Here is a 56,311-nt window from a genome sequence, read left to right as displayed (position 1 = left end):
TTACCACGGCCATGAATGCCTTCACCACGACCAGTGCCACCACGAACGACACCAGCGCACCGACGCCGATCAGTTGCAGGTCGTCGACCCCGATCTCGTCGCGATGTTTCACCAATTGCAAAACGGTTGCGCCGCTCAGCGTCGGCAGCGCCAGGAAGAACGAGAAGTCCGCCGCCGTGCGCCGATCGATGCCCAGCGCCATCGCACCCATGATCGTCGCGCCCGAGCGGCTGACGCCGGGCACCATGGCGAGGCACTGGACCAGCCCGATCTTCACCGATTGCGACACCGACACGCCCGCAATGCCAAGCACGTTCTGTGTCTTGGCCAGTCGCTCCACCACCAGGATCGCGACCCCGCCGACGATCAGCGCCCAGGCGACCACCGTCGCATTCTCCAGCAGCGCCTCGATCTGATCGTCGAAGATCAGCCCCAGGACGACCGCGGGGATGAAGGCGAGCAGCAGATTGCGCACGAACGCCACCGCGCCCGGTTCCCAGGTCAGCAGCCCGCGCCACACCGCCACGAACGTGCGCCAGTACAGCACCACGATCGCCATGATCGCGCCGGGCTGGATGGCGATGTTGAACACCGCCCAGTCCTCCGCGCGAAAGCCGAGCAGCTCGGTCGCCAGCACCAGATGGCCGGTGGAGGAGACGGGCAGGAACTCGGTGATCCCCTCGACGATGCCGAGCAGGATCGCGGTCAGCCATTGGTTCACGCCCCGATCCTCACGAGGCGTCTCGTGTTGAGCCAACACGTTCCGGGGCGGGCCGCGCGAACCTGCCCTGGCGGCGAAACCTGACCAGCCACGCGGGCGCGACCGTCGCCATCGGCGTCGGCGCGATGTCGAATGCCGCCAGCCCCTGCGCACCCGGAGCGACGACATTGTCCTTCTGCAGCATCAGCCACTGGTCGCGCGTGATCGGCGCGCCGGGCAGAAAGCCCGCGCTGGCCAGCAGCGAGCCGGCGAAGTCGGGCAGCTCGACGAAGCGGCCAGCACGATTGGTCTCGGCGGCGATCCAGCGCAGCAGCTCGGCCATCGTCGGCGTGTCGGGGCCGCCCAATTCGTACATTTGCCCACCGAATCGAGCAGGCTCGGTAACGGCGAGCGCGATCGCATCCGCCACGTCACCGACGAATACCGGCTGAAAGCGCGTGCCGGCGCGCAGCACGGGGACGACGGGCGCCCGGGCGATCAGCCCGGCAAAACGATTGAGAAACTGATCCTCCGCCCCGAACACCACCGACGGCCGCAGGATCGTGGCGGTCGGAAAAGCGGCGCGCACCGCCTCCTCGCCCCGGCCCTTGGTCTGCGCGTAGAGCGCCGCGCCGCTCGGGTCGGCGCCGATCGCGGAAACGTGAACCAGCGCGCCCGCGCCCGCTGACGCCGCCGCTTCCGCCACCGCGCGCGCGCCGTCGACGTGGATCGCTTCCATCGCCTTGCCGAAGGTCCCGACCAAATTGACGGCCGCATCGGCTCCGGCGAGCGCGCGCGCCACCGTGTCGGGTCGCGAGAGGTCCGCCGCGACGAACTGGCTCTGTCCCAACGCGCCCAGCGCCTTGAGCCCGGCAGCGCGCCGGGGGTCACGCTCCGCAAAGCGCACCCGCAGCCCGGCGCGCATCAGCGCCTGCGCGGCATAGCGGCCGATGAACCCCGATCCGCCGAACACCACCACCAGCGCGTCGCGTGTCATGTCTGAACCCTCATGTCGGCGGCGTCCTGCCTTTGTGCGACCCGATTGACAAGGCGAAGCGACGTCCCCTAGAGGCCCGCCCCTACCCGGGGGCCGACAGCCCCCTCGTGCCCGGATGGCGGAATTGGTAGACGCACCAGCTTCAGGTGCTGGCGATCGCAAGGTCGTGGAGGTTCGAGTCCTCTTCCGGGCACCATTTGTTCTTCCCGAGATGTCTCGGGAGGATCGACAAAACCCTGAATTTCCGCCATAAAAGAGCTTCACCGATCCCGGGATGTCTCAGGCGATTTCAGACCATCCAGGGCCATATGGTGCCACGGGCGAGGCCATGATGGCCTCGATGGAATTTGGTGGCACCACGGCTCCGCCAAGTCTTCGACGAGCGTCCTTTGGGATCAGTCGAGGAAACTCATCATGCCGCTCAAGGACGTCCGAATTCGTAGCCTCCGTCGACCGGCAAGGTTTTTCAGTGCGCGGTCGAAGGCGGCCTAGGTGGCGCTGCCTCGCCATCGGCTTCGACGCGACGATCTCGATCGTGCCCGGCCGTCCCTCCGAATGGAACAGCAGCGCCTCGCGATCGGAGAATTGCACTTCGTCGGGCATCCGTGGCTGCGGTGCTTGTGCCCCTTCCAGACCCGTCGGAGCCAGGGTGATGGTGGTCAGTCGGTCGCCTACGGGTGCGGACGCGCAGTGCTGGCAATCAGCGCGCCGGAAGGCATATCCGCACTGCCGCCGCGGATTTTAAGCCTCAACGCGGCTTATGCTTGCCCGAGGCATAGAGGACGGCAGCCGCGATTGCCGCCGAGCCTATGGCGCCGGCCGGTCTCTCCGGAGCGCGCGCGCCGTCCGGCGGCTGATCTCCTTCGTCAGCGGGCTGGTGCGGTGCTTGTCTTGCCGGGTTGTCGTTGGTCGTTGATCTCGCCGCATCGCCAGCGGGAGTGAGTCAGGGTGCCGCTGCCCGCGAGCCCGGACCTCCGATACTGGGCTATCCATCGTCTCAGAGGCGCCGCGAAGCTGAAGGTCAGCTACGCGACGATCCTGCGGACCGCCTCGGCTAGCATTTCCTCGGCTTGCGAGAACTGCAGACGGCGGCGATCGAGCTTGGACCGGTTGTCCGACAGCGAAATCTTGGAGCGTCCGAGCATGTGGCTGACCTCGGTCGGTCCCACGCTTCCCGCGCTAATCCTGGTCCGGACGAACTCCCTTGGATCCAGCGCGGCTGCCAGTTCGATGCCCGAGATCTTCAGGTCACTGCCGATTGTCTCGCGGCTGGCGCGGCACAGCAGCTCCGTCCCTGCCTGGCCCCTCGAGATGTTGTCCGCCATCGCGATGCGCACGAAGCGGCCGACGACGTGGTGGGCCTGCCTGAAAGACAGGCCGTGGCTCTGCACAAGGACATCCGCCAGGTTGCTGGATGTCGACCAGCTCGCATCGAGGATCTCCTCCATGCGACGCTCATGGACCTTGAGCGTCGCCATTATGCCTGCAGAAAGCTCCAGCATGTTTGCGACGGTGTCGAAGGCAGGGTCGAGAAGGGACACGGCGCGGATCGCTTGGTCACCGGTGCCCTCGCCGCGGAAGGTGGCGAGCGCGGTGGCGAACCAGGTCACGGCGGGTCCGGCGGCAGCCTTGATCGTCTCGAGCGTGACCGGGTTCTTCTTCTGCGGAAAGATGCTGCTCGTGCTGCAGTAGGAATCATCAAGCTCGACGAGGGCGAACTCGCTGCTGGACCAGATATGCAGATCGGTGGCGAGGTCGTTCAGGTCGCTCATGACGAGCGAGAGGCATGCTGCGATCTCTGCGGCGTAGTAAGCCTCCCGCCCGAGCTTGGAGTTGTAGACGATGCCGTCGAACCCAAGCAGCTCGGCTGTCCGGTCGCGATTGATAGGCCACGACGTACCGGACAGTCCCACCGCCCCCAGGGGGCTTTGGTTGACCCGGACGAGGATCTCCAGGCATCGGTCGAAGTCGGCCTCGAGCCGGGATGCGAAGCTGAGGACGTAGTGGCCGAAGTTCCCGGGCTGGGCCTGCTGCATGTGGGTGTAGCTGGGCATGATGGTCGAGCTGTGTCGCTCGGCGACCTCGATCAGCACGTCCGTGAGCTCGAGGATGCCCGCCATGACGCGGATCAGGCCATCGCGCTTGAACAGGCGGCGCGCTGTCGCGCTCTGGTCTATGCGGCTCCGGGCGGTGTGAAGCGCACCGGCGGCATCCTCACCGACTTTGGACGCGAGGAACGCTTCGATCTGGAACAGAAGGCTCCCGCGCGCTGGATCGACGCCGAGCCCGTCATAGCCGAGCGTGCGTATCTCGAGGAGCGTGGGAAGCAGCTGACGACCGACCTCGGCGGTGACGATGCCCTGCTCCACGAGCATGACGGCGTGAGCGAGATCGATCTTCGAGAACTGATCGAATTGGCGCCTCTCGCGCTGCAGCGCCGGCAGCTGGTAGAACTGCTGGACGTGTTCGCTGGGGGGCTTCGACAGGCGAGCCGCGCTGAAGGCCATCTCAGCGTGCTGCATGGTGACTGGCATCGGTTGAGGATGCGACCTGGCTCTTGGTCTGCCGCAGCAGGCTCGTGAAAAGGCGCACGTCCGGGGTGACCGGAAGGTTCGAAATGAGCTCGAGCAACCGCTCCGTCTCGGAGTGCCCGAATACGCGCCCGGCGCAGTCCCTGAACTTGCCGGCATGCTCCTGGTCCGACATGGGCGAGCTGAGCGAACCCCTTCGGACATAGCGCTCGTCGGACAGGGTGGAACCGTCTTTGAGGCGCACCGTCGTGTGTGCCGGCAGATCGAGATAGTCTTTTTCGGTGTGCTCCGAGCCAGGCGTCGTCTCCATGACGATCCGCGGCATCAGCGCCTGAATTCTGGGCCGCTCGATCGCGGCGTCGTCGAAGTCTCCGAGGCGCAGGGAGCCCTGCTCAAGCGCCAGCGCGGCGCAGTAGGGCATGCTGAACTTCGCTTCGAGACCCGACGCGGGTCGATCGTAGATCAGGTTCTTCACGTTGAGGGCGGGAATACTCAACACGGCGGAGTCGACATCGTCGCCCGAGAAGCGATGCTCGGTCTTCAGGAAGAGCAGTGCATCGAGACTCCGGTGAGTGCTCCCGCAGGTCGGATAGGGCTTGAAGGTGATCCCAGGCGACACGATCGCCAGTGGCTCGCCTTCACCGGGGACCGTGAATGCCTCCTCGCCGGCGTGGGACATAGTGTAGAGACCTTGGAAGCCGCGCTCGCCCGCAAGCACTTCACTGCCACCCGTCATGCCTTCGGCGGCCAGTCGAGCGGCGATCACCGCGTCGCGCGCCGCGAAGCCCGCGTGCACGGACTTCATGGGAGAGCCAAGCTGCAGGCGGGTCCCGGCCGAGCTGCTCATTGCGATGCTGATGGCGGCCGTTGTCTGGGCTGCATCCAGGCCAAGCAGCCGCGCGCAGGCGGCGGCCGAGCCGATTCTGCCGATGGTGGCCGTGCTGTGCCAGCCCATTGCGTAGTGGGATGGATTCGCGACGCGAGCGATTGTCGCCAGGACCTCGATGCCCACGACGTAGGCGTCGAGGATCGCCGCGCCCGACGACCCAAGCTCTTCCCCCAGTGCCAGGAGGGCCGGAACGATCGGAGCGGATGGGTGGCCTGTCAGTGGCGCGAAGGAGTCGTCGAAGTCCAGGACGTGCGCAGCCGTGCCGTTCGCGAACGCGCTCGCTGGGGCGGACACCGTATGGTCGATGCCGGCGATCGAGGACGAACCCCGTCCCCACGCCAGAGCAACACGAATGGCCTTCTGGGATGGTGGTTCCAGGGTGCCTGCGATCATGCAACCGATCAGATCGCGGATACCGTCCACCGCCAGGGACTGCACCTCGCGTGTGCGCTGCCTGGGAAGCGATGCCACCCAATGCGCTATGCGGCTTGTCGGTCTCACGATCGTCACGCTGCTTTGGCCCGAGCGCTTATGCTCGATGCGGCTGCGACGCGGTCAGCACCATAGTCCAGCTCCGCTGCGGCTTTCGAAACGACTCCATCCTGGATGTCGCGGGCGATCGCGAGGATCTCCCGCTCGGCAGGGTCGCCGAAGCCCCCGCCGCCCGGCGTCTGGATGCGGACGGTGTCGCCGGCGCGCAGGATCACGCCGGCGACCTTCGAATTGAGCTCTTCCTCGTGATCGGTGCCCGCGTTGCGGATCAGGCGCGCCAGGCCACCGGCATGGCCTCCCTCCATCCCTGCGGCACCACGCTTGTGGCTGTCGGACCGGCAGTTCATGATCGTGTGGTCGTGCAGCGCCCGGAACTGCCGCGCGATGCCCAGGCCCCCGCGCTGGCGCCCGGCTCCGCCTGAATCCTCCACCAGGCTATATTCGTCGATCATCAGCGGGAACTCGTTCTCCAGTGCCTCGGTCGGCATGTTGAGCGTGTTCGTGCAATGGACGTGTATGGCGCTCATGCCGTCGAGGTCGAAGAGCGCCCCGCCGCCGCCGCCCAGCGTCTCGCCGGACACGTAGACCCCGCCACCGGCCACCTTTCCCGAGAACAATATGGACGGGAGCACGTCGTTGCTTGAGGCAATGCGCTGTTCCTCAAGCACCAGGCCATTGAGCGCGCCGACCACGGCGCCCGCAATCTTCTGTGTGGTGATGCTTCGAGCGCCGACGGCCGCAGGGAACTCTGGATTGACGATCGTGCCCTCCGGCGTGCGGATGACGATCCCGTCGAACATGCCGCTGTTCGGCAGCAGTTCGGGATCGAGCATCGCCTTGACGCAGTAGTAGACGGTCGCCCTGACGGCGCTGTTGGGGACGTTGAGCGCCCCTCTCGCCTGGGGGCCGGTTCCGGCGAAGTCGATGATCAGCTCAGCCCCGACCCTCTCGACGGTCGCGGTGATCGGCAGTGGATCGCCGCCATAGCCGTCATCGTCCAGATAGGTCGTGAAGGTGTGGGCTCCCGGCGCGAGCGCGGCGATGCGGCTCTGTAGGCGGGCACTGGTATAGTGGATGATGCTGTCGACCGCGGAGCGGACGCTCTCGAGCCCCGATTGGTCCAGCACCTGGCAGTAGGCGTTACCGCCCCTCAGGTTCGTGAGGATCTGCACGTTGAGGTCGAGACGACGCTCTTCCGGAAGACGGGAATTCGAGGCGACGAGTGCAAGGACGTTCTCATCGATATCGCCCCTGTGAGCGATGCGGACAGCGGGGATGCGAATGCCTTCCTCGAACAGCGTCTTCGCCATCGCGGACGTGGAGCCGGGCACCGACCCGCCGATGTCGGAATGGTGTCCGATGTTCGCCGCGAACCCCACCAGCTCGCCGCGCCAGAAGATCGGGCTGACGATGGAGATGTCGGGGAGGTGCGAGCCACCCGACAGATATGGATCGTTGCAGATGTAGGCATTGCCCTCTTCGAACGATGAGGGCTCGAAGGTTCTGAGGATCGCCTCCATGCTGCCGATCAGCGATGCGAGATGCAGGGGGATGTGCGTTCCCTGAGCGATGAGCCGGCCGCCACGGTCGAAGAGGCCAACCGAGAAGTCGCGACGTTCCTTGATCTGCGCCGAGAACGACGACTTCATCATGTGGATCGCCATGTCCTCGGTGATCGATAGCAGGCGGTTCGAGAGAACCTCCATCATCACCGGATCGAACTTGGCCTTCTTCGAAGGGGTTTGCAGCGTGCTGGTGGTCAAGTTCAGGCTCCTCAGCAGGCTATGATCATGTTGCCGATGGCATCGACATGAAAGGTCTGGGACGGGAGGATCACGGTCGTGGAACTCATCTCCTCGACAATGGCGGGGCCTTCGATGCGTTCGTCGCCCGGCAGCTTGGCGCGTGCGAACACGCGCGCCTCTCGCCATCCCACGTCTGGACCAAAATAGACCTGGCGTCTTTCGATCAGGGCGTCGTCGAGCTCCCCCTCCTGCCGCACCGGCGCAAGGTCGGCCTTGGGGACGGCTCCGGAGGCCCGCACGCGGCAGTTGACGACCTCGACCGGCCGCGTGGAGATCACGTTGCCGTACTCGGCGCGATAGGCGTCTCGATAGGTCGCCAGCAATTCATCGAGATCACCGGAATCTTCCGAGGGCATCGGAATTCGGATCTCGTGATTCTGTCCCTTGTAGCGGGCCTCGACCACGCAATCGAAACTCCGCAGCGGCCGCTCGACGTTCTCTCGCGTGAGCCATGCGTCTCCCTCGGCCACCATCTCGGCGAACAGGGACCGGAGGCGTCCCCAACCGGTCGGGTTGGCCAGCGTCATCTCGGTGCGGACGAAATCCCGGCTGATGTCTGACAGCAGGATGCCGCGGGCGCACATCGTGCCGGGCTCCTGAGGAACGAGGATCTGCTTGATGCCGCATTCGATCGCGGCATCGGACGAGTGCAGCGGCCCCGCGCCGCCGAACGATGCGAGGGTGAAGTCCGCCAGATCGTGCCCGTGCTCGATGGAGATCGAGCGGATCGCGCGGCTCATGTTCGCGATCGCGATCCTCACCATGCCGAATGCCGCGTCCTCGACCGACATCCCGAGCGGGTCGGCGATCTTCTCCTTGATGACTGCCCAGGCGCCCTCCCTGTCGACTGCCATTCGGCCGTTCAGGATAGCCACGGGATTTAGGCGCTGGAGGACGATCTGGGCATCGGTGAGTGTCGGTTGGGTGCCGCCGTGGCCATAGGCGACCGGGCCCGGATAGGCACCGGCGCTCTGGGGGCCGACCTTGAGCGCCCCTGCATGATCGATCCATGCGATGCTTCCGCCGCCGGCACCGATGACGTGGATGTCGATCATCGGCATCTTCAGCGGCAAGTGCGTGATCTCGCGCTTGGACGTGTAACTGGGCTTCCCGTCGGCAATGAGCGAGACGTCGGTGCTGGTGCCCCCGACATCGAAGGTGATCAGGTTCGGGATCCCGGAAACCAACCCGAGCGCGGCCGCGCCGACCACGCCGGCGGCAGGTCCCGACAGGCAGGTGAGGACGGGCAGTTCCTCGACGGTATCCAGCGAGAGCAGACCACCGTTCGAATGGATCGTCATCGGCTGGACTGGGACTTTGAGCTCCTCGAGCCGGCTACGAAGCTGGCGCGTGTAGCCGCGCATCTTCGGCCCGATATAAGCATTCAGCACCGTCGTGGATGTCCGTTCATACTCCCGGAACTCCGGGAGCACCTGCGACGAGATGCTGACATAGGCCTCGGGGAACACCTTTTCGACGACCCGGCGCGCGGCCCGTTCATGGGCGGCGTTTCGATACGAGTGCAGGAAGCAGATTGCGATCGACTCGACGCCGGCCTCCTTGAGCTTCCTGGCCTGCTCGGCGACGTCGGCCTCGTCGAGAGGCGAGAGCACAGAACCGTCTGCGGCAAGCCTCTCGTCGACCTCCAAACGGTTTCGGCGCGGCACCAGCGGGTCGGGCTTGCGCACACGGTAGTCGTACAGGCCTGGACGTGACTGTCTGCCGATTGCCAGAACGTCGCGAAACCCCTTGGTCGTCAGCAGGCCGGTGGATACGCCCCGTCGTTCGATGATCATATTCGTGGCGACAGTGGTCCCATGGCCCAGGAAACCTATCGAGCCGGCGCTGACGTTCTCCACCTCCAGAAACTCCGCGAGCCCGAGCGCGATCGCCTCGGACGGGTCATGTGGAGATGACGACCGCTTATAGTAGGCGACGTGCCCATCTTCGGCGTTGAGCATCACAAAGTCAGTGAACGTGCCACCCACGTCGATACCGATCCGATACATGCTTTCTCCACGCGGTTGAGAACGTCCACAGCGGTGGAGGCGTCTTCTTCTTCTTCGAGAAAGATGTTCCCAACGAGTATCGGAATCAAAGGCCAATACCCCGGCACATCATCACCAGAGGTTATGTTCCACCGCGCTTCAGCCGCGAGCTTGCTCAATCGCCTCGACCTCACCGACGGCAATGCGCATCGGCTTCATTGCGAACCTCAGGAGGATCGCCCCGGCGGGCATGCCGACTCCGCACACAAGTGCCAGGGACCAACCGATCTTGTTCGGGTCCTGAAAGCCAAAGTCGGTGATTGCGCCCACGATCGTGGGCCCGAGTCCCAGGCCAAGAATTCCGTGTAGCGCGTAGGCAAGGGCGGTAAGCTGACCCCGAAGTTCATTGGGCGCGAGCGTCGCGAGGCTCGCGGCGAGGTAGAGCATCGACGGGATCGAGACCGCTAGCAGCACCCCATAAATCCCGAAGAATATCCAAGGTCCCGGCACGAAGAAGGCGATGACCGCCAGCGGCGTCGAGCCGAATACGATCCACGAGTAGAACAGTATGTTGGCGTCCTTGTGACCACGCGCGTAGAGCCAGTCGACGATGGTGCCCTTGATAACGAGCGCACCCGCAGCAACGATGCTGACGACGCTAAGTAGTGGGCCATACACCTGCGGTTCGAGCCCATAGCGTCGCGAGACGAACGTAGGCACCCATGCGACCAAAGAGTATCCGCACAACGCTATGAGCGTGAATCCGCCATAGATAAGTAGCATCAGGGTGCGGTGCTCTTTCAGGAATGCGAGCAGCGCGCCCGGCCTGGGCGGCTCGGTGCTCTTGCGGCCGCGTCGGACCGGCTCGGAGAATGTGTAGACTAGGAAGGCGGCGAGGATGCCGGGAGTACCCACGCAGAAGAACGCGATCTGCCAAGGGCGCACGCTCCCGATGAGCGGGATGCTCAACGCTGCGCCACCGAGCATGCCGATCAGCAGCCCGCCGACCCCGAACGCCGTCGCGGACCCTAGCTTATTGCTTGCCTGGAATATCGCGAGCGCCGTGGTGAGGCGGCGGCGCGGGAACTTGTCGGCCAGCAGAGAGGCGGCGGCGGGACCGAGGGCCGCTTCTCCGGCACCCACACCAAGGCGCGCGAGCCCCAAGCCCAGCGTCGACCGAGCGAACCCCGTGGCGGCGGTCGCGAACGACCAAAAGGCCACGCCGAAGAAGAGGACCTTGCGACGAGGCGACCTGTCGACCATCCAGCCGAATGGCAGGGCGGCGACGCCCAATGCGATTCCGAAGGCGGGTCCAAGAACGAGCCCCATCTCGAAGTCACCGATGCCGAGATCTTTCTGGATCGGGTCGACCAGCATCGTCAGCAGGTATCTGTCGAGGTAGGAAAGGACATAGAACAGGCACAGCACGGCAAGCGTCCACCAAGCCTCGGGACTGACCTGTGGCTCCCGACGGTTTTCCGCCATCTGTGGATGGTTCATATTTTCGCACCTGCTGACGGCACAGCGCCGTGATGGTTTCGCGACTGGTGATCGCCGGCTTCACGACGTGGAAGGCGCTTTTCAGTGGATAAGGCCGACATCTTTTACGCTCCGCGTTCGCGCTTCCTCGGCGAAGCTGATCTGAAACGCTACGCCCTACGGGTGGCATCATCCAATAAGAAAACGAAGGTGTAGCATTCTCGGGAGTTATCAACCCTTCCGGTAGCAAGCCCGTTTTTGCGGGAAACTTGCGTCGGTCCTGCGATGATGCCAAAGTTCATGCGGCCAAAGACATTCTGGGAGGTTATGAATGCGCCGTCACATCAACCTGCGCCAGATCGAGGCCTTCAAGGCGGTGATCGACACTGGGACGGTCAGCAGAGGCGCAGAGGTCCTCCACATCTCGCAGCCGGCCATGAGCAAGCTCATCGCTCACCTCGAGGCGGATACCGGACTGCGGTTATTCGATCGGGTCAAGAAGCGCCTCGTCCCCACCGAGCACGCGCTGCGCCTACATGACGAGGTGGAACGAATATTCGCTGGCGTTCGCCAGGTCGAAAGCGCGGTCGATGCGCTCCACCGCGAGACGCTCAGCCGCATCGCGGTGGGTGTCCTGCCAGCACTATCCGGGGCATTCATCCAGCGGGTCGCGAGCAACTTCGTCGAGAAGCACGGTGACGTGTTCTGCGCCGTCCATGCGATGAGTTCGCATTGGGTTGCGGAACGGGTGGCCGCCCGGAAGCTGGATGTGGGCCTGGTCAACGGTCAGAGTAGTGTCCCTCACGTCAGGCTTGAACCTTTGATGGAGCTGCCACTGGTATGCATTCTTCCGCCGGAGCACCCGCTCGCCGCCCGTTCGTGCATCACTCCCGACGACCTCGACCAATCGGCGTTCGTGGCGTTCGAGCCTGACAATTCGGTCGGCGACATGGTCTCGAGCACGTTCCGTAATCACGGGATCGCTCCGCGTATCGTGGTCTCCGCGACCGCCGCGCTGTCCGTGTGCGAGTTCGTCGCCGCCGGCTTCGGAGTATCGCTGGTGCACCCGCTCATGATCAGTGGGTTCGAGGCCAGGCTTGCGGTGAAACCGTTCGAGCCAAGTGTGATGTACAAGTTCCAGCTGTGCCGCAGCTCAGAGGGCAGGAATGCGAAGATCGCGGAGGCGTTCGCGGCGGAGATCCGCGCGACCGCGGGGTCCGTATCGGACGCCATTCTCAATCGGCGCTAGGCTCGGGAACCGAGGACCTCCTCCGATGCCAACGGCGTAGAGACATGCCTGCGGCCCGACGCGTGAGCGCCGTGAGCGGCGATCTGGATGGCCACCACCCTCTCCGAATAGCGCGGTCGCAGGTGAAGGAGGGGGCAACCAGGAAGTGGCTCTGAGGGCCAGGAAGACTAGGTAGGCCAAAGAAGAACGACCATGCTGCCGGCTATGCGGTCGCATGGTCGTTCTGTGTGGTCTGGCGCTGCCGCGACCCGTATCACTTACGGGTCGCAACGACGCATCCAGGCGAGCGCGCTTAGAGCTTGAACCGCAAGCCGACGCGGAACACCCGGCCAAGCGTGTCGTAGAGCGACTGGTTTACAGAGAGTGGGGCGCCGCCAACCGACGGCCCAATGCCGATCTGCACTGGATCGGTGTTCAGGAGGTTATCGACGACCAGGAAGGATTCCACCTTGGGCGTTATCTTCAGGGTCACATTGGCGTCGAAGTAGATCGCGCCTGGGATGCTATTGTTGTCGATCGTCTGGTTGTCCGTCGTCGAAGTGGGACAACCCGTGGTGCACTCGACGAAGGCAGGATTGTAGAAACCGTCGCTAAAACCACGCGCCGAGAACACCGCACCGAACGAGTCACGATCCCAGCCCACACTGGCGAAGTAGCGCCATTTCGGCAGCGAGGTCGACCCCGAGCCGCTTGCCGCCGCAAGCGACACGTCCGCGCTGTTCTTCCCGACATTGTCAGTCGGCAGGTTGATGCCGTTGTCTTGGTAGTTTTTGAGGTAGCGTGTGGCGAGCGCGCGGATCGACAGGTTCCCGCCGAAGAGCCCACTGCGATAGCTGGCCTCGAAATCGATTCCCTTGGAGATCTGCTTGGCGAAGTTGATCGGGGTGGAGGTGATGAGCGTGATCACACCGCCAGCGTTGCGGGTGATACCCGAGCAGAGCGCAGTGTTTCCGGCAAAGCACTGGTTGAGCAACGTCACCGGCGCGATCGTGGTGATCGAGTCGTCGATCTTGATCCGATAGTAGTCGATCGAGGCGCCAAAGCCCGGCAGGAAGCGAGGCTTCAGGACGACGCCCACACCGAACGTGTCCGCCTTCTCAGGCGTGAGTGCCGGGTTGCCATTTTGACTCGTCAGGAAACTGGTGCTCGCGTTGGCCCTGAACGGGTCCGGCGCGGTTGACCGGCCACCGACGCCGGTCTGGAACAGCTCGGCGAGGTTCGGTGCTCGGATGTCGCGTGAACGGGTGACGCGGAACGATACGTCGTCCACCGGTGCATAGGTGAGGCCGACCTTCCACGTCGTCACGTAACCAGAGGTGCTGTAGTCAGTGGCGCGCACGGCTGCGTTCAGATCGAGGCTCTGCGCGAAGGGCGAGTCCTTCGCCAGGGGCACGACGGTTTCGAGGAAGCCCTCGGTCACGCTGAGCGATCCGAAGCTCGCCTGGTAGTTGCCCTGATCCCAGCCCCGGGTCGACGAAAGGGGATCGTTGCTGCCGCTCACCTTCTCACGGCGATGCTCGACGCCCGTCGCGATAGAGACTGGACCAGCCCATGTTGAGAAGGGTTCGCCGCGCAGGGTGGCTGCAACTACGTCCTGGGTGAGCCTGTTATTGCCTTCCGAGAGACCCGTTACGTAGTTTGCCGCAGCGGGGCTCACGACACCGGTTCCGAACACATTGAAGGGCGAGCAGCCATTGGCAGGGTTAATGAGCGTGGACCGGCATACGATCTGCCCGGCCGGGTTGCGCACAGCGTCGATGGCCTCGGTGTATCGCGCAGTGGCGATCGTGCGGACCGAATTGTAGACATGGTTGTCGCTGCGCTGGGCGTAGACGTCCCACGTCCACGGCGACCCGAGACCATCGAACTTGCCGCTCGCGCCCACCACGTACCGGCGCGAAGTCCGCTTGTTGTACACCGGGACCCGGCCGAGATCGGCATTATATGTGCCGTACGTGAAGGGCGCCGTGACCCGCGGCGCGACGCTCGCGGGGATGTAGGCGTTGTCCGGCTGGATCGTGAGCGTGCCGAGTTTGGTGTAGACGGTGGCTATCTGAGTCGCGGTGGATCGACCGTAGGAGGCCTGCGCAAACACCTCGATGTCATCGGTAAGCTCGTAGCTGATCCGGCCGAAGATGTTCTGTCGCCCTAGCTCCGGTGCGATGTTGATCGCGGTGCCGAAGTCTGAATACCGCCAATCCCCCCCGACGTGAAAGCTGCCGCTCGTCAGCGATCCGAAGTTGAACTGGCCCGCCGTCCCCGAAGGACCGAAATATGTTCCCCGAAGAGGACCGGACAGGATGATGCCGCCCGGCGTCGCGAGGGCTACGCCGACATTGTCGCGAACCAGCAGCTGCGGCTGTCCGTTCGTCGCGCTGTAGGCTGGGTTCAGGATGATCTTGCGGCCATTGTACCACGTGCGATCACCCAGCCCTTCGGTACCGTCGTCTTGGGCGAGCTCGCCGCTGACGACGATATGACCCCGGCCATCGGCAAACTTGGTTCCCGCGGACAGCTGGACGTTCCAGTTCCGATTGTCCCCGTAGGTGGTGACGCCGCCCTGGACCTGCCCCTTCACGCCGGTAAAGTTGCGGTCGAGCACGAAGTTGACCACGCCAGCGACCGCGTCCGAGCCCCAGCTGGCAGAAGCACCGCCGGTGACCACGTCGACGCGGCTCACGAGCTGCTGGGGGAACTGGTTGACGTCGACGAGGCCGGTGAGGGACGACGCGCCCACCCGCTGACCGTCAAGCAGGACCAGCGTCCGGCTCGGGTTCAGGCTGCGCAGGTTGAGCGCGTTGATGCCGATGAGGCCTCCGCCGACGAACGAGCCGGTCGATCGAGGCGTTGCACTGCCTGCAAGCGAGGGAAGCACATTGATGAAGTCGGCGATGTTCCCGGGAGCCCGCGCTGCGATCTCCGCGGCACCGATGACCGATGTCGGCGTCGGCGCCTTGAAGCCGTCGCGCACTACTCGGGTACCCGTCACCACGACGTCGACCGCGCCTTGGGTCTCCGCCGGTTCGGCCTTCTGCTCCTGCGTGTTCTGTTCCGCCGCAGTGACCTCGAAAGCAGGTGCTGTCGGAGGGGACGTCTGCTCCGCAACCGCTTGCGCGGAGGCGCCGGTTGCGAAGGTCAGGGCGATGGTTGCTAGGCTTGCCGCACAGCACAGCGCTCCGCGCGAGCTGCGGCGCTTGGCCCCATATAGCTTCATCATCTATCCCCAAGAATGTCTTTATTCGTCCCGTTCCTGACGAGCGGGGAAGGCCTCCGTCAAAGTCGAAGATACGCCGTCCTTATCCCTCAAGGTTATATTGCGGCAGTTCACCCAGCCAGGCGCCCGCCTCTCTTCCTTGGTCGAGCCGCCGCATCCGGAGCGATAAGTCGCACGGTTTCGAGGAAGTCCGCCGCGTCGTTCATAGTCAAACAAGCCACGCCCCAGCCTCGCCGTCGTTGCATCTCCATCCTCCGGTTCCAAAAACACCTTATTTCGGTGTCCACGGAACCGGCAGCAGCTCAGATGGGCCACCGCGTCCGGATGAGCGACAGCTTCCAGGGAACCGCCCGGGGCATGGGCTTCCGCCACTGGCACGACGTCGCCAGCGGCTTCCATCCCGACCGCGTCGCGCCTGGTCGGACACCCGCGCCGCCGCCGTGCTCGCCGAGCGCTGGCGTAGCGCCCGAGGCGGCCGGCGAGGCGCTCGACGCGATCGGCCGCCGCGTCGTCACCTGGAACTGAGCGGCGGCCGCTGAGTCACTCCGCGATCAACGACACTGGAGAATGAACATGAAGGACGACATCAACGAAGCGACTGCCGGCGCTGCCGCTCGCTCTAAGGTCCCCAGCGGCGCGACCGGCGTGCCAATGCCGACCAGCGCCAAAGCGCGTGATCGGCCGGCGCCCGAGGTCAAGAAGCACGGCGCCCTTGGCTGGGCCATCATTGCCGAAGCTGTTCGCGCAACACTGCCTTCTGGATCTTTCCAGTCACGCCGTAGGGTAGGGAGTCGACGAACAGGATCCTGTCGGGGATCCACCATCTGGCCACGCAGTTGGCAAGGTGCCGAAGGATCGTCTCTTCTGTGACGCGAAACCTGTCCGACCTGACGACCACAAGCACGGGCCGCTCGCCCCACTTGGTATCGGGAACGCTGATCGCAGCGGCTTCGACCACGCCTTCGCAACCCAATGCGGCGTTCTCAAGCTGGATCGAGCTGATCCATTCGCCCCCGGACTTGATGACGTCCTTGGCCCGGTCCGTGATCTGCATCGAGCCATCGGGATGGAGGATCGCGACGTCGCCGGTGTCGAACCACCCGTCAACGCCGGCCGCCATCGTCTGCGAATCGAGGAAATAACGGTCGATGACCCAAGCGCCGCGCGACTGCAACAGTCCGCTCGAACGGCCGTCACGGGGCAGCGCCCTGCCCTCGTTGTCCACGGTACGCAGCTCGATGCCGAAGGGCGGCCGTCCCTGCCGCGCCAGTCGATCGGTGCGTTCGTTTTGCGGCAACGCCTGCCAGTCGAGATCAGGTGAGACGAGGGTGCCGATGGGTGACATTTCGGTCATCCCCCAAGCATGCGCTACACGAATGCCGCGACCGTCGAAATGCTCGATCATGGTGCGCGGCGCCGCTGCGCCACCGATTACCAAGACACGCAACGATCTATAACCGGCGCCATCATCGTCGCCCTGTCCCATAAGCGCGAGCCAGACGGTGGGAACGGCCGCTGAATGGGTCACATGCTCGGCATGAATGAGATCGCGGATCACCTCCGGGGCTGTCTCGGTGGTGAAGACCAGGGTCGCTCCCGTCACCCCCGCAGCGAACGGCAGCCCCCAGGCCGCGGCATGGAACATCGGCACGATTGGCATCACGACCGCGCGCGCGGACAGATCGAAGAGGTCGGGCAGGCTGGCTGTGATCGCGTGAAGGACGGTCGAGCGATGCTCGTACAGCACCCCCTTCGGATCGCCGGTCGTGCCGCTGGTGTAGCACAACATGGCGGGTTCGCGTTCGTCGCCCTCCACCCATTCGAAATCCTCGGTCTCCGCTCTCAGCAGATCTTGGAACTGATCGTCCTGACCGGGATCGAAGCAAATGAAATGCTGCACCGTCGGGATGCGCGGCTTGATCCGTTCGACGAGCGACGCGAACGCCCGGTCATAGAAGACCGCCCGATCCTGCGCGTGGTTGACGATGTAGACGAGGTGATCGTCAGATAGCCTGGGATTGAGGGTATGAAGCACGCCGCCCATCCCGATCACCCCATACCAGGCGACCAGATGGCGGTCATGATTCATCGCCAGCGTCGCGATCCGGTCGCCCCGCGCGAGACCCAGACGCGTCGCCGCGTTGGCAAGGCGGCGAGCGTCGCGATCGATCCCGGCCCAGTTCGTGCGAACGACCTGGCCATCGGCATATCGACTGACGATCTCGCGTTGTCCATGCTCCCGCGCGGCGTGGTCCAAGATCCGGGAGATCCTGAGCGGCCAGTCCTGCATTCCCCGAAGCATGCGCCGCCTCCTTCAAAAGATCGATAGCCACCGCGATGGCGCCCAGGCGGCAGGCAGCGGTCGAGCATTCGGGCCGTTGATCAACAGTCGAACAGCCCCGGTCGGGGGTCGCCGATCACCGTTATAACTTGCCGTCGACGGGCCGCCGACGGCGCTCGATCCGATTCCCGGATCGCCGTTTGCTGTGGTTCCCGGTTGGAACCCGCCGTCATTCTGCGAAGAATGAAATCGCCAGCTGATTGAACCGCGCTCGCTGCTCGATCTGCGTCCAGTGCCCACACTCTCCGAAGACGTGTAGCTGCGACCGCTTGATCAGGCTGTGCAGCCGCAGCGCGTGTTCCAGCGGCACGACCTGGTCTTCGCGGCCGTGGACGATCAGCGTTTGATGGGAAAGCGCCGCGATGCGATCTTCGGGCGTCGTCATGTCCAGCGCCTTGGCCTGCTGGTCTCTGGCGAACATCTGCGCGAAAGCCTCTGAAATACCCGGACGGATTGAGGCGCGATAGCGCATCTCGATCAAGTCTTCGTTCAGCAGTGCGCGATTGTACGCGAACACGTTCATCACCTCGCGCATATTCTCGACCGAGGGCCGATAGCTCCACACGGTGGCCAGCGCCGGCGTGATCGGAAACTCGAGTCCGCCCGAACCCATAAGAAGGATCTTGTCCACGCGATCGGGAGCCGCAGCCGCTAGCGCCAGCGACATCGCGCCGCCGAATGAGTTTCCGATCAGCGAAACCTTGTCGAGCTCGAGCGCGTCGAGGAAGCCCCGCAGATGCGCTTGCCAGGACTTCTGCGTGTAGTTTCCGTCGGGCGCAGGGTCGGTGTATCCGAAACCCAGCATGTCGAGAGCGATCACGCGGTGGGTCTTGGCAAGCTCCGGAAGCGTGAAGCGCCAGTTGGCCCAGGCCGTGACCCCGGGGCCGGAACCATGAATCAGGACGATCGGATCCCCGGAGCCAAGGTCATGATAGTTCGTCCTGATGGCTCCGACGTCGATGAAGTTCCCGATTTCCGGATCGCTGTTGTTTGTCATGATTCTACCATGCGCTTGATTGATGAGAGGCCTAGCCAGACGTCGGCCGGACTGGAGACTTTAAAAGTTTAGCTGGACCGAAGCGCCCACGCGCAACGGCTTTTCGTAGCTGAGGTAGGTGCCGACCGGTCCCGGCGTGATCTGCTGGGCGACGCGGGCGTCGGTCAGGTTGCTCCCGAACAGGGCCACCCGCACGCGTTGCGCCGCGTCTGTCCAGGCGATTTCCGCGTTCAGCAGGGAATAGGCGTCCTGCACGGCGATGTTGAGGAAGTCGTGAAAGACCTTCGCGCTGTGGAACAGGTTCCCTGACAGCTGGACCCGCCCTCCGCCCAGGTCGAAGCCGTAGCCGACGCCGAGATTGAGCGTATATCGCGGTGCACGGATCAGGTCGTTGCCCGAGACATCCAATGCCGCCGTCTGGTTGCCCCCGGCGGGCAGAGGTACGTAGACCTGCGCCAAGGGAAACTCGTCGTAGGTCGCTTTATTGTAGCTCGCGGCGACTCTGATCGACAGATCTGGAGTCGGCATCGCCGTGACTTCCAGCTCGCCGCCCCAAATGTCGGCCTTCGCAGCGTTCTGCAGGATATAGGCCGTGCCGTTCTGGTCGCGCGCCGTGACCTGCAGGTCGTCATAGACATATTTGAAGATCGCTGCGTTGGTGCGCAGCCAGGACAGGGGATCAGCTTTGAACCCGACTTCCAGCGCCTTGATCCGCTCCGGATCGGTCGGGACGGGCGATACCGAATAGGTGTTGAACACCCCGGACTTGAAGCCGGTCGAGTAGCTCGCATAGACATTGGCGGTCGGCGAGAGATCATATTTCAGCGAACCGCGGTAGGTCAGCTGTGAGAACGAGGTATCGACGTCATCGACGAAGATGCGGCCGTTCGCGCCCGCGGTCATGTCCCGCTTTTCGTCGCTGTACCGCGCGCCCACAGTCAGTTCGAGTCGATCGGTCAGCGCGTAGGTGCCCTCAGCGAAGCCGGCGAAGGCGGTGGTCGATCCGCTCGCGTTGATGACGGTACGGTTGACCGGGGCGGGAGGGCCGGCGGACGTGATCACGTTTACGAGTGCCTCGCCGGTCTGGCGGAACGCATAGAGGCCGGCGATCCACCGGAACGGCCCGCCGCCGCCCGACAAAAGGCGGAATTCCTGGCTGTAGGCCTCTGATTGCGGATGGATTTCGTTCTGGGCGAGGAGGATGTTGGACGCATCGGAATCGGACTGCTGATCGATACTGCTGCGGGTGTAGGCGGTGGTCGATTCGAGATTGGCGAAGCCGATGTCGGTCGACACCTTGAGCGCGGCATTATACCGGTCGAACTTCATGAACGGCTCGAGATTGAGCGAAGCCTGGTACGGGCGGGACGCCAGGATGTTGCCCGGGAAGGCGCGACCCCGGGCGTTGTTCTCATAGGGCTGCACGGCGTTCGCCGCGAAATCCTCGGAATTGGCGTAGCCCAGCGTCAGGACGATTTCGACATTGTCCGACGGTTCGAAGAGCAGCTTGCTGCGAACGTCGAAATAGGACGTCCGCCCGATCTGGCCGCCGTTCACCAGATCGTCGATATAGCCCCCATTGTGCCGATAGACGACCGCCAGGTCCATCGCGACGGTGTCGGACAGCCCGCCTGTCACGTATCCGCGCAGGTTGACGTCGTTAGCACCGCCAAAGCGCGCGTAGCTGCCGACGACCTTTCCGCGGAAATCATGTTTCGGATCCGGGGTGATGACGTTGACCAGTCCGCCGGTCGCATTGCGTCCGAAGATCGTGCCCTGCGGCCCGCGCAGAACCTCGACGCGCTCGACCTCGACCAACTCGAGCATCGTCGTGTACGAGTTGGGCTGGTAGATCCCGTCGATGTACACCGCCACGTTCGATTCATCGAGCAGGGTGATGCCGGTCGATCCGACGCCGCGGATCACCGGCTGCATGACCGCGAAATTGCGTCCGCCGTTAAAGCCCGGCACGACTGCCGTGAGCTGACGGATATCGGTCACGCCCGCGCTGGCAAGCTGGCTGCCACCGATCGCGGTGACGGCGATCGGAACGTCCTGGAGGCGTTCGGCGCGGCGGGTGGCCGTGACGACGATGTCTTCGATGCTCGAGGAAGGGGTGTCCTGCACCGGTTCGACGGTGCTGACGGCGGGATCAACCGGGGCGGCGGATGGCGCGGCTTCCGGCACCGGCTGTGACTGAGCCATCGCCGGCACTGCCGCTACGGACGCCAACAAAATCCCGATTGTTCCAACCTTGAGCAACATATATCCCTCCCCGGATCTGCTTTAAGCAATGTCTCATATATCGTATTCCCTTTGTGTCAACTAATCGGGTCCCCGCGCGGAGCGGCATCAGGACGCCTTGACAAGAGGAAGCATATATACAGTATATCGAACTTAATGGGCCTGCCGGCCAACTGCCCGCAATGACGGGCGAGTGAGAGGACGCATGACGAAGGTGGTCGAAACGCTGTGGGTCGAGGGGGCGGGGCTCCGCACGCGCGTCTTGGCGTCAGGCGACGGCGTACCGCTGTTCCTGCTGCACGGCATCGGGCCGGGCATGGATGCCGATCTCAACTGGGGTGGAACCATGGTGCCGCTCGCCGACCACTTCCGGTGTTACGCCATCGACCTCGCGGGGTTCGGAGAAACCTCGATGCCGGATCCGCTGCCGGAGGGGCCGGCGGCATGGATGGCGCTCCGGGTGGCCCAGGTCGAAAACGTAATGGACGCGCTGGGCGAGCCATCGGCATATATTGTCGGAAACTCGCGCGGCGGCGGCGCGATCCTGCTGCAGATGCTGCTGCAGGCGCCGGATCGCGTGCGCGGCGCCGTGCTTATGGGTGCGGCCGGCTATTCCGCCGACGAGGAGCCGGGCACGGCCAGCGCGCGGGAATCGCTGATCAAAGATTTCTACACGGCGCCATCGGTCGAACGGATGGCGCAAATCGTGCCCCTGTTCTTTCACGATCCGGCGGCGCTGCCGATGACGGTCGAAGCGCTGACCGAGCGCCGTTACGCCCAAAGCATCCGGCCCGGCGCGGTCGAGGCCTTCCGCGCGATGGTGCGCGGTGGCCTGCCGGCCGCGCCCACGAATCCCGAAGCCTTCCAGCGCATCCGCACTCCGATGATGCTGATCCACGGTGGCGAAGACCAGATCAGCGACCCACGCAACAGCCTGGCGCTGGCTCGCCGCCTGCCTGGCGCCAGCCTGCACATCCTGCCGGCCGCCGGACATTGGAGCCATATCGACCAGCCGCGATTGTTCGTCAGCCTACTGCGGGCGTTCGTCGACGGTGCGCTGGCACCAAGAGCCTGATTGCAAGGAGATGTACGTGAGTAGCGCAGCTGAACTGGCCCCCGGGCCGTCGCGAACCCTGTTCGATCGCACACGCGACGAGATCGCCAACGGCAGTTTCGGCCTGCCGCTCGGCTTGTTCGCCGACGAGGGTATCTATGCGGCGGAGATAACGCGGATATTCGGGCGTGCGTGGAATTTCCTCGCGCATGAAACCGAGGTCCCAAATCCGGGCGACTATGTGCTGCGCCACATCGGCGCCGACCCGATCCTGGTGGTGCGCGGCGACGATGACCAGGTGCGTGCCTTCCACGCGATCTGCCGCCACCGGGGGATGCAGATCTGCCGAGCCGAGGCCGGCAGCACCGATCGCTTCGTATGCCCCTATCACGGCTGGGCCTATGGATCGAACGGCGGGTTGCTCGGCGCGCCGGAGAGCCGCAAGGCCTACGGCGACCAGTTCGCGCGCAAGGACTGGGGCCTGTTGCCCGTCGCGCATCAGGATTCACGAAACGGCTTCATTTTCGCAAACCTCGATCCCGATGCGCCCTCGCTGGTGGATTACATGGGCGAATACAGCTGGTATTTCGATCTCTACACGCGCCTGACCGAACAGGGCATGGAGGTCCGCGGCGCACCGCACCGGTTCATCGTCCCCTGCAACTGGAAGCTGGGCGCCGAGAATTTCTTCGGCGACGCCTATCACACGATGACATCGCACCGGTCGGTGATCGAGACCGGGCTGGTCGCGGTCGGCGGCAACGTCAACTTCCGCAAGGAAGGCGTGCATTTCAACGCCGGTGGCATCGGCGGCGGCGGTCTGGCGAGCATGGGCGAGATGGCGACCAGCTATGCGCCCGAGGTGGTCGAGGCGGCCCGCGCGCATCTTTCCGACGGCCACAAGGAGACAGTGTTCGACCGCGGCTTCCTGCCGGTGTCGGGCACGCTCTTTCCGAACCTGTCGTTCGTCAGCGGACCCGCGATCATCGACAAGGGCGCGGCACCGGTGCGCTTCTACAGCTTTCGCCAGTGGCGCCCGCTGAGTGCCGACAGGATGGAGATCATCTCGTGGTGCGCCGTCGACAAAGAAGCTCCCGAACACGTCAAGCGACTGAACGAGCGGGCCTACTCGGCGTCGTTCGGCTCGTCCGGCATGTTCGAGCAGGACGACACCGAGAATTGGTCTTACGTGACCGCAGCGGCCAAGGGCGCGTCGGCGTCGGACATCGCGCTCAACTACCGCATGGGTCTCGACAAGGACAATGCGCCGATCGAGCAGCCGATCGCCGACTGGCCGGGGCCGGGCAACGCTTATCCGGTCTCCTATGCCGAGCATAACCAGCGTCAGTTCTGGCGCACGTGGCTCGGCTACATGGTTCAGGACGGGGAAGGCGCATGACCGTGACGATCGACCAGAGCCTCCACTTCGAGATCTCCCAGTGGCTGTTCGCCGAGGCAGAGCTTCTTGATCACGGGCGGTTGCGCGACTGGCTTGCGCTGGTGTCCCCTAGCGTCCGGTATCTAGTGCCCGTACGCGTGACCAAGCCGTCGGGCCAGGGTGAGGGTTTCCAGGACTCGGCGGCGCATTTCGACGACAATTATTTTCTCCTGGAACAACGGATCAGGCGGCTCGAAACCGATTTCGCTTGGGCGGAAGACCCACCGTCGCGCACCCGCCATATCCTCACCAACATCCGCATTCGGCCGACCGAGCAGGACGACGAGGTGCTGGCCGTCTCCAATCTGCTGTTGCATCGCACGCGGGGTGACATAGCCCAGCCCGAGCAGCTGGTCGGGGAACGGCATGATCGCCTGGTCCGAAGCGATGGCGGCTGGAAGCTCGCCGCGCGCACGGTGTATCTCGATCACTCGACATTACCCATGCAGAACCTGGCGATCCTGTTGTGAGCGCTGCGACGTGGGACCTGTCCGGGCTGCAGAAACGCCTGTTCGACATCATCCGCGCGCGGGACGAGGACGAGGGGGCGGACGTGGCGGCACTTGCCGCCGACTTGCCCGAGCCGCACCGTGACGCGGTAACGGGGGGCGACATCGCCGCGTTGGGAGCGATTGGCGTGCACCCCTGCCTTCTGATCGGTTTCGCCTATGCCGTCGGCGTCCAGCGCCCAGCGTTCATGGATCGGTTGCCCGAGGTCCAACTGAGTCCGGAGGTGCCGAGATGGCGGAAGTAATAGGCGGCTTTTGCGCATCGCACGCGCCGGGCCAGATCGTCCGGCGCACGCTTGGCGGCGACGCCGCGGATCGCTTCATGGCGGCGCAGCAGGCGGCGGCCGGGAAGTTGCGCGCGCTGGAACCCGATGTCGTAGTCATCTGCTCTGGCGAACATTTCACCAATTTTCAGCCCGACTTGTTCCCGCAGGCGACAATCGGCACCGGACCGGCCCATATGGGACCTGCGGAACGGTGGATGAACATGCCCATGAGCGCGTTTCCGGGGCATCCGAATTTCGCTCGACATCTGGCGGACCGGCTTCTCGGAACAGGATTCGATCCGTCGACCTCCAACGCGCTGCTGCTCGATCACGGGATGCTGACGACCTATCTGCCGATCGATTCCACGATGACGATCCCGCTGGTTCCGATCATCCAGAACACCTTGGTGTCGCCGATGATGCCCCTGCGTCGCTGCCACGAAATGGGTGTGGCGCTGCATGCCGCCATCTGCAGCTTTCCGGAACCGCTGCGGGTGGCCGTAGTGGGCGCGGGCGGACTGTCGCACTGGATCGGCACGCCGCGCGACGGTGTCATCGACGAGCAGTTCGACCGATGGTTTCTCGAGCGGATCGCGGGCGACGATATGTCCGACCTGCTCGACCTTCCCGACAGCGAACTCGACCATGCCGGGACGGGTGCGCATGAGGTACGAAGCTGGATCACCGCGGTCGGCGCGCTTGGGGCACTGCCGCGGCGCGTTACGGTCTATGAGCCGATCGGCGCGTGGTTGACCGGCATGAGCGTGATGGAGTGCGGGCTGGCGACCTAAGTCGTGACCCGAAACACAAGCGGAAACCAATGTTCAAGATTGATTTCATACAGCCCGACGGCACGGTGCAGTCCGTCCAGGTGCGGGCGGGAACCACGGTCATGCGAGCGGCGGTCGAGCATGATATCGATGGCATCATCGCCGAGTGCGGGGGATCCGGCGCCTGTGGCACCTGTCACGTCTATGTCGCCGACGATATCGCTGGGTTGCTGCCCGCGATGGGTGACAATGAGGACGCGATGCTCGATGGCATCGCGGGCGCGCGGCACGCGAACAGCCGTCTGGCCTGCCAGATCATGCCTTCGGCGGACGTTCCGGAAATCGCGGTCAGCATTCCGGCGGAGCAAGGCTGAGGCGGTGCACTCCCGCCAACGATCTCAGGCGACCAGCGCCGGGCGGAACGGGATCGCGTCGCTCTGCTCCAGATCGAGGTCCTGCGCCAGCAGCAACTCGTGGATGCGCCAGATGTGCTTGTGCATCTCCGTCGACGCCGTCGCGGCGTCCCCGCCCATGATCGCTTGTCCGATACGCACATGAGCGCCCGCGCAATCGACCAGGTGATCGGGCGTGGGGAAGGTATCGCGCGTCATCACTGTGTGAATCAGCGCCGCGGTGTTGTCCGCGCACTGTCTCGCTCGCACATTGTTGCCGGCGTCCGCGATGCGCGCATGGAAGGCGCGGTCATGCTGGTGAAAGCTGTCGATATTGCCGTCTTCCGCTGCATCGAGCGAGTCTTCGGCCGCACGAGTGATGAGGCGCGCCTGAGCCTTGGTCGCCAGCTCGGCGGCGCGGCCGGCGGTGAAACCTTCGAGAACAGCGCGCAACTCGGTCGCTTGCCGAAGGTCCTCGAGCGACAGCTTGACGACGCGCATGCCCCGCCGGCCGTCCGGTTCGATCAGCCCGACCTGCCTGAGCCGCAGCAGGGCTTCGCGAACCGGCGTCTTGGACACGTTCAGCTGATCGGCGAGCGCCTGTTCGGTGAGCTGCGACCCCGGAAGGAGTTCGCGCCCTATGATCGCGGCGTACAGCCGGTCGTATACCAGATCGGTGATTGGCGGGCGGATATCGAACTGGGCCATCGCGGGCCGGGTCTGGGTCATAAAATCCTCCGGCGACTGCGCGTGACCTGGTCCTACCGGTACATGCGAAACGCCATGGGATTGCATATATCGTCCACGATTGGAAGTTGCCAATGCCCGAACGCATGACAGGAAAGCGCGTCTTGGTGACGGGCGCGGCCGGGGGCATTGGCCTAGCGACGGTGCGGCTCCTGGCGCAGGAGGGCGCGCGGATCTTGGCGACCGACCTGAACCCGGATGGAGCACAGGCGCTGCGCGACATTCCAGGCGACATCGTCGTTCAGCGCCAGGATATTGGCGATCCCACGGGCTGGTCGACCATGGTGGATAACATGGCCGAGCGATGGGGCGGCATCGATGTGCTGGTGAACAACGCGGCCTATCTGTCCGACGCGTCGCTTCTCGATCTCGTCGAAGACCAGTTCCGGCGGCATATCGACGTTAACCTGATCGGCACCTGGCTGGGCATGCGCGCCTGTGCGGCCGCGATGATCGCCGCGGAGCGGGGCGGAGCCATTATCAACTTGTCGTCGGTCTCGGGCATGATCGGCCACCCGAACCGTGGCGCTTACGCAGCGACGAAATGGGCCATTCGCGGTCTGACACGGACCGCAGCACTGGAATGGGCGCCGCACGACATCCGCGTCTGCGCGATCGTGCCAGGCCCAATCGATACGCCGATGTCGCGACGCGCCCGAGGCCGCCACCCCGATGAGTCGATGAGCGACGTCGTGCTGCCGGACATTCCGTTGCGACGTTTCGGTTCGGCCGACGACGTTGCGGAGGCGATTCTCTACCTGGCGTCGGATTCGGCGCGCTATGTCACCGGGTCGGAACTCGTCGTCGACGGCGGGTGTCTGCTGCAGCGCTGAGGTCCTGCGCTATCGCAGCCAGCGATGACCGGCGCGAATATGATATATTCCGATTGGGTGCCGGTAGTCCGCCGATGAGATACGTTGGCTTTTGGAACGCCGTGAGTTTCGCAGGCGGCTAAGACGACCTTACAAGCAGATCCTTGAGGGGGATCGTGTCGTCGGCGAGGCTCGCGGCCCTGACGCGGGTGCCGGCGCGGACCAGTGCGCGGCCCTGCACATAATCCCTGACGGCGTTGACGCAATCCAGTGCGATGACCCGGTCGTCCCTGAGGTATATGATGGAGAAACTTCGCTGTCCCGGGTCGCCCCGCAGAACCGCGCGGTCGTGGCCCATCGACAAGCCGACGGTCTGCAGTTGCAGGTCATATTGGTACGACCAGAACCACGGCAGTGCCACATATGCTTCCTCAAGGCCGGTCAACGCCTTTGCGACGACCATTGCCTGGTCGTTGGCGTTCTGAACCGACTCGAGCCGGATGACCGCGCCGTCGGCAAAGGCGTTCGCATGGGCGGCGCAATCGCCGATTGCATAAATGTCCGGCGACGTCGTTCGGCACAGCGGATCGACGGTAACGCCGTTCTCGCCTCCTATGCCTGCCGCGAGCAACGGCTGCACGGCCGGCACGATGCCGATCCCCACGATTACCATTTCGCAAGGCAGCACTGATCCGTCGCCGAGCCTGACGCCGCATGCAGCACCCGCCATTTCCTCGATGCACGTGACTGTCTCGCCGAGGCGTACATCGACGCCCTGTGCCCGATGCTCCTGCTCGTAGAACCGCGACAAGACCTCGCCGGCGACGCGGGAAAGAACCCGCTCCTGGGTCTCGACCACCGTCACGGATTTCCCCAGCGTGGTCAAAACAGCGGCTGCCTCCAGCCCGATGTAGCCTCCGCCGACGACGACCACGCGGGAGACGCGGTCGAGTTCGTGGATCATCCGGTCGACGTCGGCGCGTGTTCTGACGCTGTGCACGCCGCGAAGATCATGACCCGGGCAGGTCAACCGGCGCGGCGACCCACCGGCCGCCCAGATCAGGGCCCCGTAGCCTAGCGTGGTGCCATCGGACAGCTGCAGACTGTGATCCGCTGCTTCTACCGAGATCGCCCGGCGTCCCAACATTAGGCTGATTTCGCGTTCGGCCCAGAATGCGTTCGGCCGGATCAGGATGCGATCGAACGCCTTCGCGCCCGACAGATACTCTTTAGACAGCGGCGGTCGTTCATATGGCGGATCCGCTTCCTCGCTGACCAGCGCTACGCTGCCGCGAAAGCCTCTTTGCCGAAGCGCGATTGCCGCTTGCGCGCCGGCATGCCCTGCGCCGACAATGACGACGTCGTATTTGTCCGCGGCGATCATCTAGAACTATCCTATTGTTCCGCTGCCAGCCTCTCGCGGCCTGAGACCGAGCGTTGGGCGACGATGTCGAGCGCCACATCGACGATCATGTCTTCCTGTCCGCCGACCATCCGGCGGCGGCCGAGCTCGACCAGCACTTCGCGGGTGTCGACGCCATAGTCGAGCGCGGCCTTCTCGGCGTGGCGCAGGAACGACGAATAGACACCGGCATAGCCCAGGCTAAGCGTTTCGCGGTCCACCCGGACCGGACGATCCTGAAGCGGGCGGACAAGGTCCTCGGCGGCATCCATCAGCTTGTTCAGGTCGCAGCCATGCTGCCAGCCCTTGCGCGTCGCCGCGGCAATGAACACTTCGAGCGGCGCGTTGCCCGCGCCCGCGCCCATGCCTGCCAGACTGGCGTCCACGCGGATGGCGCCCGCCTGGACCCCAACAATCGAATTGGCGACGCCCAACGACAGATTGTGATGCGCGTGGATGCCGCGCTGCGTTTCCGGCTTCAACACCCGATCATAGGCCTCGCACCGCGCCCGATAGCCGTCCATGTCGAGTGCGCCGCCGCTGTCAGTCACGTAAACGCAGGTCGCGCCATAGCTTTCCATCAGCCTAGCCTGCTGTGCCAAGGCATCGGGTTCGATCATATGGCTCATCATCAGGAAGCCGACAGTGTCCATGCCCAGATCCCGCGCCGCGCCGATATGCTGCTTAGCGACGTCGGCCTCGGTGCAATGCGTCGCGATGCGGACCGACCGCACGCCCAGGTCATGGGCTCGCTTCAGGTCGTGAACCGTGCCGATGCCGGGGAGGAGCAAGGTCGTCAGGACCGAATGGCGAACGACATCGGCGACGGCCTCGATCCATTCCCAATCGGTATGCGCGCCGAAGCCGTAGTTGAAGCTGGAACCGCTCAGGCCGTCGCCATGCGCCACCTCGATTGCATCGACACCGGCCTCGTCGAGTGCCCTTGCGATCTGGCGCACGTGATCGATGCTGTAGCGATGGCGGACGGCATGCATGCCGTCGCGCAGCGTCACGTCCTGGATATAGAGCTTCGTGGTCGTCGGGTCGAAAGGCATCAAGCGGCGTCCATCAGGCGGTTCACGGCGATCTTTTCGGCGGTGCGCAGCGCCGCCGAGGTCATTATGTCCAGATTGCCCGCATAAGCGGGCAGGTAATGCGCCGCGCCCTCGACCTCCAGGAACACGGTGGTCTTGATACCCTCGAAGCGGCCGTAGCCGGGGATCTCGATCGGATCGTTCGAGCCGAAGCGTTCGAACTGGACCGCCTGTTTCAACCGATAACCGGGGACGTAGGCGTGGACCTTCGCCACCATCGCCTCGACTGCCGCCGCGATAGTGGCCTCATCGGCGCCCGACGACAGCGTGAAGACCGTGTCGCGCATTAGCATCGGCGGTTCCGCGGGGTTTAGGATGATGATCGCCTTGCCCTTCGCCGCGCCGCCGACCTCTTCCAGCCCGCGGCTGGTCGTTTCGGTGAACTCGTCGATATTGGCGCGAGTGCCGGGCCCGGCCGACTTCGACGCGATAGAGGCGACGATCTCAGCATAATGCACCGTCGCCACCGACGACACCGCCGCCACGATCGGAATGGTCGCCTGCCCGCCGCAGGTGACCATGTTGACGTTCGGTTCGGTCAGGTGCGCATCGCCGTTGACGACCGGGATGACATAGGGGCCAATCGCCGCTGGGGTCAGATCGATCATCACCTTGCCCGCGGCGGTCACCACGTCGCTGTGACGCTGGTGCGCGCCGGCCGAAGTGGCGTCGAACACCACCCCGATTGATGGCCAGGCTTCGAGCGCCTGGAGCCCGTCGATCCCGTCGTGCGTGGTCGCGACTCCCAGCTGCCGGGCCCGCTCCAGCCCGTCCGACGCCGGATCGATGCCGACCAGCGCCGCCATCTCCAGCACGTCCGACCGGCGGATGATCTTGATCATCAGGTCGGTGCCGATGTTACCCGATCCGATGATCGCCGCCTTAACCTTATTGGCCATCGCCTGGCTCCCCATAGTGGAACGACACCGCGCCCAATCCGCCGATCTTCGCCTCGATCCGGTCTCCGGGCGAGATGGCGACCATAGGCCCCAGCGCCCCGGTCAGGATGATGTCGCCCGCTCGCAAGGGATCCCCGCTTGCGGCCAGCGTCCGCGCCAGCCAGGCCGCAGCCTCCAGCGGATGGCCCAGGCACGCCGCACCCGCGCCCAGCGAAGCCAGCTCGCCGTTGACTTCGAGCGCCATTCCGCAGGTGTAGAGATCGAGGCCGTCGAGCGGTCGTTCGTCGCGGCCCAGCACGAAGAAAGCGGAAGAACCGTTGTCGGCCACGGTATCGGCAAAGCTGATCCTCCAGTCGGCGATGCGGCTGTCGACGATCTCGATCGCGGCGACCGCGTGCGCGGTGGCGGCGGTGACGTCCGCGGCACTGGTCTGCGCCGAGGGAAGGGCCGCCGCGAGGACCAGCGCGACCTCCGCCTCCGCCTTGGGCTGAAGCACCCGGTCGGCGGCCAGCACGCCGCCGTCTACGATCCGCATGTCGTCGAACAATACGCCGAAGTCGGGCTGATTTACGCCCAGCTGCACCTGCACCGCCTTCGCGGTCAGGCCGACCTTGCGTCCGACGATGCGCCGACCCTGCGCCTGCCAAAAGCGGGTGTTGAGCGCCTGCACCGCGTATGCGCTGGCGCCGTCGGCCGGATCGAGCCCGTCGCGCAACGGCGGGATGGCACCTGCCGAATAGGCCATGCGCAGACGTTCTGCGATAAGGTCGTGCGTGCTCATCTCTCTCCCTTCGAAGCGGTGGCATTCGCTACGGCCTGATCGCTGTTGGTTACGCCCGTTTGATGGAACTCGGCAATTTACGTCGCGGCGTTGCGCTCACATGATGAGCGGATGGCTATTCACGACAGCAACAGTCGAAGTGCGACGCTGGACAAAGGCTTGGCGTTGCTCGCGCTCATCGTGAGCGACGGCGGACGCACGCGATTGAGCACGCTCGCCGATCAGCTTGGCCTTGCTCAGTCGACGACCCGCCGTCTGGCCGCCGGCTTGAGGCGGCAGGGCTTCATCGCCCCAGCCGATCGCGGCCACTATGTCGCCGGTCACATTTTTGCCTGCGCTCGGGATCGCGACATGCGAATGTTGATGGCGAATGCAGGTCGCGCGCCGCTGCGCCGGCTGGCGCGCGAGCTTCGTGCCACCGTCCATCTCGCCGTGCTGGAGGACGACATGGTGACCTACCTGGTCAAGGAACAATGGGGCGCACAGTCGCTGTTCACGCGGGAACTGAAGCAGCTCGAGGCCTATTGTTCGGGGCTTGGCAAGGTGCTGCTCGCCCACCTCCCGGACCGGCAGCGGGACGATTATCTTGGCGGGGGGCCGTTCGTCGCGCTGACCGAGCGTACGATCGTCGATCCCGATATGCTCCGCGAGGAACTCAAGCGCGTCCGATCGGCAGGTTGCGCTTTCGACCGGGGCGAGATCGTCGATGGCCTTTCCTGTGTCGCCGTTCCAATCTACGGGCAGGGCGGCGATGCCATCGCGGCGTTATCCGCGTCGTTCAGAACCGCGCCCGCAAGCGGCTATCACAGCGTAGCGAACAGACTTCGCAATTGCGCTTCGCTCGTGTCGGACCGGTCCGGCATTTCAGTCTGACCGGCTGCATCCCGGACTTCGTCGAGCGTGACATCCACTGATTGCAGCCCGGCGGCCCGTATCACCGGATGCAAGGATGTCGCCGCCAAACCGCCCCCGATCACGACCCAGGTGAACGCTGTCGCCGCGTCCACAGGCAGATTGCCGATGAGCACCGTTCAAATCGCGGCGCAGGCCATCTGCAGGAAACCGAGCAGCGCGGACGCGATGCCAGCACGGTTCGCGGATCTCACGGGTCCGCCGGGGCGCGCCGAGATCGAGAACGGCGGTCTCCGCCACCGGCTGATCCGGCCACGTCCAGCCGCTGCCAGCCTCCATTGATGCGTCAGCAGCGCAGCCGGAGTCTGGACGACGGGAGCTGCCAGGGCCGAGGCCGAATGACAGCCTCTACCCGGAAGCAGACGCCCAGCCGCTCATGCAGGACCACCATTCCGCACATCCGCTTGTCTGCGGTCGGAGCACCTGCGGAACCCAGCTGCCGTCTACCAACGGAGGTTGACCGACAACCTAGGTTGTCACAGTCGGGTCAGCTCCCCTGACGCGTACGCTTTCGTTCCGGAGCAAGAATGGCCGACCACAATCTTCCTGCCGACGTCGCCGGTCGCTTCGAGCTGCTCGTTCAGAGCGTCACCGACTACGCCATCTACATGCTCGACCGGCAGGGTCGGGTATCGAGCTGGAACCCCGGCGCGCGCCGGTTCAAAGGCTATGAGGCCGACGAAATCATCGGCGAGCATTTCTCTCGCTTCTACACACCCGAAGAACGCCAACGCGAGATCCCCCGCATCGCATTGGAGACCGCCGAGCGGGAAGGCCGCTTCGAAGCCGAGGGCTGGCGCGTGCGCAAGGACGGCACCCGCTTCTGGGCCAACGTCGTGATCGACCCCATCCGCGATGCCAGCGGGATGCTTGTAGGGTATGCCAAAGTAACGCGCGACCTGACGGAGCGGCGTGCCGCCGAGGAGGAGTTGCGTGCAAGCGAAGAGCGCTTCCGGTTGCTGGTCCAGAGCGTTACCGACTATGCAATCTACATGCTTGATCCCGACGGTCGGGTCAGCAGCTGGAACGCCGGTGCCGAGCGCTTCAAGGGTTATGCCGCCGACGAGATCATGGGCGAGCACTTCTCCCGCTTCTACACCGAGGAGGACCGCGCCGCCGGGACTCCGCACAGCGCATTACGGACCGCGACTGACGAAGGCCGGTTCGAGGCCGAAGGCTGGCGAGTGCGCAAGGACGGCTCACGATTCTGGGCTTCCGTCATCATCGACCCGATCCGCAACGACGCGGGAGACCTGATCGGCTTTGCCAAGGTGACGCGCGATCTCACCGAAAAACGCGCGATAGAGGAGCAGTTGCGCCAGTCGCAGAAGATGGAAGCGGTTGGGCAACTGACCGGCGGGCTCGCGCACGACTTCAACAACCTCCTGACCGGCATCAGCGGCAGTCTGGAGATGATGCAGGTTCGCATGGCGCAGGGTCGAACGCACGATTGCGACCGCTACTTCACCGCGGCCCAGGGCGCCGTCCGACGCGCTTCAGCGCTTACCCACCGCTTGCTTGCGTTTTCCCGCCGCCAGACGCTCGATCCCAAGCCCACCAACGTCAACCGGCTGCTGAGCGGACTGGAGGAGTTGGTCCGGCGCACCGTGGGACCGGCCGTCAAGGTCGACGTGGTCGGAACAAGCGGGGTCTGGCCGACCCTGATAGATCCCAATCAGCTCGAAAATGCGATCCTGAACCTGTGCATCAACGCCCGCGACGCCATGCCGGACGGGGGGATGCTGACGATCGAGACCGCCAACCGCTGGCTCGACGAGCGAGCGGCACGGCAGCAGGATCTGCCGATCGGCCAGTATGTCTCGATCTGCGTCACCGATACCGGCAGCGGCATGACGGCCGACGTCATCGCCAAGGCCTTCGATCCCTTCTTCACCACCAAACCGCTAGGCGAGGGAACGGGGCTAGGCCTTTCGATGATATATGGATTTGCGCGCCAGTCGGGCGGACAGATCCGCATCTATTCGGAAGTCGGGCAAGGCACGACCATGTGCCTTTACCTGCCCCGCCACGATGAGGACGCACCGGCCGACGACGAGGTCGAACCTCGCCCTACGCCAAGTCCGAGCGGCGAGGGCGAGGTCGTGCTGGTCATCGACGACGAGCCGACCATCCGGATGCTGGTAGCGGAGGTTCTGGCGGAGTCAGGCTATGCCGTGATCGAGGCGACCGACGGGCCGGCGGGTCTGCGCGTGCTGGAGTCGAACGCCAGGATCGACCTTCTCATCACCGATGTCGGCTTGCCCGGCGGCATGAACGGCAGGCAGGTTGCCGATGCGGCGCGCCAGAACCGTCCGGACCTCAAGGTGCTGTTCATCACCGGGTATGCGGAAAACGCCGTGATCGGCCGCACGCGGCTGACGAACGGGATGCACGTGCTGACCAAGCCATTCCAGATGGAGGTCCTCGCCGACCGCATTCGCGAGATCCTGGAACACTGACCCGCACCAGGGTGCCCCTTGACCCACAAACAGCCGTTCAGACCGCTCTAGCCGCTACTCATTGGATCAACGGATGCGGTTTGACGCCGTACCGTTGCACCCATAGCGTTCAAGCATCCTCCATTCGGAAGGCTTCGCATGAAGTGGTTTGCCGTTGCCCTGGCTGCTCTCGCGACGGTTGCTGTCGCGCAACAGCCGCAAGCCGCCCCCCGCCCCGACCAGCTCGCCTTTCGCGCGCTGTACCGGGAGCTGGTCGAGACCGACACGTCGGTCAGCACCGGCAGCTGCACGCTGGCGGCGCAGAAGATGGCCGCGCACCTCAAGCGCGCCGGGTTCACCGACGCGCAGCTGACGCTGTTCACGCTGCCCGAATTTCCGCTGGACGGGGGGCTGGTGGCGACGCTGCCGGGGTCGTCGCGCACGGCCAAGCCGATCCTGCTGCTCGGGCATCTGGACGTGGTCAACGCGCGGCCGGCGGACTGGCAGCGCGATCCGTACAAGTTCATCGAGGAGGGCGGCTATTTCTATGGTCGCGGCACGTCCGACATGAAGGCGCTGGTGGCGACCTGGGTCGACACGCTCGCGCGCTTCAAGCAGGCGGGCTACGCCCCCAAGCGCACCGTCAAGATGGCGCTGACCTGCGGCGAGGAGTCGGGCGCGCGCTTCAACGGCGCGCAGTATCTGGCCCAAAAGCAGCCGGAGCTGATCCGCGCCGAGTTCGCGTTGAACGAGGGCGGAGGTGGGCAGACCGACGCGCAGGGCCGCGTCGTCGTCCAGACGATGCAGGTCGGCGAGAAGTCCAACCGCAACTTCGAGCTCACCGTCACCAATCCGGGCGGACACAGTTCTATTCCGATCGACGACAACGCGATCTATCAGCTCAGTGACGCGCTGGTGAAGGTCCGTGCACTCAAGTTTCCGGTTCGCTTCAATGCCACGACCCGCGCCTATTTTGCGCAGGCAGGGGCGGCGCGCGGCGGGCCATTGGGCACCGCGATGCAGGCGCTGTCGCGCGACCTCGCCGACCGTGCAGCGGAGGCGGTGGTGGCGCGCGATCGTGGGCTGAACTCGATGCTGCGCACCACCTGCGCCGCGACGATGCTGGAGGCGGGTCACGCCGCCAACGCGCTGCCGCAGCGCGCGGTCGCCACCGTCAATTGCCGCATCGCGCCGGGCGAGGACGCGGACACGACGCGTGCCGCGCTGATCGGGGCCATCGGCGATCCGGAGGTTGAGGTGAAGCTGGTCGGCCGACTGCGCCCGATCGCCACCACGCCGCCGCTCGATCCCAAGGTGATGGAGCCGGCGCGCGCGCTGGTGGCGAAATACTTCCCCGGCGTGCCGCTGATCCCGACCATGTCGACCGGCGCCACCGACGCGACCTTCATCGCGCCGATCGGCATCCCGACCTATGGCGTGCCGGGCAGCTGGAGCGATCCGGACGGCAATGGCACGCACGGGCTGAACGAGCGGCGCGGCGTCCGCTCGGTCTATGTCGGGCGCGATTTCCTGTACGATCTCGTCAAGGTATATGCCGAACAGGGTTGAGAAACGCGCCTTCAGGCCCCATCTCACCGGGCTTCATGTCCTTTCCCGATCTTCCGCAACCCCTCGCCGAGGCGCTCCGCGCGCGCGGCTATGAAACCCCCACGCCCGTGCAGGCCGCCGTGCTGCAGCCGGAGGTGATCGGGCGCGACCTGCTCGTCTCCGCGCAGACCGGGTCGGGCAAGACCGTCGCGTTCGGGCTGGCGATGGCGGGCGAGCTGCTCGTGGACGGCCAGTTGCCGACGCCGGGCGCACCGCTCGCGTTGGCGATCGCGCCCACGCGCGAGCTGGCGTTGCAGGTCAGCCGCGAGCTGGGCTGGCTCTATGCCGCCGCAGGGGGCCGCATCTCCACCTGCGTCGGCGGCATGGACGCGAGCAAGGAGCGCCGCTCGCTGAGCCATGGCGCGCATATCGTCGTCGGTACGCCGGGCCGGTTGCGCGACCATCTGGAACGCGGCAGCCTGGACCTGTCGTCGCTGCGCGCGGTCGTGCTCGACGAGGCGGACGAGATGCTCGACATGGGCTTCCGCGACGATCTGGAAGCGATCCTCGACACCACCCCGGCGATGCGCCGCACGCTGATGTTCTCCGCCACCCTGGCCAAGCCGATCGTGACGCTGGCGCGGCGCTACCAGCGCGATGCTCAGCGGATTTCCACGGTCGGCGAGGATCGCGGCCATGGCGACATCGCGTACCAGGCGGTCGCCGTCTCGCCCGCCGATATCGAGCATGCGGTGATCAATCTGCTGCGGCTGCACGAGGCGGAAACGGCGATGCTGTTCTGCGCGACGCGCGACAATGTCCGCCACCTGCACGCCAGCCTGGTCGAACGCGGCTTTGCGGCAGTGGCGCTGTCGGGCGAGCATTCGCAGAACGAGCGCAACGCGGCGATGCATGCCTTGCGCGATGGGCGCGCGCGCGTGTGCGTCGCGACCGATGTCGCCGCGCGCGGGATCGATCTGCCGACGCTGAGCCTGGTCGTCCATGTCGAGTTGCCGCGCGATGCGGAAGCATTGCAGCATCGCTCCGGCCGAACGGGACGCGCAGGCAACAAGGGCACCGCGGTGTTGATCGTCCCCTATCCACGCCGCCGCCGCGTCGAGATGATGCTGCGCGGCGCGCGTATCGCCGCGGAGTGGATCGACGTGCCGACGCCCGAAACGATCCGGCTTGCGGATCGCGAGCGGTTGCTTGCGGCATTGCTCGCCCCGGTCGAGATCGACGAGGAGGATCAGGCGTTGGCGGAGCGGCTGATGGCGGAGCGATCGCCGCACGAGATCGCCGCTGCGTTGGTTCGCGTCCACCGTGCGCGCATGCCGGCGGTCGAAGAGATGATCGAGGCGACGCCGCAGGCGCAGCGCGCTGCGCAGGACGGTCACCGCCCCGGCTTTGATGATGTGCTGTGGTTCCGGATGGACGTCGGACGCCGCCAGAATGCCGACCCGCGCTGGATCCTGCCGCTGATCTGCCGGCGTGGGCACATCACCCGCGGCGAGATCGGCGCGATCCGCGTCGGTCCCGGCGAGACCTGGTTTCAGATCCCCCGCGGGATCGGGGCGAAGTTCATGGCCGCCGTCCAGCGCACCGCCAACGCAGACGGCGAGGACGAAAGCGGCGTTCGCATAGAGCAGGCTCACGGTGAGCCGCCGCGCGCGGGTGGCGGCGGTGCGCCGCGTGGTGGCCAAGGCGGCAATCAGGGCGGCGGCCCAAATCGTCCGCCCGCGCGCCACCAGGCAAAGCCGTACCGCGCCAAGACCTGATGCGCATTCTCGTCGACGCCGACGCGTGCCCGGTCAAGGACGAGATCTACAAGGTTGCCTGGCGGCACGAGGTCGCGGTGACGATCGTCAGCAACTCACCATTCCGTGTGCCACAGCATCCGCTGGTCGAGCGCGTGGTGGTGTCGGACGGGTTCGATGCAGCGGACGACTGGATCGCCGAGCGCGCCGACGCGGGCACGGTCGTGGTCACCAGCGACATCCTGCTCGCGGACCGCTGCCTCAAGGCAGATGCGACCGTGCTGTCGCCTACCGGCAAACCGTTCACACCAGCGTCGATCGGCACAGCGGTGGCGACCCGCGCCATCATGGTCGATCTGCGCGCAGGCGGGGATCAGCTCGGTGGGCCCGCGGCGTTCGCCAAGGTGGATCGTTCGCGCTTTCTTCAGGCACTCGATACTGCATTGGTACAGCTCAAACGCCGCAAGTATTGACGCGGCGCGTCCAAATGTTACGGCGCTCCGAACTGAAGGAGCGCAAACACATGGCCGACGATACCACCGACCTGAACGCCGTCGAACTAGCGGTCGAGCTGACCATCGCCTGGCTCGGCAACCCCAACACCCGCAGCAATGCCGAGGACGTGCCCGCCTTCATGGGCAAGATGCACGACACCGTGCAGCAGCTGATGGGGAGCAATTCCGCCGCTGCCTCGCCCGAACCGACGCAGGACTATGTCGGCAAGGTCACCGCGCGCAAGAGCCTGTCGTCCAAGGACCACATCATCTCGATGATCGATGGCAAGTCGTACAAGACCTTGCGCCGCCACCTAAAAACCAACGGCCTGACCCCCGAGCAGTATCGCGAGCGCTACAATCTGAAGAGCGATTACCCGATGGTGGCCGAGAACTATTCGGAGAGCAGGCGCGCGATGGCCAAGCAGATCGGCCTCGGCCGCAAGCCGGGTCAGCGCAAGCCGGAAGCCGCTCCGGCTGCGGCGGAGAAGCCCGCGAGTGGACGCGGCCGCAGGAAGGCGCAGCCGGAAGCGGGGGCGGAGTAGGCACCCCCAGCCCCTCTCCCGCGTTTGCGGGAGAGGAACAGCCGCACCAGGCGGCACAGTGAGGGCGTGACGCGGGTCCGGACGCCCTCACCTCAAACCCGCGTAGTTCCCTCACCCTGACCGCTGCGCGGTCTGTCCCTCTCCCGCTCGCGGGAGAGAGGGTTAGCTCCCGAACCCGCCCCGGCGATACAGCAGGGTGATCGCCACCCGCCGGTTGCGCGGGTCAGTGGGTGCGTCCTTCACCATCGGCTCGCGATCGGCGACCCCCTCAATCCGCGCGAACCGCGGCTCGGCGATTCCGCCGAGTGCCAGGCGGCGGCGTGTCGCCTCCGCGCGGCCCGATGACAGCATCCAGTTGTTCATCGCGCGCGGATCGCCCCATGGCACCGCGTCGGTGTGGCCGCGGATCATGATCGTGTTGCCCGTGCCGGTGATGGCGGTCGCGATCCTGCCGATCAGCGCCGATGCTTCGGGCGCGAGTGCAGTGGTTCCGAGCGCGAACATCGAATAGTCGGCATTGTCCACCAGATCGATGCGCATGCCCTCGGTGGTCATCACGAATTTTACCTGCGGTGCCAGTTTGCGCAGCTCGGTCGACGCCTGCATCGCCTTTTGCACGTCGCCGCGCATGCGCTCGAAATTCTTGCGGTCCTCATTGCGCAGCGAGCCCTTGTCGCCCGTGCCCGGCTTGTTGCCGCCCGCGCCGGTGACGGGTGTCGCCAGACCCTGCTCGCTGGAGCGACCCGCCTTTTCGCCGATCTTCTGATCCGAGAGCACGGACTCGCCACCGAACAGACCGCTGCCGCCCATGCCGAGCGCGCGGGTGTCGATGATCGTCGGCGCGAAATAATCCGCGATGCCCTTGCGCTGCTTTTCGGTGGTGGCTCCAAGCAGCCATAGCAGGAGGAAGAACGCCATCATCGCAGTGACGAAGTCCGCATACGCGACCTTCCACGCGCCACCGTGGTGAGCGCCGTGACCGCCTTCGATGATCTTCTTGACGATGACGATCTTGGGCGGCTGGTTCGTGCCGTGCGGTGCTCTCGCCGCCATTACCTGCCCCGCAACCCGTCGAACACTTCGGCGAAGGCTGGCTGATTGGCGTGCTTGATGCCCGAGCGCGCGGCCTCGATCACCAGGGGCTGGGGGTGACCGTGCAGCGAGGCGATGATGATCTGCTTGACGACATGATAGATCGCACCGTCCGCGTCGATCACCTGCTTCAGGCGGGACGCGAGCGGCCCGACCATGCCGTACGCCAGCAGCACGCCCAGGAACGTACCCACCAGCGCCGACCCGATCATCCCACCCAGCACGCTGGGCGGCTTGTCGATCGAGCCCATCGTCTTCACCACGCCCAGCACCGCCGCGACGATGCCCAATGCGGGCAGCGCATCGGCGAGCGATTGCAAGGTAGTGTGCGGACCCTCGACCTCGTGGTGATGCGTCTTGATCGCGTTGTCCATCACCTCCTCGACCGCATGCACGTCCAGCGTTCCGCTCGAGACGACGACCAGCCGCAGCGTGTCGGCGATCAGGTTGACCAGCGTGTGATCCTTCAGCAGCCGCGGATATTCGGCGAACAGCGCGGAGGATTGCGGATCCTCGACATGCGGCTCCAGCGCGATCGGACCTTCGGTGCGCAGCATCTTCATCAGTTTCGACACCAGGAAGATGACGTCGAGGAAGTCCTGCTTCTTGTATTTCGGTCCCTTGAAGACCTTGGCCAGGCCGCCGCCCATCGCCTTCAGCTCGGCGGTGGAGTTGCCGATGATCAGCGCGCCGATCGCCGCACCGCCGATGATCAGCATTTCGTGCGGCAGTGCGTGCAGCACGGGGCCGAGCGCACCGCCGGTGATCGCGAAGCCGCCGAACACCATCGCGATCAGGACGACGAAACCGATGGCTGGAAACATTAGGCAACTCCGGCGGCAGCGTGGCGCTTTACCGTTCGGGTCGAGGGTTACCCGCGAATGGTAAGCGGGCGGTTAACCAGCCGCGTCAGCTCAACGCAGATAGTCGAACAGACTGAGCGCCTGCAGCTTGGAAAAGCTCGCCTGCGTCGCCGACAGGATCGTCATCGTCTTCTGCAACTCGGTGATCGCGACGGTGATGTCGGTGTCCTCGAGCCCGGAGCGCAGCGCCTCGCGGTCGATCCCGGTCTGCCGCAACTGCGCCTGCTCTAGCTCGACCCGCGCCGCGCGCGCGCCCAGCGACGCCTGGACGCCCACCACCTGCGTGGCGGCGAGACCGAGCTTGTCCACCGTCGCGGCCGCGGTCGCATCGACGGCGGTGTTCGATCGCAAGGCGGCGGATAGATCGGCAAGGGTGGCCAGCGTGTTGCCGCCAGCCTGAGCGAAGATGCGCGCAGCCGTATCGCCCGGCTGGATCGCCTGACCATCACCGGTCGGGATCGCGCTTGGCAGCGTGCTGGCAAAGACATAGCCGTCTGGGCCGACCGTCAACGCCGCCGCTCCATCAGCACCGCCGAACAGCGGCTGCCCGCGGGTATCGGTGGTGTTGCCCAGGCTGACGAGTTGCGCGACGATCTGATCGAGTTCGTCGGCGATCGCCTGTCGCGCCGTCGCATCGCCCGTGCCGCTGCGTGCACTGATCGCGAGTTCGTTGGCGCGTGTCAGCTGCGCCGTGATCGCGCTCAGCGTCGAATCAGCCTGCGCCAGCACGCCGGCGGCGACATCGAGGTTCTTCATCGACACCTCTGCATCCGCCTCAGCGCGCGCGAGTCCGCTCAGCCGCGTATAGGCGACCGAGTCGTCGGAGGGTGCGGCCAACCGCTTGCCCGTCGCGATCTGCGTCTGCAACGCATCGGCGCGTCCGGTCAGCGTCGCCATTGCGGTCGCCGAACGATCGTAGAAGAGCCTGGTCGAGACCTGCATCAGCGGATATCCAGTATCGTCTGCATGACATCGCGCGCGACCTGAATGACGCGGCTAGACGCCTGATAGGCCTGCTGGAAGCGCATCAGGTCGACCGCCTCCTGATCGAGGTCGACGCCTGACACCGCCGCTTGCGCGGCAATCGCGCCGTCGCGGATCGCGGACTGTGCTTGCGTCACCAGCGCGCGACTCTCCAGCGCCGCGGCATTGCCGGTGACGAGGCCGGTCAGTGCACCCTCCCAGCCGCGCGAGCCGCGTGCGCTATCGAGCACGGCGAGGTTGGCAGCGTCGCGTGTCCCCCCGCCGACAGCGGCGGCGGCGATCCCGCGGGGATCGGTGAGGATAACGCGGAGGTCCGTCGGCGTGTCGCCGACGTCGAACAGCGCAGCACCGGGCTGGCCGTCCAGATCGCGGCCGGCGGCCTGTACGGCGTTCACCTCGGTCACGAAGTCGGTCGCGAGCGCGTCCAGCGATGCGCTCGTGTCGGCGATACGCGTCGCGCCCTCGGCGATGCCTGCCAGCGCGCCACCAACGGGCGTGAAGGTCTGAAAACTGCCACCCTGCTGCATCACCAGCGCGGTCGCGCCGCCCTGCCGGTCGAAGCTGACGTGCCCGGCCTGTGTGCCGATCACGAAAGTGGGACCACTCGCCCCCAGCGTCACCGTTGCGCGGCCGACATGGTCGGTCGCGACGCCGATGTCGGCCAGCGCGCTCATCTGTTCCAGGATCTGGTCGCGCTGGTCGGCGAGCTGCGCCGCAGTGACCCCGCCCGGCCCGGCACGTGCAAGGCCGTCGTTCACCTTGGCGAGCGATTGGCCCAACGCGTTGAGCTGATCGGTGGCTTGTTTGGCGGTCGAGTCGAGTTCGGCCATCGAGCGGTCGAGCGCGCGACCGGTGGCGGCGAACGAGCTTGCCAGCGCAGCCGCACTCTCCAGCAACACCGCGCGTTGCGGCACGCTGGTCGGGTCGGCGGCAAGCGCGCGTGCCGAGGTGAAGAAGGCGGTCAGGCGATCCGACAGGTGGTTGCCGGTGAGCGAACCCTGGATCGCGTCCAGCCACACGCTGCCTGCCTGCGTCCGTGCGAGATCCGCGCCGGCGCTGCGCACGGCACTGGCGCGCCACGCTTCGGCCTCGCGGCTGATACCGGTTACGGTGACGCCGCTGCCGGTGATGCCGCGCCCGGCGATGCCGCCGACCGACGTGACCTGCGCCAGTGTCGTCGTGCGGCGGGTGTAGCCCGCGACGCCGGTGTTGGCGATGTTGTCGCCCACCGTCGTCAACGCGGTCTGATACGCGCGCACGCCGGTAGCGCCAATCGAGAGCATGTCGCTCATACCGGCGGGCCTTCCTCAAGGTCTTGCGCCTTGGCGAGGAACTCGGTCATCGCCTTGCCGATCCCCATCGGCTGCGCCTTGGCCATCGCCTCGGCCACCTTCGTGTCCTGCATGTCGCGGAACGTGTCGAGCGCCTTGGAATCGAACAGCGGGTCGGCGAGCTTCGCCTTGCGCATCGAGGTCAGCATCATGCCGGTGAACACCGCCTCGAACTTCTCGCCGGCCTGTTTCAGGTTCGTCGAGGTCGCGAGGCGGGTGGTGTCGCCGGCTGTCGTCAGCTTGAGGGGCGTCATAGCACGATCAACTCCGCCTTGAGCGCGCCCGCTTCCTTGAGCGCCTCCAGGATCGCAACCAGGTCCGCCGGCGACGCGCCGATCGCGTTCACCGCCTTGACTATGTCGGCGAGGCGGGGGCCGGGGGCGAGCACGAACATCGGCCTCTTTTCCTCCTCGATCGACACGCCGGACCGCTGCTCGACCTTGGTCTCGCCATTGGAGAACGGTGCCGGCTGCACGACGCGCTGCTGCTCGTCGATGCGCACCGTCAGCTTGCCATGCGTCACGGCAGCGGGGCCGACGCGGACGGCGGAGTTGATGACGACGGTGCCGGTGCGTGCGTTGACGATCACCTTGGCGGAGGGTTCTGCGGCAACCACGTCGAGATTCTCGATCCGCGCCATCATGGTCGCGCGGCCCTCGACGCCGGGCAGCGCGCGGACGGAGACGGAAACGGCGTCGATCGCCTGCGCGAGGCCCGGATAGGCGCGGTTGATCGCGCCGGCGACATTCTGCGCGGTGGTCCAGTCGGCGCGCTGGAGATTGAACGTCAGCGTCGGCGTGTCGCCGAACCCGGTCGCGACCTGGCGTTCTACGGTCGCGCCCTCGGGGATACGGCCCGACGAGGGGATGTTGACGACGATCTTCGACCCGTCCGCGCCTTCCGCGCCCAGACCACCGACCGCGAGGTTGCCCTGCGCCATCGCATAGACCTGACCGTCCGCGCCGTAGAGCGGGGTCAGGATCAGCGACCCGCCGCGCAAGGACTTGGCCTTGCCCATCGAGGCGACGGTGATGTCGAGCCGCTGGCCCGGTTTCGCGAAGGGCGGCAGCTCGGCGGTGATCATGACCACGGCGGCGTTCTTCATGCCGGGGTTGGCACCCGGCGGCAGCTGCAGGCCGAAGCGGCTGGCGACCGCCTTCAGGCTCTGTACCGTATATTCCAGATTGTCGTCGCCCGTGCCCGGCAGGCCGACGACGACGCCATAGCCGGTCAGCTGGTTGGCGCGGATGCCCTGGAACGCGCCGAGGTCCTTGATGCGGTCAGCGGAGGCGGGAGTGGCCACAAGGCTGACGAGCAGGGCGAAGAGAAGACGGTACATGGTGTCACGTCCTAAAGAGCAATGGTTACCGAGCCGCTAACCAGAGCAGTCCCCCCAAGCGCCTCCCCGGCGGAAGCCGGCGTCCAGTCGGCCGCGCCGCGGACCAGGCCGCGGCTTCCGCCGGGGAGGGCTGCTAGACCAACCCGTGTCACCGAAATTAGAACGGGCTGATCACCTGGAAGAAGCGGCTGAGCCAGCCCTGCCGGCTGGCGCGCGCGACATCGCCCTTGCCGGTATAGCTGATCTCCGCATCGGCGACGCGCGTCGACGGCACGCGGTTGAGCGCGTCGATGTCGATCGTGCGCACCAGCCCGCGAATGCGGACCCACTCGTCGCCTCGATTGAGCGTCACGCGCTTCTGCCCCTGCACCAGCATGGTGCCGTTGGGGAACACCTGCGCGACCGTCACCGACACCTCGCCCGACAGCGAATTGGCCTGATCGGTCGAGCCGACGCCGTTGAAATTGCGCTTGCCGCTGATCGACGCGTCCGTCGGGTTGAACAGGTTGAGCGGCCCGGTGCTGGGCGGCGTGATGCCGAAGCCGCCGCCGGAGTCGAGCTTGGACGATGCCGATTTCGACGCGGCGGTGCGCTCGACGAGAACGATCGTCAGGGGATCGCCGACGCGGCGCGCGCGCGTGCCCTCGTGCAACGCGGCGTAACCGTCGCCCGCATCGAAGATCGATCCGGTCGCCAGGCGCGGCGGGGGTGCGGGCGGCAGCGGCGCGGTGGCGGCGAACTCGATCGGGGGTTGCTTGCGCTTCGCCTCCGCCGAAGCGGGCACGAACGCAGCGGCGACCAGCGTCGCGGCGAGCGCGGCGAGGCCGAGTTCGATCCAGTGAGCGAATGAGGGTGTCGGGACGCGACTTGCCATCAGATGTTCTGATTGACGTATTTGAGCATGTCGTCGGTCGCCTGGATCATCTTGGAATTGACCTCGTACGCACGCTGGGTCTCGATCATGTCGACCAGCTCCGCGACGACGTTGACGTTCGAGGCCTCCAGCATGCCCTGCCGGATGCGCCCACGCCCCTCCTCCCCGGCCACGCCGAGGCTGGCGGCACCCGAAGAGGCGGTCTCGACCAGGAAGTTGTCGCCGGTCGCCTGCAAGCCGGCGGAGTTGGCGAAGCTCGCGACCTGGATCTGGCCGATATTGGCCGCCTCCGTCTGCCCCGGCACGGTCGCGGAGACGGTGCCGTCGTTGCCGATCGTGATGTTGGTCGTCCCCTCCGGCACGGTGATGCCCGGCTGGACCTGATAGCCTTCGCTGGTCACCAGCAGCCCCTCGGGCGAGCGTGAGAAATTGCCGGCGCGGGTGTAGCCGAGCTGGCCGCCCGGCAGCTGCACCTGGAAATAGCCGTCCCCGTCCAGCGCCAGGTCGAGCGAATTGCCGGTAGTCTGCATCGACCCCTGCGTATCGATCCGCGCCGTGCCTTGGATACGCACGCCCGTGCCGAGGTTCAGCCCGGTGGCGTATTTGCTTTCCGAGGACGACGCCGCGCCCGGCGCGGTGACGAGCTGATAGGCAAGCGTCTCGAACGCGGCGCGGTCCTTCTTGAACCCGGTCGTGTTGACGTTGGCAAGGTTGTTCGAGATCACGCGCATGCGCATGTCCTGGGCATCGAGCCCGGTGCGCGCGACGTGCATGGCTGCGGATGACATCAGTCTTTTCCTTTAGCTCGGCAGGCGCATGATCGATGCGCCGCTTTCGTCCATGTCCTTGGCCGATTTCATGAGGCTGGCCGTCACCTCGTAGCTGCGCTGGTTCTCGATCATGTCGACCAGCATCCGCGTCATGTTGACGTTGGATCCTTCCAGCGCGCCCGCGGTGAGCGTCGCGTCGAGATCGTCGGGCAACGCGCCGCCGCCACGGACGCGGATCAAATTGTCGAGCCCCTTGACGGTGTCCGAACCCTTGGCGCTCGCCAGCTTCAGCCGGTCGACGATCTGCGGCTCGCCGCCACCCGTGGGGACGATCGAGATCGAGCCGTCGCCGGCGATCCATAGCGACTGGTACGGCGGCAGGGTGATCGGCCCGGACTGGCCCATCGCGATGAAGCCGTCGCCGGTCTGCAGCACACCCGAGGGTGCCACCTGCAGATCACCGCGCCGCGTGTAGGCCTCGCTGCCGTCCGGTGCCTGCACTGTCAGCCATGCATCGTTGCCGGTCACCGCGACGTCGAGCGGCCGCCCCGTCTGCATGATCGCGCCCGCCGTGCGATCGGCGTCGATCACCTCTTCGCTGGAGGGGCTGCGCGCCTCCAGCGTCGTGCCGTCGCCCTTGAGCGCGATACGATCGAAGACGACGCGATCGGCGCGAAAGCCGGTGGTGGACGCGTTCGCCATGTTGTTGGCGATCGCGGTCTGCGCCGCCATCCGCGCGCGCAGTCCGCTCGCGGCGGTGTAGACCAGCTTGTCCATCTATCGGCTCCGAGCGTCTGCGATCACGAGCGGATGTTGAAGATGGTCTGCGAGATCTGGCTCGCGGTATCCAGCGCCTTGGCGTTCGCCTGGAAATTGCGCTGCGCCGCGATCAGGCCGACCAGCTCCTCGGTAATATCGACATTCGAGCGTTCGATCGTGCCCGACATCAGGTTGCCGAAGCCACCCGCGCCGGCCGAGCCGAGCTTCGCTTCGCCCGACACGCCGGTCGGCGACCAATAGCTGTTGCCGAGCTGACGCAGGCCGGTCGGGTTGGCGAAGTTCGCCAGCACGACCTGGCCGATCGCCTGCGTGTCACCGTTGGAGAAGCTCGCCCTGACCAACCCGCGCTCGTCGATGGTGACGCCCTGGATCTGACCCACCGCCTTGCCGTCCTGGCTGCGCGCGCCGACATTGAATGGCTGCGCGGTCTGGGTCGTGTCCGCGCCGAAGGTGAAGGAGAATTGCTGCGGGATAGTCGAGCTGGCCACGGTGAACGGATCGAAATTTGTCGCGGTCGGCGTGCCGACCAGCGCGCCGGTGCCGTCGAACGCCAGCGGGATCTTGTCCGCGCCGCCTGACGCCAGCTGCTGGTCGCCGACAAAGGAGAAGACCGACCATTCACTGCCGCCCGCGGTCGCGGTGTCGCGCCGGAAATAGTTGGTCAGCGTCTGTGGATTGCCCTCGCCGTCATAGACCGTGGTCTGCGTCGACTGGTTGTAGCTGGTGGGATCGAAGCGGCTGAACGTGGCCGTCGCGGGCACCGCCGAATTGGCGTTGAGGTTGACCGACATCGTCACCGCGCCCGTCGCCTCGGCAGCGCCGCTGGTCGAGGGCAGACGAAGGGACGTCGCCGAGTCGATCCCTGTCGCGACCACCGTGCCCGAGCCATCGACCGGATACACCTGCAGATGCGCGCCCTGAGCGTCGACGACATAACGGTCCGAGTCGACTTGGAAGCCACCATTGCGCGTGAAATTGACCTTGGCCGCGTCTATGTCCGGCTTGACCGCGAAGAAGCCATCGCCGGAAATGGCGAGATCGAGCGTGTTGGCGCTCTGGATCAGATTGCCCTGCCCGAACTGCTGCCGGTTCGCCTTCACGACCGTACCTGACCCAACCATCTGCGTCGGCGACAGGCTGACCGAGGACGCGATCACGTCGGCGAATTCGGTGCGGCTCTTCTTGAAGCCGTTGGTGCCGACGTTCGCGAGGTTGTGCGAGATGGTCGACATATCGGTCTGCGAGGCCTGAAGGCCGGAGAGCGAGGTATAGAAGGACATCGAATATGCTCCTTTGGAAGTGCTTCAGCCGATCTGGCGAACGGCGGTGACGGGGACCCGGCCGATGCCGGGCAGGGTCAGGACGGCGGCGCCGTTGGCGGTCGAAACCGACTCCACGGGTGCCCAGACGAGGTTGGTGGCGGCGACGGACTTGCCGGCCGCCTGTGCCGACACGCGGACGGTGAACGGCCCCGCGCCGGCGTCATCGCCGGTCGCGGTCTTGCCGTCCCATTCGTAGCTTACAGTGCCGGCCGCCTGCGCGCTCAGCGAACGGCTGTGCAGCACCTGGCCGTTCGCGTCCGCGATCGAGACAGTGACGTCGGTCGCTGCGGCTTCGAGTTCGATTGCGCCGGCGATGCCGCCGGTGGTCCGGCCGTACGCGACCTGACCGGGTGTCAGGACTGTGCGGCCGATGTAGGCGGTCGCGTCGGACACGGTCGTCGCGCCCAACTTTTCGGAGATCGCCTTCAGCGTCGTCGACATCTCCGAGATGCCGGCGAGCGACGAGAACTGCGCCATCTGGGCGACCATCTGCGTGTTGTCGACGGGATCGAACGGATCCTGGTTCTGCAGCTGCGCTGTCATCAGCTTGAGAAAGTCGGACTGGCCCAGCGCCGCCGACGCGTTCGGCTGTACGACCGGACCGGTGTTCGCGCGCTGGATGCCGAGGCCCGCGAGCGTGGTGTCGAAAGAACTCGCCATGATCAGCGACCCAGCTTCAGCGTGTCGATGACGAGCGACTTGGCGGTCTGCATCACCTCGACATTGTTCTGGTAAGAGCGCGCGGTCTCCATCATGTCGACCAGCTCGCGCGTCTCGTCGACCGCCGCCTCGAAGATGTTGCCGTCCTTGTCCGCGAGCGGATTGGACGGATCGTAGCGCTTGGTCGGTGCCTCGCCGGCGGTTACGATGCGCTCGACATCGACGGTGGCGAGGCCGCTGGCGGCGTCGAATTGGGTGCGGAACACCGGCTTCATCGTCCGGTATGCGGCCTCGGCCGTCGTCGCGGTGGCACCGGCGTTGGCGAGGTTCGACGCGGTGGTGTTCATCCTGACGAGCTGCGCCGACATGGCACGGCCCGCGACCTGGAACACGGAGAGCGGCTGGCTGCCCATGGCTTATTCCCCCTTCAGCGCGCGCGAGATGGTGGAGATGCGGCCGTTCAGGAACGACAGCGTGGTCTGATACTGGATCGCGTTCTCGGCAAACGCAGTCTGCTCGTGGGAGAGCTCGACGGTGTTGCCGTCCATCGAGGTCTGCGTCGGAACGCGATAAAGCGTCGCGGCCGACATATCGCTGCCTCCCCCGATCTTGGCATTCTCCATCAGCTGCAACGCGGCGCGGAAGTCGATGTCCTTCGCCTTGAAGCCGGGCGTCGAGGCATTGGCGATGTTCGACGCGAGCACGCCCATGCGCGCGCCCCGCACCTGCAGCGCCGCGCCATGCACTCCGAACAGACTGTCTGTGGCCATCGGCCTCGCTCCACACGCCCCAACGGCGTTCGGCGGGGTAAAAGCAATGGCCGTGCCAAGTGGGGTTCACGGGGCTGGATTGCCGGCTGTCGTTGATGTCGGCATCAGAGCGGCAGCTCATAGCGGCAAGAGCTTGCCGGTTGCCGGTGGCGAGTTGCCGGTCATCTCCTCTCCCGCATGCGGAAGAGGGACAGACGCAGGCGGGCGGGTGAGGGTACGACGGGAGAGTAACAGGGGTCGTTTCTCGGAACTCACGTCAGACCCTCACCCTGGCTTGCTGGCGCAGGCCGGTCCCTCTCCTTCATGCGGGAGAGGGCAAAGGTGGCACGGTGCTTGCTTATGTCGCCACGCATGCAAGTCGCCACCTTCCTCGATCCCGTTGCGCTGGCCCTCGTCGGCGGCGGCACCATGCTGGCCGCCCTCCTCCGCACGCCTGCGCATGACCTCGTGCGGAGTGTCAAAGCTTTGCGGACGCTGCCGCGCCATCCTTTCACGGCCGAGCCGCTACTCCACCAAATCGCCGCACAAGGGCGGATCGCGCACCGCCATGGCGTGATGGCACTCGATCGCTCCGTCATTACCGATCCCGATGTCGCCGCCGGCCTTGCCGCCGTGGTGGACGGGGCAACCCCGGCTGGGGTCGCCGCGCTGCTCAGCCACCGCAGCCACAAGCGCATGGAGCGCCACGCCGCCGCCGCCGATGTCTGGGCGGCCGCCGCCGAGACTGCGCCTGCGATGGGGATGATCGGCACGCTGATTGGCCTGGCCGCCATGTTCGCGAGCATGACCGACCCCGCCGCCATCGGCGGCGCGATGGCAGTCGCTTTGCTCGCCACCTTGTACGGCGCGCTGCTCGCCAATCTGGTCGCTCTTCCGATCGCGCATCGCCTGCGCGCCGCCGCCCGCACGGAAGCGTTCGAGCGCGCGCGCCTGGCGGAGCCGCTGGCCGCGCTCGCCCACCGCGAGGCGCCCAAGAGCCTCTCAGGCACCCGGATCGCGGCGTGACCCCGGGGCACTCTGGCGATCCGCTGCCACCCCCCGTGGGCAAGCCGCTGTGGCTGATGACGCTCGCTGACCTTGCCTTGCTGCTGGTCGGCTTCCTCGTCCTGATCCAGGCGACCACCGACCGCGACGCGCTCGCGCGCGGCCTGCGCGACGCCTTTGGCCGGATCGAGACCGCGCCCATTCCCGTTGCGGCTGCGGTCGCAAGTTTCGCGCCGGGTTCGGCGGTACTCACCGACCCGGCCACGCTCGTCAGCTGGGCGCGAACCGAGCTGCGCGATCCGCGCGTGACGATCACGGTTACGGGCGCAGCCGAGGCAAGCGAAGGCGTGCTGCTCGCCGTCGATCGTGCCCGCGCCGTGCTCGCCGCGCTGGTTGCCGCCGACCTTCCCGCCGAACGCCTCCAGCTCGCCACTGCGCGCAGCCCCGGCCGGCGCGCGACGCTCACCCTCGCCTTTGCCGGCGAACCGAAAGCCCAGCCATGATCCTCACCCTGCTCGCGGCCGCCGCCTTTCAGCCCACTCCCACGCTCGACCGCGCCGTCGCCAGCTTCACCGGCCATGCCATTGGCGAGGAAGGCGGCGCGCGCATGGCTGTGGACCCGCGACTGCGCCTCGCCGCCTGCCCGACCGTCGCGCTGTCGTGGCGCTCTGCGGTCCAGGACGCGGTGGTGGTGACCTGCAGCGGTCCCGACTGGCGGATCTTCGTTCCGGTCCGCCGCGCGACTCCGGTGCCTACCGCACCCGCCGCTGGGACGCCTGCATCGGCCATTGTCGCCAAGGCCGAACCGGTGATCCGCCGTGGCGATCCCGTGCTGATCGAAGCCGGACAGGACGGCTTCTCCATCACTCGCCAGGGCCTTGCGCAAGCCGATGCGGTGCCCGGCGGCCGCGTGGCCGTTCGCGTCGACGGCACGGCGCAACCGGTACAAGCCGTCGCGATCGATACTGGGCGCGTCACGCTGCCCGGCTGGACACGCTGAGCGCGGCGTTAAGCACCTCCGGCAGAAAGCGCTTAAGCCGCACTCATTACGGCCGTTTACTCTGGCGACAGGCGCAAGCGAACAGGGGTGCGGTCATGATGGACGCAGTGAGGACGAAGGGAGTGGCGACCGACAGGGCCGTTGCACGCGTGCTCGCCGCTCAGGCGGCAACGCCTGCGTCGGCACCGACCAGTCCACCGCAAGCGCCCGCTGCCGATATGGCGAGGCTGAGCGGCATCCGCGCCGAGCTGTCCGCTCGCCCGCCCGTGGATGGCGAGCGCGTCGCGCAGATCAAGCGCGCGATCGCCACCGGCACCTTTCCCATCCTGCCCGCGACCATCGCAGACCGGCTCCTCGCGGTGCGCTACGAGTGGATGTCCGATGAGCAGGCGTGACGCGCTGACCCGCGTCATCGACGCGCTGCACGCGGAGATCGGCGCGCTGAAGTCGAACGACGTCGCCGCACTGGAGCGCGCCACGGCAGACAAGCTTCTACATCTGGACGCGGTCGCCGCCGCCGGTGTCGGCCCTGCTGGTCCGGAACTGCGCGAGCTGGCCGACGAGGCCAACCGGCTGAACGAGACCGCGCGAATCTACGTCAACCTGATGGCGGCAAATGTCCGCCGCCGCCTGCAGACTTTGACCGGCGAGAGCGGCAATGCTGGGTATCGTTCGATGGTGGCTGCGGCTTACTGCTGACCTGAAATCCTCCCTCGGAGGGGGGAGGTGGCAGCGCGCAGTGCTGACGGAAGCGGCTCTCGACCGAAGGCACCGCTGGTGGCTGCCCCCTCCACCACTCGCTACGCGAGCGGTTCGACTGCCCGTCCCAGCGGAGGGTTTGAGAATGGCATAGCGCTTGCAGTGCTGAGCGCATGCCAGCCGTCACTCCCGTTGCCGCCGCCCGAGTCCAATCCGCGATCGCGCTCGCTGCGAACCGAACCGGCGTCGATTTCGGCTACCTGCTCGGCCAAGCCAAGCTCGAGTCCGGTCTCAACGCATCGGCACGCGCGGGCACGTCCTCGGCGACCGGTCTGTACCAGTTCATCGAACAGAGCTGGCTCGCGGTCGTAAAGAAGCACGGGGGCGAACACGGCCTGGGTTGGGCGGCGAACAACATCCAGCGGCTGCCGAGCGGCCGTTACACCGTCGGTGACGCCGGCACGCGCCAGGCGATCCTGAACCTTCGCACCAGTCCTGAGGTCGCCAGCTTGATGGCGGCCGAGCATGCCGGCGACAACAAGGCGGTGCTGGAGCGCAAGCTCGGGCGTCCCGCCACGGGCACCGACCTGTACATGGCGCATTTTCTGGGGCTGGGCGGCGCGTCCAAGTTCCTGACCAAGTTGCAGAACGACCCGCGCGCCTCTGGTGCGGACATGTTCCCGCAGGCCGCCGCTGCCAACCGCAACGTCTTCTACGACAAGGCCGGGCAACCGCGCAGCCTCACCGCCATCTACCAGCGCTTCACCGACAAGCTGGGCGCTAGCGCCGCCTCGGCAGGGCAGACGGCGATCGCGCATGCCACCAAGGCGATCGAGCTGGACGGCGCCACGATCATCAACGGCGCGGGCGAGAGCAGCGCGCAGGCGATGGAATGGGCGGCGACCACGCTCGGCCGGATCGGCCGGCAGACCATCGATACCGCAAGCGTGCTCCGCCCGACGCCCGATACGGCGCGGCTCGCCTATCTGATGCTCGCGGGCATGGGGACCCGTTGATGGGCCGCTTCCTTCCCGGCGCGCGTGCCAGCGCGCTGCCGGTCGCCATCCTGCTGCTCGTCCTGGTGATGATGGTCCCCATCCCCAAGCAGCTGCTCGACGTCTTCTTCATCACCAACATCGCGATCAGCCTCGCCGTGCTGATGGTCGCGTTGAACGCGCGCAAGCCGCTCGACTTCTCCTCCTTTCCGACCGTGCTGCTGTTCGCGACGCTGTTCCGGCTTGGCCTCAACGTCGCCTCGACGCGCGTCGTGCTGGTCCATGGACACGAGGGCGAGGCTGCGGCGGGGCATGTCATCGAGGCGTTCGGGACGTTCCTGATCGGCGGCGATTACGTCGTCGGCATCTTCGTGTTCGCGATCCTGATGATCATCAATCTGATCGTCGTCACCAAAGGCGCGGGCCGTGTGTCCGAAGTGTCGGCGCGGTTTACGCTCGATGCGCTGCCCGGCAAGCAGATGGCGATCGACGCCGACCTCAACGCAGGGCTGCTGACGCCCGACGAAGCCAAGGCGCGGCGCATCGAGGTGTCGACCGAGGCCGATTTCTACGGCGCGATGGATGGCTCGTCCAAGTTCGTGAAGGGCGATGCGATCGCAGCACTGCTGATCCTGGCAGCGAACATTATCGGCGGTTTGATCCTGGGGCCACTCAGCCACGGCATGTCGATCGGCGACGCCGCGCGGACGTATGTGCTGCTTGCGATCGGCGATGCGCTGGTGGCGCAGCTGCCCTCGCTGATGCTGTCGATCGCCGCCGCGATGATCGTCACCCGCGTCGCCTCGACCCACGATCTGGCGGGCCAGATTGGCACGCAGTTCGGCGCGTCGCGGACGTGGACGCCGGTCGCGGTGATACTCGGGCTGCTCGGCGTGCTGCCGGGGATGCCGCATTTCGTCATTCTGCCCGCTGCCGCCATCGCCGGGTTCGCGGCGTGGAAGTTGCGGCAGATCGAGCGGCGGCCCGCACCGGTCGAAGTTGCGGTTGCCGAGGTCGTCGACCCGTCGCGGATCGGCTGGGACGAGGTCACCGACGCGCAGCAGGTCAACATCGACATCGGCTATGGCCTGGTGCCGCTGGTCGACGAGCGGCGCGGCGGACCGCTGATGGGGCGCATCACCGGCGTGCGGCGGCAACTGTCGAAGGAGCTCGGCTTCGTCGTCCCGCAGGCACGCGTGCGCGACGACATCAATGTCGGGCCGTACAGCTATCGCATCGTCATCAATGGCGTCTGCGTCGGCGAGGATCAGGTCTCGCCCGACGACATGCTCGCGCTCGACACGGGGCAGGCGGTCGGCTCGCTGATGGGCAAGACGGTCAAGGACCCGACCTTCGGCCTCGACGCGACCTGGATCGCCAAGGGCGACGCGGACGCGGCGACCGGCATGGGGTTCCTGGTGGTCGATCCGGGCACCGTGATCGCGACGCACCTCAATCATCTGCTGGGCAGCCACGCCGCCGACCTGCTGGGGCCGGACGAGGTCCAGTCGCTGCTCGACGGGCTGAAGGATCGCGCCGGGCATCTGGTGGCGTCGCTGACCCCGCAGCCGCTGCCGCTCACCACCTTGACGCAGGTGCTCAAGGGGCTGCTCGCCGAGGGCATTGCGCTCAAGGAATTCCGCCGCATCGCGTCCGCCATCGCGGTCGCGGCGCAGCGCACGCAGGACGCCGAAGACCTGCTGGAGCTGATCCGCCCGGCGCTGGGCGCGTTGATCATCCAGAAGCTGTGCGGCGTGCGCGAGCCGTTGCGCGTGATGACGCTGGAGGGGCAGCTGGAAGGCTTGCTCGGCCAGGCGATGCGCGCCGACACGCAGCGCCGCCACGTCATCGAACCCGATCTGGGCCGCCGCATCGTCGACGCGCTGCAACGCGCGGCACAGCCGCTGGTCGCGGAGGCCAAGCCCTTCGCGCTGGTGGTGCAGCCCGCGATCCGCGTCGCGATCCGCAAGCTCGTCCGCACCTGCCTGCCCGACACGCCCGTCCTCTCCTTCTTCGAGGTGCCCGAGGAGAAGCAGGTCGAGGTCGTCGCGGTGATCGGCGCCCCCGGAGCCCTCCCGGCATGACCTTTCAGTCCACCTCCGAGGCGTTCGCCGACGCCGCGCCCCTCACCTACGCGCCCCAGAAATCCATCGGGCCGCGCGTCGACGCGAACGCGCTCGTCCGCCAGCACCTGCCGCTGGTCCGCAAGCTCGCCTGGCATGTCCACGGCTCGATGAGCACGCTGATCGACATCGAGGATCTGGTCCAGGTCGGCCTGGTAGCCTTGGTGGAAACGATGCGACAGGAGCCCGAACAGGGCCCGGCATTCCGCGCCTACCTCGTCACCCGCCTGCGCGGCGCGATGATCGACGAACTGCGCCGCCAGGCCACCTCGACCCGCGGCGCGATGCGCCGCCACCGCCAGTACAAGAGCGCGGTCGCCGCCCTCACCCAGCAAACGGGCCACGCCCCGGGAGAAGCCATGATCGCCGCACATCTGGGCATCGGGGTCGACAAGCTCCGCGCCGACTACGTCACCGCCGACGCGATCAAATTCGACTCGCTCGACGAGGTCTATGCCGACGACGTGCCCTGGTTCGCCGACGATGCGCCCGACGCCTTCGCCAACCTCGCGGAGGGCGAGTTGCGCGACAAGCTGATCGCCGCGATCTCCGCCTTGCCCGAGCGCGAGGCGATGGTGGTGCAGCTATACTATGTCGAGGAACTGAACCTCGAAGAGATCGGTGAGGTGCTGGGCGTCGGCGCCGCGCGCGTCTGCCAGATCAAGGCGGCGGCGCATGGGCGGTTGAAGAAGGCGTTGGGGAACATCTAACGCGAAGCCGGCACCAGCTTGCGCGCCGCCGCTACGGCATGACGCGCGGCCTCCTGGAGAACCGGGACCGGATCATCCGGACCGTTCAACACACCTGCTTTGACGTACACCCAATCAGCCGCATCATGTTTTGCGAAGGTGGTAGGCAACGCTTGCAGCAAAGCCTTCTGCTTAAACTCGTCGACCCGGAAAGACAGCTCCGTCTTGGTTCGCGATATTTCAACATCTGCC

53 protein-coding genes and 1 tRNA gene (1 of these 54 cut by a window edge) are annotated in these 56,311 nt (G+C 65.9%); 24 read left to right on the top strand and 30 right to left on the bottom strand.

The window, feature by feature from the left end:
- Together JWN21_RS02940 and JWN21_RS02935 are read right to left on the bottom strand one after the other, a co-directional pair.
- Positions 1 to 721: the 5' portion of an undecaprenyl-diphosphate phosphatase gene (locus JWN21_RS02940; protein WP_299646054.1), read on the bottom strand. 77 nt of this gene lie to the left of the window's left edge; 721 of the gene's 798 nt are visible here — the first part of the coding sequence; it begins with the start codon at positions 719 to 721; its stop codon lies beyond the left edge, outside the window.
- A gap of 10 nt (positions 722 to 731) precedes the next feature.
- On the bottom strand, positions 732 to 1,697 hold the full coding sequence (locus JWN21_RS02935) for a complex I NDUFA9 subunit family protein (protein ID WP_299646052.1): 966 nt from the start codon (positions 1,695 to 1,697) through the stop codon (positions 732 to 734).
- Positions 1,698 to 1,806: 109 nt separating this feature from the next.
- Here JWN21_RS02935 and JWN21_RS02930 point away from each other — a divergent pair.
- A tRNA-Leu gene (locus tag JWN21_RS02930) sits at positions 1,807 to 1,893 on the top strand.
- An 829-nt stretch (positions 1,894 to 2,722) separates the two neighbouring features.
- Here JWN21_RS02930 and argH read toward each other — a convergent pair.
- From argH to JWN21_RS02905, 5 genes are all read right to left on the bottom strand, one after another.
- Positions 2,723 to 4,219 (bottom strand): argininosuccinate lyase, encoded by a 1,497-nt coding sequence (gene argH, locus JWN21_RS02925; RefSeq protein ID WP_299646050.1) that lies wholly within the window; start codon positions 4,217 to 4,219, stop codon positions 2,723 to 2,725.
- Positions 4,206 to 5,618 (bottom strand): MmgE/PrpD family protein, encoded by a 1,413-nt coding sequence (locus tag JWN21_RS02920; RefSeq protein WP_299646096.1) that lies wholly within the window; start codon positions 5,616 to 5,618, stop codon positions 4,206 to 4,208. Before JWN21_RS02920 ends, argH begins: the two co-directional genes overlap by 14 nt.
- Before the next feature lie 5 nt (positions 5,619 to 5,623).
- A complete protein-coding gene (locus tag JWN21_RS02915; protein WP_299646048.1) occupies positions 5,624 to 7,372 on the bottom strand; it encodes a hydantoinase B/oxoprolinase family protein in 1,749 nt (582 codons plus the stop codon).
- 11 nt (positions 7,373 to 7,383) lie between these two features.
- Positions 7,384 to 9,423, bottom strand: a complete 2,040-nt coding sequence (locus JWN21_RS02910; protein ID WP_299646046.1) for a hydantoinase/oxoprolinase family protein — start codon at positions 9,421 to 9,423, stop codon at positions 7,384 to 7,386.
- A gap of 138 nt (positions 9,424 to 9,561) precedes the next feature.
- A complete protein-coding gene (locus tag JWN21_RS02905) occupies positions 9,562 to 10,902 on the bottom strand; it encodes an MFS transporter (RefSeq protein WP_299646044.1) in 1,341 nt (446 codons plus the stop codon).
- Positions 10,903 to 11,212: 310 nt separating this feature from the next.
- Between JWN21_RS02905 and JWN21_RS02900 the strand changes: the two genes are divergently transcribed.
- Positions 11,213 to 12,130: a LysR substrate-binding domain-containing protein gene (locus JWN21_RS02900; protein ID WP_299646042.1), complete on the top strand. Its 918-nt coding sequence runs from the start codon at positions 11,213 to 11,215 to the stop codon at positions 12,128 to 12,130.
- Positions 12,131 to 12,422: 292 nt separating this feature from the next.
- Here the strand turns inward: JWN21_RS02900 and JWN21_RS02895 are convergent, their stop codons facing one another.
- The gene (locus tag JWN21_RS02895) at positions 12,423 to 15,347 is read right to left on the bottom strand and encodes a TonB-dependent receptor (protein WP_299646040.1); all 2,925 of its coding nucleotides are present in this window, start codon (positions 15,345 to 15,347) and stop codon (positions 12,423 to 12,425) included.
- Positions 15,348 to 15,650: 303 nt separating this feature from the next.
- Here JWN21_RS02895 and JWN21_RS02890 point away from each other — a divergent pair, with 303 nt between their 5' ends.
- Entirely contained in the window at positions 15,651 to 15,869 is a 219-nt protein-coding gene (locus tag JWN21_RS02890; protein WP_299646038.1) for a hypothetical protein, read from the top strand.
- 199 nt (positions 15,870 to 16,068) lie between these two features.
- On the opposite strand, the gene JWN21_RS02885 is transcribed toward JWN21_RS02890, so the two are convergent.
- The 3 genes from JWN21_RS02885 to JWN21_RS02875 all read right to left on the bottom strand — a co-directional run bounded on the left by JWN21_RS02885 (position 16,069) and on the right by JWN21_RS02875 (position 20,887).
- Entirely contained in the window at positions 16,069 to 17,646 is a 1,578-nt protein-coding gene (locus tag JWN21_RS02885) for a long-chain fatty acid--CoA ligase (protein ID WP_299646036.1), read from the bottom strand.
- A gap of 208 nt (positions 17,647 to 17,854) precedes the next feature.
- Positions 17,855 to 18,682 (bottom strand): alpha/beta fold hydrolase, encoded by an 828-nt coding sequence (locus JWN21_RS02880; protein WP_299646034.1) that lies wholly within the window; start codon positions 18,680 to 18,682, stop codon positions 17,855 to 17,857.
- Between the two features lie 60 nt (positions 18,683 to 18,742).
- Complete coding sequence (locus JWN21_RS02875; RefSeq protein ID WP_299646032.1) at positions 18,743 to 20,887, bottom strand: TonB-dependent receptor; 2,145 nt, start codon at positions 20,885 to 20,887, stop codon at positions 18,743 to 18,745.
- 253 nt (positions 20,888 to 21,140) lie between these two features.
- Here JWN21_RS02875 and JWN21_RS02870 point away from each other — a divergent pair, with 253 nt between their 5' ends.
- The 6 genes from JWN21_RS02870 to JWN21_RS02845 are packed head-to-tail and all read left to right on the top strand — an operon-like array spanning position 21,141 to position 25,337.
- Positions 21,141 to 22,001, top strand: a complete 861-nt coding sequence (locus JWN21_RS02870) for an alpha/beta fold hydrolase (protein WP_299646030.1) — start codon at positions 21,141 to 21,143, stop codon at positions 21,999 to 22,001.
- Between the two features lie 16 nt (positions 22,002 to 22,017).
- Positions 22,018 to 23,379 (top strand): aromatic ring-hydroxylating dioxygenase subunit alpha, encoded by a 1,362-nt coding sequence (locus JWN21_RS02865; protein ID WP_299646028.1) that lies wholly within the window; start codon positions 22,018 to 22,020, stop codon positions 23,377 to 23,379.
- Positions 23,376 to 23,888, top strand: coding sequence for a 3-phenylpropionate/cinnamic acid dioxygenase subunit beta (locus tag JWN21_RS02860; protein WP_299646026.1), 513 nt, complete (start codon positions 23,376 to 23,378; stop codon positions 23,886 to 23,888). Before JWN21_RS02865 ends, JWN21_RS02860 begins: the two co-directional genes overlap by 4 nt.
- The gene (locus JWN21_RS02855) at positions 23,885 to 24,172 is read left to right on the top strand and encodes a hypothetical protein (RefSeq protein ID WP_299646024.1); all 288 of its coding nucleotides are present in this window, start codon (positions 23,885 to 23,887) and stop codon (positions 24,170 to 24,172) included. Before JWN21_RS02860 ends, JWN21_RS02855 begins: the two co-directional genes overlap by 4 nt.
- Positions 24,160 to 24,984: a hypothetical protein gene (locus tag JWN21_RS02850; protein ID WP_299646022.1), complete on the top strand. Its 825-nt coding sequence runs from the start codon at positions 24,160 to 24,162 to the stop codon at positions 24,982 to 24,984. The genes JWN21_RS02855 and JWN21_RS02850 overlap by 13 nt, the downstream gene beginning before the upstream one ends.
- On the top strand, positions 24,966 to 25,337 hold the full coding sequence (locus JWN21_RS02845) for a 2Fe-2S iron-sulfur cluster-binding protein (protein WP_299646020.1): 372 nt from the start codon (positions 24,966 to 24,968) through the stop codon (positions 25,335 to 25,337). The genes JWN21_RS02850 and JWN21_RS02845 overlap by 19 nt, the downstream gene beginning before the upstream one ends.
- Before the next feature lie 24 nt (positions 25,338 to 25,361).
- Here the strand turns inward: JWN21_RS02845 and JWN21_RS02840 are convergent, their stop codons facing one another.
- The gene (locus tag JWN21_RS02840; protein WP_299646018.1) at positions 25,362 to 26,084 is read right to left on the bottom strand and encodes a GntR family transcriptional regulator; all 723 of its coding nucleotides are present in this window, start codon (positions 26,082 to 26,084) and stop codon (positions 25,362 to 25,364) included.
- A 92-nt stretch (positions 26,085 to 26,176) separates the two neighbouring features.
- On the opposite strand from JWN21_RS02840, the gene JWN21_RS02835 reads away from it, so the two are divergent.
- Positions 26,177 to 26,935: an SDR family NAD(P)-dependent oxidoreductase gene (locus tag JWN21_RS02835; RefSeq protein ID WP_367182905.1), complete on the top strand. Its 759-nt coding sequence runs from the start codon at positions 26,177 to 26,179 to the stop codon at positions 26,933 to 26,935.
- A 118-nt stretch (positions 26,936 to 27,053) separates the two neighbouring features.
- On the opposite strand, the gene JWN21_RS02830 is transcribed toward JWN21_RS02835, so the two are convergent.
- Genes JWN21_RS02830 through JWN21_RS02815 form a run of 4 tightly spaced genes read right to left on the bottom strand, consistent with a single transcriptional unit; the run spans position 27,054 to position 31,090 of the window.
- Positions 27,054 to 28,298, bottom strand: a complete 1,245-nt coding sequence (locus JWN21_RS02830) for an FAD-dependent oxidoreductase (RefSeq protein ID WP_299646014.1) — start codon at positions 28,296 to 28,298, stop codon at positions 27,054 to 27,056.
- Between the two features lie 11 nt (positions 28,299 to 28,309).
- Positions 28,310 to 29,371 carry a 4-hydroxy-2-oxovalerate aldolase gene (gene dmpG, locus JWN21_RS02825; RefSeq protein ID WP_299646012.1) on the bottom strand — a complete coding sequence of 354 codons (1,062 nt, stop codon included), beginning with the start codon at positions 29,369 to 29,371 and terminating at the stop codon, positions 28,310 to 28,312.
- Positions 29,371 to 30,309, bottom strand: coding sequence for an acetaldehyde dehydrogenase (acetylating) (locus tag JWN21_RS02820; RefSeq protein ID WP_299646010.1), 939 nt, complete (start codon positions 30,307 to 30,309; stop codon positions 29,371 to 29,373). The genes dmpG and JWN21_RS02820 overlap by 1 nt, the downstream gene beginning before the upstream one ends.
- Entirely contained in the window at positions 30,299 to 31,090 is a 792-nt protein-coding gene (locus tag JWN21_RS02815; protein WP_299646008.1) for a fumarylacetoacetate hydrolase family protein, read from the bottom strand. The genes JWN21_RS02820 and JWN21_RS02815 overlap by 11 nt, the downstream gene beginning before the upstream one ends.
- Before the next feature lie 111 nt (positions 31,091 to 31,201).
- On the opposite strand from JWN21_RS02815, the gene JWN21_RS02810 reads away from it, so the two are divergent.
- The 6 genes from JWN21_RS02810 to JWN21_RS02785 all read left to right on the top strand — a co-directional run bounded on the left by JWN21_RS02810 (position 31,202) and on the right by JWN21_RS02785 (position 38,784).
- The gene (locus JWN21_RS02810; RefSeq protein WP_299646006.1) at positions 31,202 to 31,963 is read left to right on the top strand and encodes an IclR family transcriptional regulator; all 762 of its coding nucleotides are present in this window, start codon (positions 31,202 to 31,204) and stop codon (positions 31,961 to 31,963) included.
- A gap of 566 nt (positions 31,964 to 32,529) precedes the next feature.
- Complete coding sequence (locus JWN21_RS02805; RefSeq protein WP_299646004.1) at positions 32,530 to 34,461, top strand: PAS domain-containing sensor histidine kinase; 1,932 nt, start codon at positions 32,530 to 32,532, stop codon at positions 34,459 to 34,461.
- Positions 34,462 to 34,599: 138 nt separating this feature from the next.
- Positions 34,600 to 36,009, top strand: a complete 1,410-nt coding sequence (locus JWN21_RS02800; protein ID WP_299646002.1) for a M20/M25/M40 family metallo-hydrolase — start codon at positions 34,600 to 34,602, stop codon at positions 36,007 to 36,009.
- A 35-nt stretch (positions 36,010 to 36,044) separates the two neighbouring features.
- A complete protein-coding gene (locus JWN21_RS02795) occupies positions 36,045 to 37,766 on the top strand; it encodes a DEAD/DEAH box helicase (RefSeq protein ID WP_299646000.1) in 1,722 nt (573 codons plus the stop codon).
- The gene (locus JWN21_RS02790) at positions 37,766 to 38,218 is read left to right on the top strand and encodes a YaiI/YqxD family protein (RefSeq protein ID WP_299645998.1); all 453 of its coding nucleotides are present in this window, start codon (positions 37,766 to 37,768) and stop codon (positions 38,216 to 38,218) included. The genes JWN21_RS02795 and JWN21_RS02790 overlap by 1 nt, the downstream gene beginning before the upstream one ends.
- Before the next feature lie 50 nt (positions 38,219 to 38,268).
- Positions 38,269 to 38,784, top strand: coding sequence for a MucR family transcriptional regulator (locus tag JWN21_RS02785; protein WP_299645996.1), 516 nt, complete (start codon positions 38,269 to 38,271; stop codon positions 38,782 to 38,784).
- Positions 38,785 to 38,946: 162 nt separating this feature from the next.
- Here the strand turns inward: JWN21_RS02785 and JWN21_RS02780 are convergent, their stop codons facing one another.
- The 13 genes from JWN21_RS02780 to flgB all read right to left on the bottom strand — a co-directional run bounded on the left by JWN21_RS02780 (position 38,947) and on the right by flgB (position 49,569).
- Complete coding sequence (locus JWN21_RS02780) at positions 38,947 to 39,837, bottom strand: flagellar motor protein MotB (RefSeq protein WP_299645994.1); 891 nt, start codon at positions 39,835 to 39,837, stop codon at positions 38,947 to 38,949.
- A complete protein-coding gene (motA, locus tag JWN21_RS02775) occupies positions 39,837 to 40,700 on the bottom strand; it encodes a flagellar motor stator protein MotA (protein WP_299645992.1) in 864 nt (287 codons plus the stop codon). Before motA ends, JWN21_RS02780 begins: the two co-directional genes overlap by 1 nt.
- A 90-nt stretch (positions 40,701 to 40,790) precedes the next feature.
- Complete coding sequence (locus JWN21_RS02770; protein ID WP_299645990.1) at positions 40,791 to 41,681, bottom strand: flagellin; 891 nt, start codon at positions 41,679 to 41,681, stop codon at positions 40,791 to 40,793.
- The gene (flgK, locus tag JWN21_RS02765; protein WP_299645988.1) at positions 41,681 to 43,015 is read right to left on the bottom strand and encodes a flagellar hook-associated protein FlgK; all 1,335 of its coding nucleotides are present in this window, start codon (positions 43,013 to 43,015) and stop codon (positions 41,681 to 41,683) included. Before flgK ends, JWN21_RS02770 begins: the two co-directional genes overlap by 1 nt.
- The gene (locus JWN21_RS02760) at positions 43,012 to 43,308 is read right to left on the bottom strand and encodes a rod-binding protein (RefSeq protein ID WP_299645986.1); all 297 of its coding nucleotides are present in this window, start codon (positions 43,306 to 43,308) and stop codon (positions 43,012 to 43,014) included. Before JWN21_RS02760 ends, flgK begins: the two co-directional genes overlap by 4 nt.
- The gene (locus JWN21_RS02755) at positions 43,305 to 44,393 is read right to left on the bottom strand and encodes a flagellar basal body P-ring protein FlgI (protein WP_299645984.1); all 1,089 of its coding nucleotides are present in this window, start codon (positions 44,391 to 44,393) and stop codon (positions 43,305 to 43,307) included. Before JWN21_RS02755 ends, JWN21_RS02760 begins: the two co-directional genes overlap by 4 nt.
- A gap of 157 nt (positions 44,394 to 44,550) precedes the next feature.
- A complete protein-coding gene (locus JWN21_RS02750) occupies positions 44,551 to 45,267 on the bottom strand; it encodes a flagellar basal body L-ring protein FlgH (protein ID WP_299645982.1) in 717 nt (238 codons plus the stop codon).
- The gene (flgG, locus tag JWN21_RS02745) at positions 45,267 to 46,055 is read right to left on the bottom strand and encodes a flagellar basal-body rod protein FlgG (protein WP_299645980.1); all 789 of its coding nucleotides are present in this window, start codon (positions 46,053 to 46,055) and stop codon (positions 45,267 to 45,269) included. The genes JWN21_RS02750 and flgG overlap by 1 nt, the downstream gene beginning before the upstream one ends.
- A 12-nt stretch (positions 46,056 to 46,067) precedes the next feature.
- Positions 46,068 to 46,814, bottom strand: coding sequence for a flagellar basal body rod protein FlgF (locus JWN21_RS02740; RefSeq protein ID WP_299645978.1), 747 nt, complete (start codon positions 46,812 to 46,814; stop codon positions 46,068 to 46,070).
- A gap of 23 nt (positions 46,815 to 46,837) precedes the next feature.
- Positions 46,838 to 48,097, bottom strand: a complete 1,260-nt coding sequence (locus JWN21_RS02735) for a flagellar hook protein FlgE (protein ID WP_299645976.1) — start codon at positions 48,095 to 48,097, stop codon at positions 46,838 to 46,840.
- A gap of 24 nt (positions 48,098 to 48,121) precedes the next feature.
- On the bottom strand, positions 48,122 to 48,799 hold the full coding sequence (locus JWN21_RS02730) for a flagellar hook capping FlgD N-terminal domain-containing protein (RefSeq protein ID WP_299645974.1): 678 nt from the start codon (positions 48,797 to 48,799) through the stop codon (positions 48,122 to 48,124).
- A 2-nt stretch (positions 48,800 to 48,801) separates the two neighbouring features.
- Positions 48,802 to 49,212, bottom strand: coding sequence for a flagellar basal body rod protein FlgC (gene flgC, locus JWN21_RS02725; protein ID WP_299645972.1), 411 nt, complete (start codon positions 49,210 to 49,212; stop codon positions 48,802 to 48,804).
- A gap of 3 nt (positions 49,213 to 49,215) precedes the next feature.
- A complete protein-coding gene (flgB, locus tag JWN21_RS02720; RefSeq protein WP_299645970.1) occupies positions 49,216 to 49,569 on the bottom strand; it encodes a flagellar basal body rod protein FlgB in 354 nt (117 codons plus the stop codon).
- Between the two features lie 351 nt (positions 49,570 to 49,920).
- Here flgB and JWN21_RS02715 point away from each other — a divergent pair, with 351 nt between their 5' ends.
- The 8 genes from JWN21_RS02715 (at position 49,921) to JWN21_RS02680 (ending at position 56,080) form a co-directional block, all read left to right on the top strand.
- Positions 49,921 to 50,574, top strand: coding sequence for a MotA/TolQ/ExbB proton channel family protein (locus JWN21_RS02715; protein WP_299645968.1), 654 nt, complete (start codon positions 49,921 to 49,923; stop codon positions 50,572 to 50,574).
- Positions 50,571 to 51,056 (top strand): flagellar motor protein MotB, encoded by a 486-nt coding sequence (locus JWN21_RS02710; RefSeq protein ID WP_299645966.1) that lies wholly within the window; start codon positions 50,571 to 50,573, stop codon positions 51,054 to 51,056. Before JWN21_RS02715 ends, JWN21_RS02710 begins: the two co-directional genes overlap by 4 nt.
- Entirely contained in the window at positions 51,053 to 51,553 is a 501-nt protein-coding gene (locus JWN21_RS02705) for a flagella basal body P-ring formation protein FlgA (protein ID WP_299645964.1), read from the top strand. Before JWN21_RS02710 ends, JWN21_RS02705 begins: the two co-directional genes overlap by 4 nt.
- A 122-nt stretch (positions 51,554 to 51,675) precedes the next feature.
- Positions 51,676 to 51,948: a flagellar biosynthesis anti-sigma factor FlgM gene (gene flgM, locus JWN21_RS02700; RefSeq protein WP_299645962.1), complete on the top strand. Its 273-nt coding sequence runs from the start codon at positions 51,676 to 51,678 to the stop codon at positions 51,946 to 51,948.
- A complete protein-coding gene (locus tag JWN21_RS02695; protein ID WP_299645960.1) occupies positions 51,935 to 52,252 on the top strand; it encodes a flagellar protein FlgN in 318 nt (105 codons plus the stop codon). The genes flgM and JWN21_RS02695 overlap by 14 nt, the downstream gene beginning before the upstream one ends.
- Before the next feature lie 173 nt (positions 52,253 to 52,425).
- Entirely contained in the window at positions 52,426 to 53,268 is an 843-nt protein-coding gene (locus JWN21_RS02690) for a lytic transglycosylase domain-containing protein (RefSeq protein ID WP_299645958.1), read from the top strand.
- Positions 53,268 to 55,331: a flagellar biosynthesis protein FlhA gene (gene flhA / locus JWN21_RS02685; protein ID WP_299645956.1), complete on the top strand. Its 2,064-nt coding sequence runs from the start codon at positions 53,268 to 53,270 to the stop codon at positions 55,329 to 55,331. The genes JWN21_RS02690 and flhA overlap by 1 nt, the downstream gene beginning before the upstream one ends.
- Entirely contained in the window at positions 55,328 to 56,080 is a 753-nt protein-coding gene (locus tag JWN21_RS02680) for a sigma-70 family RNA polymerase sigma factor (protein ID WP_299645954.1), read from the top strand. Before flhA ends, JWN21_RS02680 begins: the two co-directional genes overlap by 4 nt.
- On the opposite strand, the gene JWN21_RS02675 is transcribed toward JWN21_RS02680, so the two are convergent.
- Positions 56,077 to 56,311 (bottom strand): hypothetical protein (locus JWN21_RS02675; protein ID WP_299645952.1); only part of this gene is annotated, 235 nt, incomplete at its 5' end. The genes JWN21_RS02680 and JWN21_RS02675 overlap by 4 nt on opposite strands.

Source organism: Sphingomonas bacterium (assembly GCF_028292945.1).
Taxonomy (GTDB): domain Bacteria; phylum Pseudomonadota; class Alphaproteobacteria; order Sphingomonadales; family Sphingomonadaceae; genus Sphingomonas.
The sequence above is the reverse complement of the archived record's forward strand: the minus strand, read 5'-3'. Positions and strand labels throughout refer to the sequence as shown.

Bases quoted from the DNA above. Each gene is read 5' to 3' on its own strand.
- JWN21_RS02935 (WP_299646052.1), bottom strand. From the start codon at position 1,697: ATGACACGCGACGCGCTGGTGGTGGTGTTCGGCGGATCGGGGTTCATC.
- argH (WP_299646050.1), bottom strand. From the start codon at position 4,219: ATGCAGCACGCTGAGATGGCCTTCAGCGCGGCTCGCCTGTCGAAGCCC.
- JWN21_RS02910 (WP_299646046.1), bottom strand. From the start codon at position 9,423: ATGTATCGGATCGGTATCGACGTGGGTGGCACGTTCACTGACTTTGTG.
- JWN21_RS02905 (WP_299646044.1), bottom strand. From the start codon at position 10,902: ATGAACCATCCACAGATGGCGGAAAACCGTCGGGAGCCACAGGTCAGT.
- JWN21_RS02900 (WP_299646042.1), top strand. From the start codon at position 11,213: ATGCGCCGTCACATCAACCTGCGCCAGATCGAGGCCTTCAAGGCGGTG.
- JWN21_RS02895 (WP_299646040.1), bottom strand. From the start codon at position 15,347: ATGATGAAGCTATATGGGGCCAAGCGCCGCAGCTCGCGCGGAGCGCTG.
- JWN21_RS02890 (WP_299646038.1), top strand. From the start codon at position 15,651: ATGGGCCACCGCGTCCGGATGAGCGACAGCTTCCAGGGAACCGCCCGG.
- JWN21_RS02885 (WP_299646036.1), bottom strand. From the start codon at position 17,646: ATGCTTCGGGGAATGCAGGACTGGCCGCTCAGGATCTCCCGGATCTTG.
- JWN21_RS02880 (WP_299646034.1), bottom strand. From the start codon at position 18,682: ATGACAAACAACAGCGATCCGGAAATCGGGAACTTCATCGACGTCGGA.
- JWN21_RS02875 (WP_299646032.1), bottom strand. From the start codon at position 20,887: ATGGCTCAGTCACAGCCGGTGCCGGAAGCCGCGCCATCCGCCGCCCCG.
- JWN21_RS02860 (WP_299646026.1), top strand. From the start codon at position 23,376: ATGACCGTGACGATCGACCAGAGCCTCCACTTCGAGATCTCCCAGTGG.
- JWN21_RS02850 (WP_299646022.1), top strand. From the start codon at position 24,160: ATGGCGGAAGTAATAGGCGGCTTTTGCGCATCGCACGCGCCGGGCCAG.
- JWN21_RS02840 (WP_299646018.1), bottom strand. From the start codon at position 26,084: ATGACCCAGACCCGGCCCGCGATGGCCCAGTTCGATATCCGCCCGCCA.
- JWN21_RS02835 (WP_367182905.1), top strand. From the start codon at position 26,177: ATGCCCGAACGCATGACAGGAAAGCGCGTCTTGGTGACGGGCGCGGCC.
- JWN21_RS02830 (WP_299646014.1), bottom strand. From the start codon at position 28,298: ATGATCGCCGCGGACAAATACGACGTCGTCATTGTCGGCGCAGGGCAT.
- dmpG (WP_299646012.1), bottom strand. From the start codon at position 29,371: ATGCCTTTCGACCCGACGACCACGAAGCTCTATATCCAGGACGTGACG.
- JWN21_RS02820 (WP_299646010.1), bottom strand. From the start codon at position 30,309: ATGGCCAATAAGGTTAAGGCGGCGATCATCGGATCGGGTAACATCGGC.
- JWN21_RS02815 (WP_299646008.1), bottom strand. From the start codon at position 31,090: ATGAGCACGCACGACCTTATCGCAGAACGTCTGCGCATGGCCTATTCG.
- JWN21_RS02810 (WP_299646006.1), top strand. From the start codon at position 31,202: ATGGCTATTCACGACAGCAACAGTCGAAGTGCGACGCTGGACAAAGGC.
- JWN21_RS02805 (WP_299646004.1), top strand. From the start codon at position 32,530: ATGGCCGACCACAATCTTCCTGCCGACGTCGCCGGTCGCTTCGAGCTG.
- JWN21_RS02800 (WP_299646002.1), top strand. From the start codon at position 34,600: ATGAAGTGGTTTGCCGTTGCCCTGGCTGCTCTCGCGACGGTTGCTGTC.
- JWN21_RS02795 (WP_299646000.1), top strand. From the start codon at position 36,045: ATGTCCTTTCCCGATCTTCCGCAACCCCTCGCCGAGGCGCTCCGCGCG.
- JWN21_RS02790 (WP_299645998.1), top strand. From the start codon at position 37,766: ATGCGCATTCTCGTCGACGCCGACGCGTGCCCGGTCAAGGACGAGATC.
- JWN21_RS02785 (WP_299645996.1), top strand. From the start codon at position 38,269: ATGGCCGACGATACCACCGACCTGAACGCCGTCGAACTAGCGGTCGAG.
- JWN21_RS02780 (WP_299645994.1), bottom strand. From the start codon at position 39,837: ATGGCGGCGAGAGCACCGCACGGCACGAACCAGCCGCCCAAGATCGTC.
- motA (WP_299645992.1), bottom strand. From the start codon at position 40,700: ATGTTTCCAGCCATCGGTTTCGTCGTCCTGATCGCGATGGTGTTCGGC.
- JWN21_RS02770 (WP_299645990.1), bottom strand. From the start codon at position 41,681: ATGCAGGTCTCGACCAGGCTCTTCTACGATCGTTCGGCGACCGCAATG.
- flgK (WP_299645988.1), bottom strand. From the start codon at position 43,015: ATGAGCGACATGCTCTCGATTGGCGCTACCGGCGTGCGCGCGTATCAG.
- JWN21_RS02760 (WP_299645986.1), bottom strand. From the start codon at position 43,308: ATGACGCCCCTCAAGCTGACGACAGCCGGCGACACCACCCGCCTCGCG.
- JWN21_RS02755 (WP_299645984.1), bottom strand. From the start codon at position 44,393: ATGTACCGTCTTCTCTTCGCCCTGCTCGTCAGCCTTGTGGCCACTCCC.
- JWN21_RS02750 (WP_299645982.1), bottom strand. From the start codon at position 45,267: ATGGCAAGTCGCGTCCCGACACCCTCATTCGCTCACTGGATCGAACTC.
- flgG (WP_299645980.1), bottom strand. From the start codon at position 46,055: ATGTCATCCGCAGCCATGCACGTCGCGCGCACCGGGCTCGATGCCCAG.
- JWN21_RS02740 (WP_299645978.1), bottom strand. From the start codon at position 46,814: ATGGACAAGCTGGTCTACACCGCCGCGAGCGGACTGCGCGCGCGGATG.
- JWN21_RS02735 (WP_299645976.1), bottom strand. From the start codon at position 48,097: ATGTCCTTCTATACCTCGCTCTCCGGCCTTCAGGCCTCGCAGACCGAT.
- JWN21_RS02730 (WP_299645974.1), bottom strand. From the start codon at position 48,799: ATGGCGAGTTCTTTCGACACCACGCTCGCGGGCCTCGGCATCCAGCGC.
- flgC (WP_299645972.1), bottom strand. From the start codon at position 49,212: ATGGGCAGCCAGCCGCTCTCCGTGTTCCAGGTCGCGGGCCGTGCCATG.
- flgB (WP_299645970.1), bottom strand. From the start codon at position 49,569: ATGGCCACAGACAGTCTGTTCGGAGTGCATGGCGCGGCGCTGCAGGTG.
- JWN21_RS02715 (WP_299645968.1), top strand. From the start codon at position 49,921: ATGCAAGTCGCCACCTTCCTCGATCCCGTTGCGCTGGCCCTCGTCGGC.
- JWN21_RS02705 (WP_299645964.1), top strand. From the start codon at position 51,053: ATGATCCTCACCCTGCTCGCGGCCGCCGCCTTTCAGCCCACTCCCACG.
- JWN21_RS02695 (WP_299645960.1), top strand. From the start codon at position 51,935: ATGAGCAGGCGTGACGCGCTGACCCGCGTCATCGACGCGCTGCACGCG.
- JWN21_RS02690 (WP_299645958.1), top strand. From the start codon at position 52,426: ATGCCAGCCGTCACTCCCGTTGCCGCCGCCCGAGTCCAATCCGCGATC.
- flhA (WP_299645956.1), top strand. From the start codon at position 53,268: ATGGGCCGCTTCCTTCCCGGCGCGCGTGCCAGCGCGCTGCCGGTCGCC.
- JWN21_RS02680 (WP_299645954.1), top strand. From the start codon at position 55,328: ATGACCTTTCAGTCCACCTCCGAGGCGTTCGCCGACGCCGCGCCCCTC.